This is a genomic window from Arthrobacter sp. Rue61a, assembly GCF_000294695.2.
Classification (GTDB): Bacteria; Actinomycetota; Actinomycetes; order Actinomycetales; family Micrococcaceae; genus Arthrobacter; species Arthrobacter aurescens_A.
Map to the genome: position 1 here is coordinate 3,490,624 of NC_018531.1, position 57,377 is coordinate 3,548,000.

Genomic DNA, 57,377 nt, shown 5'->3' on the forward strand with positions numbered 1-57,377 from the left:
TCCTGGCTGCACACAGACGCGCCAACATTCTCCCTCAACGGCCAGTGGCGTTTCCGGCTTCTCCCCGGCGCTCCCGGAACCCCGGGCGGTCGCGGCGTCCTTCCCGCTGGTGAGGCCGTGGAAGGCGTCGCCGAGGAAGCCTTGGACGATTCCAGCTGGGAGCAGATCCCGGTTCCGGCGCACTGGGTCCTGGAGGGTGAGGGCCGCTACGGGCGCCCCATTTACACCAACGTCCAGTTCCCCTTCCCTACCGACGCACCACATGTCCCGGACCAGAACCCCACCGGCGACTACCGCCGAAGCTTCGATCTTCCCGGGGACTGGGACGACGCAGAGCGCATCGTGCTGAGGTTCGACGGCGTCGAATCCCGCTACAAGGTATGGCTTAACGGCAACGAAATCGGCGTGGGAACCGGTAGCCGGCTGGCCCAGGAATTCGACGTCACCGAGGCCGTGCGCCCCGGACATAACGTGCTGGCTGTCCGCGTCCACCAGTGGTCAGCCTCAAGCTACGTCGAGGACCAGGACCAATGGTGGATGCCGGGCATCTTCCGCGACGTCACGCTCCAGGCCCGCCCCAAGAAGGGTCTCGACGACGTCTGGTTGCGTACGTCTTACACCGCCGGTTCAGGCGTCATTGACCCCGAGATCACGGCCGACGAGGCCGCCTACCCGGTTCGGCTGTCAGTTCCGGAACTCGACGTCGACGTCGTCTGGAACACCCCTGCCGACGTCGCCCCGGTGGCGATTGCCGGCGTCGAACCTTGGTCCGCGGAGGTTCCACGCCTGTATAACGCAACAGTGGCAAGTGAAGGCGAGACCGTTTCGCTGCGCTTGGGTTTCCGAACGGTGGAGATCAAGGGTGACCAGTTCCTGGTGAACGGCCGCCGCGTGGTGTTCCACGGCGTGAACCGGCACGAGACACATCCGGACCGCGGGCGTGTGTTTGACGAGGACTTCGCCCGCGCAGACCTCGCCTTGATGAAGCAGTTCAACGTCAACGCGATCCGCACTAGCCACTACCCTCCGCATCCCCGTTTGCTGGACATCGCGGACGAGCTGGGCTTCTGGGTGATCCTGGAATGCGACCTGGAAACGCACGGCTTTGAACGGCACGGCTGGGTGGGCAATCCCAGCGACGATCCCGCGTGGCGTGAAGCTCTGGTTGACCGCATGGAGCGGACGGTGGAGAGGGACAAGAACCACCCGTCCATCGTCATGTGGTCGCTCGGCAACGAGTCCGGCACGGGCTCCAACCTCGCCGCGATGTCCGCATGGACGCACGCCCGCGACGCCGGCCGGCCCGTCCACTACGAGGGTGACTACACGGGTGCCTACACGGACGTTTACTCGCGGATGTACTCGTCGGTTCCGGAAACCGAGGCGATCGGTCGGGACGACTCCGGCTCATTGCTGCTCGGCTGCTCCGCGGCGGAGTCCGCACGGCAGCGCAGCAAACCGTTCATCCTGTGCGAATACGTCCACGCCATGGGTAACGGTCCCGGCGCCATGGATCAGTACGAGGACCTGGTGGACCGCTACCCGCGGCTACACGGAGGGTTCGTCTGGGAGTGGCGGGACCACGGCATCCGCACCACCACGGCCGACGGCATGGAGTTCTTCGCCTACGGCGGCGACTTCGGGGAGGTGGTCCACGACGGCAACTTCGTGATGGACGGCATGGTCCTGTCCGATTCCACGCCCAGCCCGGGGCTTTTCGAGTACAAGCAGATCGTCGCTCCCCTGCGCTTGGGCTTCAGCACTGAAACCCACGACGGCGGCACGCGCCGTTTCGTCTCCGTAGCCAACCTGCGGCACACGGCTGATGCATCGGACGTCGTACTGCGCTGGCGTACGGAAGTGGATGGCGTCCTTGGTTCCTCCGGAGAGCTCGACGTCGTGACTCAAGCAGGCGCGTCGCTCGCAGCAGGGGCCTCGGCGCTTGTCGAGTTGCCGGAGTTCGCTGTGGCCAGTGGCGAACACTGGCTGACCGTGGAGGCGGTGCTCCGCAAGGACACCGTATGGGCCGAAGCCGGGCATGTCATCTCTGCCGCGCAACTGGAACTGGAATCGCGTCCGCGCCTTGCAGTCCCGCGCCCTGTGGCATCCGTGGGGCAGGCCGCTTCATCGGGGGCCGGGACAGTATCGCTGGGCCCTGGCGTCTTCGAGGACGGCCGTCTGGTCTCGCTCGGCGGGCTTCCGGTGTCCGGGCCGCGGCTGGAGTTGTGGCGGGCCCCCACGGACAACGACGCCGGCGCCGGCCGCGGCAGCTACGACCTCGCAGATCCTTGGCTCAACAACGGCAACGGCACTCCCGCTCCGTCCATGGAAACTGTCTGGCGGGCCGCTGGATTGGACCGGCTCACGGCACGGGTAGAGAAAGTCTCAGCCAGTGACAGCGGCGTAGTGACCCGTACCCGATACGCCGCGGCCGACGCCGCACACTGGGTCTCTGTGGAGGAGACCTGGCAACTATCGGGCGGTGAGCTGTGGCTCCGCCTGGACATCGTTCCGAGCGCGGGATGGGACATCATCTGGCCCCGGGTCGGGGTGCGTTTTGACCTGCCCGGATCAGTGGACGGTGCGTCCTGGTTCGGCACCGGCCCCCGTGAGTCGTACCCGGATAGCATGCACGCGACGCTTGTGGGCCGCTACGCAGCCGGCATCGATGAGCTTTCGGTGGAATACGCCAAGCCGCAGGAATCGGGACACCGAAGTGCTGTCCGTTCCTTGGATCTTCACACGGCCGGCGCTCCTTGGCTGCAGCTCGATGCCGTCCCGGACTCCCGCGGTCGCCTGCCCGGTTTCACGCTCTCCCGGCACACAGCGCAGGAGATCTCGGCGGCCGCACACCCGCACGAATTGCCAAGCAGTCAGGGCAGCTTCCTGTACCTCGATGCCGCCCAGCACGGGCTCGGGTCCAGGGCGTGCGGACCGGACGTCTGGCCGGAGTACGCGCTGCGTCCGGAAGCGCGAACGCTCACGTTCCGGATCAGCGAAACCAGCTAGGCTCCCCCGTTGCGGGGCCTGCTCTGCGCGCTATTCGTGCTCGGAAGCGCGCAGAGCGGGCCACGCAACCGCCGTCAGGCAACCGCCACGGGCTCCTTCTTCGCTGCGTCCTTGCGGATGGTGGCGCTGATGACCGCCGCCACCGTGCACATGGCAGCTGCGCCCAGCCAAGCGTAGTTGTAGTGCCCGGTGGCATCGCGGATGAAGCCGGCCAGGAGTGCCGCCACGGCAGCCCCGAGCTGGTGGGCTGCGAATACCCAGCCGAACACCACGGAACCATCGGCACCGAATACCGAGCGGCAGATAGCTGCGGTGGGAGGGACGGTGGCAACCCAGTCGAGCCCGTAGACCACAACAAAGATGATCATGCTCGGCTCCACGGACGAGCCCAGCAGCAGCGGCAGCACCAGCAGTCCGATCCCCCTGAACTGGTAGTACACAGCAAGCAGCACTTTGGGGTTGAAACGGTCAGTCAGCCAACCCGACGCGATGGTCCCCACGATGTCGAAGATTCCGACGACGGCCAGCAAACCTGCCGCCGTGGTTTCGGGCATGCCGTGATCGTGCGCCGACGGAATGAAGTGCGTGCCGATCAGTCCGTTGGTGGTGGCTCCACAGATTGCGAAACCCGCAGCCAGCGCCCAGAACGTCCGGACTTTGCTGGCACGCTTGAGGACCTGCAGGGCACGGATCGCGGCGTTGGCGGAATCTCCTGAGCCTGGCGAGGCAACCACAGCGGCGGTCTTGCCTGGCGTCGTCGCGGTTGTTCCGGCGTCGGCGGCTTTGGTGCCAGGTTCATCTTTGGCGCCAGGTTCAGCAGCTGCAGCTTCTTCGGCACCGTAAGGCAACACCCCGACGTCGGCCGGTGAGTTCCGCAGCCAGCGCAGCACCAGCGGGACTACTGCGAGCGCACCCGCTGCGATGAGCAAAGATGCACCGCGCCAGCCCGGGTTCTGGGCAAGCGCCGCAATAAAGGGCAGGAACACCAACTGGCCGGCTGCACTACCGGCGGTCAGGATGCCGATCACCAGGCCACGGCTCTTGGCGAACCAGGTGTTGGCGATGGTCGCGGCGAAGACCAGGGCCATGGAACCGGTGCCCAGTCCAATGAGCAGCCCCCACGTGAGCAGGATCTGCCAGGACTGGTTCACGAAGACCGTCAGTGCTGAGCCGAGCCCGATCAGGCACAGAGCCAACGAGGTGACCTTGCGGATGCCGAAGCGTTCCATCAGGGCCGCGGCGAACGGAGCCGTCAAGCCGAACAGGACCAGGTTGATGCTGACGGCCAAGGACAGCACCGTGGTTGACCAGCCGAATTCCTCCTGCAGCGGGACCATGAGCACACCGGGGGCTGCACGGAATCCTGCCGCTCCAACCAAGGCAAGGAAGGCAACCGCGGCCACGATCCAGGCGGGGTGGAGGCGTGGGCGCTTGCCCGTCTTTACCGAAGGGGTCCGTGTTTCTTCGGGCGGGGTCCCTGTGACGTCGGGAGCGGTCATGCGGGGATCTCCGTTTCGGGGGGAGCTGTTGTTCGGGTTTCAGCTGTTGTTCGGGTTTCAGCTGTTGTTCGGGTTTCAAGGGGTGCAACGGCGAGTGGGAGTGGATGGTCGCTGCGTGTGAAGCTGTGCCAGCTGGTGTTGGCCGCGGTGAGTCGGGTGCCGCAGTTGGTGCACGTGTCAGCAGACGACGTGGCTTGTCCGCAGTCCGTGTGAATGACACGCATATGCGAGACCTCGCTGGGAGCGTTCAGGTGTTTCTCGGCCCAGATGATGATGGCGTTCAGCACGGGCAGCGCGTCCTCGCCTTTGGGCGTGAGGACGTATTCTTGTCGTGTCCTGGCGCCGTCCTGGTACGGCCTCTGGGCGAGCAGTCCGGCGTCGAGGAGCCAACCCAAGCGTTTGCTCAGGACGTTGTCGGCCACTTCGAGGCGTTGCTTAATGGCGTCGAATCGGCCGTTGCCGAAGAAGATTTCGCGCAGGACCAGGCTTCCCCAAGGGTCGCCGAGGACATCCAGGCCACGGGCGAGGCTGCACGTGCGGGCGGACCAGTCGGAACGAAGAGGCATGCGCTCAAAAGTAGCTGACTTCTCTAAAGAAAGCTAGATGTTACTTCCACGGCCACCGAACGACACACCCCTTTGGTTTGCCGCAGTGTCATCAGCGGTTCACCCTCCATGCCTACGCTTGCCCAGTCAACTCTGACCACGAAAGGCACCCCTGAATGTCATCGAACAACCCTGAATTGGTGAATCGTTCAACCCATAGGAGCGGCGGTCTTTCCCGTCGCGGCTTCCTCGGTACCGCGGCTGCAGCGACGGCGCTTGCGGCCACGGGATCCCTGCTGCCACCCTCAGTGCAGGCTGCGATGGCCAAGCCGGTCCCGCCGGGTAGCCTGCAGTCCATCAAGCACGTGATCGTGCTGATGCAGGAAAACCGGTCCTTCGACCACTACTTCGGCTCGCTCCGAGGCGTCCGGGGATACGGCGATAAGTCCTTCACTCGGCTACCCAACGGCAAGTCGATGTTCGAACAGCCCCGCGCGACCGGGGAGACCGTACTGCCGTTCTCACTTCGCAAGGCCGCGGAACTGGCCGGCCGGCCGGGCTCCGATATCCAGTACCTGGGCGATCTGGACCACTCCTTCAACGGCACCACGACGGCGTGGAACAACGGCTGGTGTGACAAATGGATTCCCGCGAAGAGCGCCTCCACCATGACCTTCTACGAGCGCCAGGACATCCCTTTGCAGTACGAGCTTGCAGATACGTTCACCATCTGCGACGCCTACCACTGCTCCGTTAACGGCTCCACCAATCCCAACCGCAACTACCTCTGGAGCGGAACCACGGGTAACGAGCCGGGCAGCACCAAGCGCGCCGTGACCAACGCGGCCTATGGCTACGATCACGGCGGCTACGGCTGGACCACCTACCCTGAGCGCCTGGAACAGTCAGGGGTCTCGTGGAAGATCTACCAGGACTGGGACAACTTCACCGACAACGCAGTGGAGTACTTCCAAACGTTCAAAGCGATCGGACGCAAGATGCTCGCATCGGTGGAGGGAAACCTTCGCACCACCGAGGAGTTCTACGACCAGCTCTCCGGGAAATCCCCTGCCGAACAGGATCGCCTCCTCGCCCAGCTGGAGCAGGGCCGCGCCGCCCTCACGGATACCGAGAGGGCGCTCTTCGACAAAGCCATGTGGCGAGGGCGTCCCGATACCCTCCTGGAGCGCCTCAGCGCAGACATCACCGGCGGTACTTTGCCGCGGGTCAGCTGGCTGGTGCCGTCCGCGGCCGATTCCGAGCACCCTGGCGCCTCCACCCCGGTGGGCAGTGCCAACTTCGTCTACCGACTCCTGGACACTGTGGCCAGCAACCCGGACACCTGGGACAGCACCGCCATCTTCCTGAACTTCGACGAGAATGACGGCTACTTCGACCACGTCCCACCGCCCGTCCAGCCGCGACCAACGTCAGGCGAGTCCACTGACTGGACCACGGCGCGGCCCATTGGCCTGGGGCCCCGGGTGCCCATGACCGTCGTTTCACCATGGACCGTGGGCGGCTATGTAAGCTCCGAAATTTTCGACCACACCTCGGTGCTCCGCTTCCTGGAACGCTGGACGGGCGTGGAGGAACCGAACATCTCGCCGTGGCGCAGGGAAGTCTGCGGTGACCTGACGGGCGTCTTCAACTTCGCTTCGCCCGGCACTCCGCCGACGCTGGACCACCCGGCCGCTGTTCCCGCCAAGATCAGCCGCTGGCGCCCGAATCCCCCGGCCGTCCAGGTAGCTCCCCTCCAGGAACAAGGAACCCGTCCGGCCCGCCCTCTCCCCTACAGGCCGCAGGTCTCGGCCAAGGTTCAGCGCGGAAGCATTGCCCTGGCATTGGCTAACAGCGGCACCAGCTCCACGCACTTCACCATCTACGGCTACGCGGGGGAGGTCACCGAGCCACGGCACGCCGATGTCCTCGGCAACCAGACCGTGGACCTCCCCGTTGCAGCTTCCGGCGCCTTCGACGTCGTCGTCACCGGCCCTAACCGGTACCAGTACGAACTGAAGGGCACGACGGCGGGCGCAGCGTCCGGCGTCGACGTCACCGTGAACGGTCGCCGCGGCAACAAGGCCGTGGAGCTGGAAGTGCGGAATAACGGCACCGAACCCGTGACCCTGAAGCTGGAGTCACTGCAGTACGCGGACAGCCAGGACAACGTGAAGCTCAAGCCGGGGCACACTAAGAAGATCGGCTGGGAAACCCTGAACGGTTGGTACGACCTGGAAGTCACGTCTGCCGAAGACACCACGTTCCGCCGCCGCCTGACCGGCCGTGAAGAAGACGGACGCGAAGGAATCTCCGGCTAGCCAAGAGGACCGGCATGAGGAAATCCGGCCCTTGTCCGCCCCACTCGCCGCAGAGCGGTGAGGAGAGCGGACAAGGGCCGGATTCGATGGTGCTAGCCGATCTTGGCGAAAGCCTGTTCCAGGTCTGCGATCAGGTCTTCGGCTTCTTCGATGCCGCAGGACAGGCGCAACAGGTTGACTGGAACAGCCAACTCGGTACCCTTCACCGAAGCGTGGGTCATCTCCGAGGGGTAGTTCATGAGGGACTCAATGCCGCCCAGGGACTCCGCAAGCGTGAACACCGACGTCGATTCAGCAACGGTGCGTGCCGCGGCCTCGCCGCCCTTGAACTGCACGGACACCATGCCGCCGAACTTCTTCATCTGCTTGGCGGCGAGCTCGTGCCCGGGGTGGTCCGGGAGGCCCGGGTACAGCACGGCTTCAACCTCGGGACGCTGCAGCAGCCATTCAGCCACAGCCTGGCCGTTCTCGCTGTGGCGGTCCATGCGGACGCCCAAAGTCTTCAAACCACGGGTGGTCAGGAAGGCGTCCATCGGGCCGGACACGGCGCCCACGGCGAACTGGATGAACCCGATCTTCTCGGCAAGCTCAGCGTCCTTGACCACAATGGCACCGCCAACCACATCGGAGTGGCCGCCGATGTACTTGGTGGTGGAGTGGACCACAACATCGGCACCCAAGGCGAGCGGGGTCTGCAAGTAGGGGGACGCGAAAGTGTTGTCCACCACCAGAAGGGCACCGGCGTCGTGCGCTACGGCGGCGAGTGCCTCGATGTCCGTGATCTTCATCATCGGGTTGGACGGCGTCTCCACCCACACGATGCGCGTTTTGTTGGCTGCAACAGCGGAGGCTACGGCGTCGAGGTCGGCCATGTCCACGGGAGTGTTGCCGATGCCCCAGTCGCCCAGGACGCGGTTGATGAGGCGGTAGGTGCCACCGTAGGCGTCGTTGCCCAGCACGATGTGGTCGCCGGGGCGCGCGATGGCACGGATCAGGGAATCCTCGGCTGCGAGGCCCGAACCAAAGGAGAACGCAGCGGTACCGCCTTCGAGGGCGGCGAGCTGCTCCTGGAGGGCGTCGCGAGTCGGGTTGCCGCCGCGGCCGTATTCATATCCTGAGCGCAGGTTCCCGATGCCATCCTGGGCGTATGTAGAGCTGAAGTGCAGCGGGGGCACCACAGCACCGGTCACCGGCTCGAAGGCCTGTCCGGCGTGGACGGCGCGCGTGTTGAACCCGGCGTTGTTGCTGGCAGACATGGAAGCTCCTCTAGGTTCGTTCAAGGTTGGTTCGGTTGAATGTTTGATCAAGCGCGCGGGCTTAGTTGCTCAAGTACGCCAGGAGGTCATGGCGCGTCAGGATGCCCACCGGAGCACCCAGGAAGGTCACCATGACGGTATCGACGTCGGATAGCAGCTCCCGCGCGGCGGAAATGGTTTCCAGGGAGCCGATCACGGGGAGCCGGTCCCCCATGTGTTCGGAGATCTTGTCTGACAGCTTGGCTTCGCCACGGAACAGTTTGCTGGTGAGGCTCCGCTCGTCCACGGCCCCCATGACCTCGCCCATCACCACGGGCGGCTCCTGTGAAAGGACCGGGATGTGGGAGACGCCGAACTCGTTCATGATGTTGATGACATCGCGGACGGTCTCGTTCGGGTGGATGTGCACCAGGTCCGGCATCTCGCCGGTCTTGGACTTGAGGACCTCGCCCACGGACGCCTCTTCGCCGCCGGAAAGGAAGCCATAGGAACGCATCCACTGGTCGTTGAAAATCTTGGCGAGGTAGCCGCGGCCGGAATCCGGCAGGATCACCACTACGACGGCGGATTCGTCCAGGTCCTTGGCTGCCTGCAGTGCGGCAACCACGGCCATCCCCGAGGAACCGCCCACCAGGAGACCCTCTTCCCGCGCGAGGCGACGGGTCATTGAGAAGGAGTCAGCGTCGGATACGGCGATGACGTCGTCCGGTACGGAGGGATCGTAGTTGTCGGGCCACATGTCCTCGCCGACGCCCTCAACGAAGTACGGCCTGCCGGTGCCGCCTGAGTAGACCGAACCTTCCGGATCGGCGCCGATGACCTTGACCCGGCCGCCGTCGGACTCTGCGCGGTCAGCCGAAACCTGCTTGAGGAAGCGGCCCGTGCCGGTGATGGTGCCACCGGTTCCGGCGCCGATGACCACATGCGTGACCCTGCCGTCGGTGTCCTGCCAGATTTCCGGACCCGTCGATTCGAAGTGGCTGCCGGGGGCGGCAGGGTTGGAGAACTGGTCCGGCTTGAAGGCGCCCGGGATTTCCCTGACCAGTCGGTCGGAAACGCCGTAGTAGCTCTGCGGGCTGTCGGGAGGCACAGACGTGGGCGTCACCACAACCTCGGCACCGTAGGCCTGCAGGACTGCGCGCTTGTCCTCGCCCACTTTGTCCGGCACCACGAAAACGCACTTATAGCCCTTTTGCTGGGCCACGAGCGCCAGGCCCACTCCGGTGTTGCCCGAGGTGGGCTCAACGATGGTTCCGCCGGGCTTGAGCCTGCCGTCCTTTTCCGCTTCTTCGATCATCTTCACGGCGATCCGGTCCTTGATGGATCCGCCGGGGTTGACGTATTCGAGCTTCACGAGGACGGTGGCTTTGATCCCCTCCGTGACGTGGTTGAGCTTGATGAGCGGCGTATTGCCGATGAGGTCCAACACGGACTGGGCGTACTTCATAGGTACAAAGTTACCGCGTGGTCGCTATGGGACTTGACCCGAGTCAGTTCGTGCTCAGGTCCCGGCGGAGGTGTCGTTCTGCCACACACCCAAAACATTGCCCTCGGTGTCCTTGAAGTAGGCGTACCAGCCCATGGTGGGTACAGCATCCTTGGCCTGGACCACACTGCCACCTGCCGACTCGATCTGTCCGAGCGCGGCATCAATATCGTCCACATCGATGGTGAGGATGGGGGTCTTCAGATTATCCGTGCGCGGGAACAGGGCTCCGTTGATGGCTCCGGGTTCCTTGGGCGTACCCGTTTGCTCATCGGAAGGTGCCGTAAGGGCGATGGTGTAGTCCATCCCCTGCATAGGGCTCAGGTTCCAGCCGAACGCACTCTCGTAGAAAGTGTTGGCCCTGTCTGTGTTGTCCGTCGGAATCTCGAAATGCACTATGGCGGCCATGATTCGCGCTCCTTGTTCCTGGGATTTGTCCTGGGATATGGCGCGGCCCACCCACGCCACATCACGGAGTCTAGACCCGGCCGGCGCCTGCCGTAAGGGGTTCTGTCTGCAGATTGTCAGCCGGGCGTGGGACCATAAAAACATGACCATCGCAGACGCCCCGCCCGTTGTTGCGGCCGCGGCGGATGCGGCCGTCCGGTGGCATCCGGGCGGTTCCTTCCGCCTGGACCAGACCATGTTTCCGCTCATGCGCGGCAACGCGGATCCGTCCTTCGCAGCGCACACCAGCGGATTTTGGATGGCGTTCACTACTCCTTCCGGCCCGGTGACCCTCCGCCTCTCAGGAGGTGGCCTGGGGGTGGATTCCTTCGTGGACGCCCAGGCATGGGGACCCGGAGCGGAGGACGCCGTGGCCGGCGTGCCCAGGCTGCTGGGCGCCGAGGACGATTGGTCGTCTTTCGACGAGCCTGCCTTCCATGCCACTCTTCCGCGGCTGGTTACAGAGGCACGACGCCGGAACCTGGCTCTGCGGCTGCCCTCCACCGGGCGGGTGGTTGATTCCTTGGTGCCCACCATTTTGGAGCAAAAGGTCACCACTTTGGAGGCAAGGCGCGGCTACCGGTATTTGATGTACCGCTTCGGAACGCCTGCCCCGGGCAAGGCCCCTGCCGGACTCCTCGTTCCTCCCACCGCCAGGCAGTGGCTGTCCGTCCCTTCGTGGGAGTGGCACAAGGCCGGGGTTGGACCACAACGATCGGCCACAGTCATGCGGGCGCTGCAATCCGCCGTCGCGCTTGAACGTCTTGCTGAGCTGGACCCGGCGAAGGCCGGCGCCAAACTGCAGACCATTCCGGGCATCGGCATCTGGACCGCCGCTGAAGTTGTCCAACGGACCCACGGCTGCCCTGATTCGATTTCCGTGGGCGACTACCACCTGGCCGCCTATGTGGGGTACGCCCTGACTGGGCAAAAAACAGACGACGCCGGCATGATCGAGTTGCTGGAACCGTGGCGCGGTCAGAGGCAGCGACTGGTCCGCATGCTGTATTTGAGCGGCTTCCGCAAACCCACGTTCGGGCCGCGCATGACTGTTCAGGATCACCGCGGACACTGAGTTTTTATTGCGGACGGGAGCTGTCCGCAGGGGCATGGACGGTCATTTCCGGCGGGTATACCGTGGCGCTTAGGAGCCCATCACAAGCCGTCCCTGGAGTGACCGTGATCCACACCAACAAGCTCACTAAGACCTTCACCGTTAAGAAGGAAACCGTCGAGGCCGTGAAGGGCGTGGACATCCACGTCGCCCCGGGCGAACTGGTTGCCTTCCTTGGCCCGAACGGCGCCGGCAAGTCCACCACCCTGCGGATGCTGACCACTTTGGTGAAACCAACGTCGGGTTCGGCCACTGTGGCCGGCGTCGACGTCGAAAAGGACCCCGCCGGCGTGCGTGCCCGGATCGGTTACATCGGCCAAGGCAATGGCGGCGGGCACAGCTACCGGGTGATCGACGAACTGATCATGCAGGGCCGCTTCTACGGAATGAACACCACAGACGCCAAAGCCCGCGCCGAGACCCTCATGGCATCTTTGGACCTCAGCGACCTGGCCAAGCGCACAGTAATCAAACTTTCCGGCGGGCAACGACGACGCATGGACGTGGCCCTCGGGCTGATGCACTCCCCTGGCTTGCTGTTCCTCGATGAACCTTCCACCGGCATGGATCCACAGAACCGTGCAAACCTCTGGGAGCACATCATGCGCATGCGCGAGGAACACGGGACCACCATTGTGCTGACCACCCATTACATGGATGAGGCCGACTCCATGTCCGAGCGCGTGATCGTGATCGACCACGGGACCATCATCGCCGACGACACCGCCTCACGGCTCAAAGCGAACCTCGCCGGTGACCTCTTGGCAGTGGAGGTCGCCGCCGGTTCGGCGTCGGAAGTGCGTGGCCTGCTGGGCCGTGCCGCCGCCGAGGGCGACATGGAGGAAAACGCGTACGACGGCGTGGTCCGCTTCCGCCTCCGGCTGGCCCAAGGCGCCCAACTGGCGCCCGGGTTGCTGAAGGAAATGCACGACGCCGGCGCTCCCGCCCAGTCACTGGAGTTGAAACCGCCCACGCTGGATGACGTTTTCCTGGAATTGACCGGCCGCAGCCTGCGGGAAGGAGCTGAAGTCTGATGATCGAACAAGCCGTTGCCCCGGGTGTCACTGCCCAAAAACGCGGACCGCGCAGCGTAGTGACCGATACATGGTTCGTGTTCTGGCGCGAGATGCTGCTGCCGATGCGGGATCCGTTCTCACTGATCTTCTCCCTCATCCAACCGCTGGTGTTCCTGGGTTTGTTTGGGCCGTTGCTGGGCTCTGCAGTAGGTGCTCCGGCCTTCGGTGGGCAGTCCACGCTGCAATGGTTCCTTCCCGGAGTGGTGGTGATGATCGCACTGTTCGGCACCTCCATGACCGGTTCAAACCTGCAGTACGAACTCATGACCGGTTCCTATGAAAGGATCCTGGCCACACCACTGTCCCGTTCTTCGCTGATGATTGGCAGGGCGCTGAAGGAATGGGCTCCCCTGGTGTTGCAAGGCTTGCTGATCTCCGTGGTCTGCATCCCCTTTGGTTTCGTTTTCTACCCCTTGCACGTGGTGTTGGGGCTGGTGATCCTGGGCGTCTTCGGCATTGGGCTGGGGGCTTTGTCCTATGCACTGGCCTTGGTCTCGCAGAACAAGGAATGGATCTTCTGGGGCGTGCAGCAAACCCTGCTGTTCCCGCTGATGATCCTCTCCGGCATCATGCTCCCCATTGAGGCCGGTCCGGGGTGGATGAAGGTGGCCAGCCTGTTCAATCCGCTGACCTACTTGGTCAATGCTGAACGGGAGTTGTTTGCCGGGCGCATCGGCATGGACACGATGTGGGGACTCGTGGCCGCAGTGGTGACGGCCGCCGTCGGACTTGTAGTGGGTATCCGGACCATCAGCCGCAACACGAACTAGTTAGAGGTGGAGCCGGGAGACCGCTTCCTGCCGCATGTCCACCTTCCGCACCTTGCCGGACACCGTCATGGGGAAGGACTCGCGGACGTCAACGTAGCGCGGGATTTTGTAGTGGGCCAGCTTTCCGCGACAGTACTCCGCCAGCTCCTCGGCGGTCAGGGCAGGAGACCCGGGCTTGAGAATGATGCACGCCATCAGTTCTTCGCCGTACTTCTCGTCCGGGACGCCGATGACCTGCACATCCTGGATGGACGGGTGGAGGTACAGGAATTCCTCGATCTCGCGCGGGTAGATGTTCTCCCCGCCGCGGATCACCATGTCCTTGATGCGGCCCTCGATCACCAGGTAGCCGTCCTCATCCATGCGGGCAAGGTCACCGGTGTGCATCCAGCCTTCGGCGTCGATCGCCTCCGCGGTTTTGTCCGGTTGGCCCCAGTAGCCCTGCATCACCGAGTAGCCCCGTGTGCAGAGCTCGCCGATGACACCGCGCTCCACAACTTCCATGGAGCCGGGGTCAATAACGCGGCTCTCAAGGTGCGGCATGGTCCGGCCTACCGTGCTGGTCCGCTGCTCCAGCGTGTCCCCCGCACGGGTCATGGTGGACACGGGCGAGGTCTCCGTCATGCCGTAGCAAATGGCAACATCCACCATGTGCATCTCATCGATGACCCGGCGCATCACTTCGATGGGACACAGGGAACCGGCCATCACTCCTGTCCGCAGCGTGGAGAGATCGTAGGAAGCGAAATCCGGTAACGCGAGCTCAGCGATGAACATGGTGGGCACGCCGTACAACGATGTCCCGCCGAAGTCCTGCACCGCTTCCAACGCCGCCGACGCGTTGAACCCGCGGCCCGGAATGATGGTGGCCGCACCGAAACTCAGCGCGTTGAGATTCCCGATCACCATGCCGAAGCAGTGGTAGAACGGTACCGGGATCACCACCCGGTCATGTTCGGTGTAGTTCAGGAGCCGGCCGATCGAATGACCGTTGTTGAGGATGTTGTGGTGCGTCAGGGTGGCCCCCTTGGGGAACCCCGTGGTGCCCGAGGTGTACTGCAGGTTGATGGGATCGTACGGGTCAAGTTCGCCCATGCGGTCCCGCAGGGCTGAAGTCCCGACGCCGTCCGCCCGGGTCAGGAGTTCGGCATACGTGAGTTCATGGTCGGCTTCCGGGACGCCCAAGGTGAGGCCCAGTTCCGGCGCCCCCGGAAGGAAGACGATCTCCCGGAGCTCGGGACAGTTGCTGGCCGCATCCCTGGCCATGCCCACGTAGTCGCTGTTCTTGTCGCTTGGTGCGGCCACCAGCATTCTCATGCCGTTCTGCTTCACCACGAACTCCAGCTCGTGAGTCCTGTACGCCGGGTTCACGTTGACCAGCACAGCGCCGATCTTGGCCGTGGCGTATTGAAGGATGGTCCACTCGGCACAGTTGGGACTCCAGATGCCGATCCTCTCACCCTTGGCCACGCCCATGGCGAGCAGCGCGCGGGCGAGGCGATCGACGTCGTCGTTCAGCTTCTGGTAGCTCCACCTGCGGGCGTCACCGCCTGGAGTAGCAGCGGCCTCGATCAGCGCATCCCGCAAGGGAAACCGGGACGCGATGCGCTCAAAATTAGCGCCAATGGTCTCTTCGAGCAGCGGGACGTCAGTGTCTCCGGCGGTATAGGACAACATGACGGAACGCTACCAAGGGACTGCTCGCAACAGAACCGTAACCACCTCCAGCAGCACCGTGTCCTGCCGGTAGGGTTGGAGCCATGAGTGCACCCATTGACCTGCAGGCCACGTTCATCCCCAACGAAGGCGAATTCTTCCGCGTGAAGCTCGCTCTGGAAATCGCCATCGACGAGGTCGTCAACGAACCCGGCTGCATCCGTTACGAACTGACCGAAGCCACCGAGGAAAAGCTCGTCCTCACGGAACGCTGGGAATCCGAAGAGCTCCTGGAGAAGCACTCCAAGGGCATCGCCGTCCAGGACCTGAACGAGTCCCTCAGCGCACTGCTCGCCGAGCCGGTCAAGCTCGAACGGCTCTGATCGCCGCAAGACTGCCAGAACACCTTAAACACGTCGAGGTCGCCGGAATTTTCCGGCGACCTCGATGCTTTCCGGCGACCTTGATGATTCGGGCCCGCCGTTTGTTCTTAGTTTTCCTGGGCCTCGGCGCGCGCCTTGGCAACGTGGGCGTGGACCTCTTCCATGTCCAGGCCCTTCACGGCCTCGATGACCTGCTCAAGCTGCGGACCGTTGAGGGCTCCCGGCTGCGAGAAGACCAGAACCTTTTCGCGGAATGCCATGAGCGTCGGTATGGACGTGATCCCGGCTTCGGCGGCGAGTTGCTGCTCGGCCTCGGTGTCTACCTTCGCGAACACGACGTCGGTGTGCTTCTCCGAGGCTGCCCCGTACGTGGGGGCAAACTGGCGGCACGGGCTGCACCAGGCAGCCCAGAAATCCACCAGGACAATGTCGTTGTCCTCGATGGTCGATGCGAACTGTTCTCCAGTGATGTCAACTGTAGCCATGCTTCCACGGTACGCGACACCGCTTGCTAAGTCCCGTGGAGGGGCGCCCTGTTCGCTTCCCGCGTCAACGGGAATAAACGCGCACCGTGCACTCTCTTGATCCGGACTGAACAGCTGTTTAGTCTATGAAACATGCGTTCAAACGCAGCGGATCTCACCACGCGGGCCCGCATCCGCGACGCCGCGATCGGGCTGTTCGGCCGCGACGGATTCTCCCGCGCCACAGTCAGGGCGGTGGCCGCAGTTGCCGGTGTCAGTCCGGGCCTGGTCATTCACCATTTCGGCAACAAAGCCGGGCTCCGTGAGGCTTGTGATCAGCACGTCCTCGCCCAAACAGCAACCCAAGGCCGCGAGAAAACGGACCCGGGATCCACACGGCAGTTGATCCAGGACTACCTGAACCACCCGGACCAGTACTCCGACGAAATTGCCTACATCCGCCGCGTCCTGAGCGATGAGTCGGAAGCCGGCGACGCCTTTTTCGACACCGTCGTGAGGCAGACCCAGGACATCATCCACGCCGGAATCGAGGCCGGCACCATCCGGAAGTTCGACGACGTCCGGTCCACCGCCGTCGTCATCGCCTCCAACAGCCTGTCGATCCTCATGCTGGGCAGGCACCTCTCCCGGACACTGAGAACTGTAGCCCCCGAGCCCCACGGCATCGGCCCCGAGCTTCTCCGGCAGCTCACCTTGCCCGCCCTGGAGATTTACACACACGGCTTTTACACGGACTCGCGATTCCTGGACGCGGCCCGCGACGTATTACAGCAAAGCACCAGCAACGCCGGAAGGGAGCATGCCCTGTGACCCAGGCAATCGTCGTCGAGGGTTTGCGCAAGAAGTTCGGACCCCGGGAAGTCCTGCACGGACTGGATTTCGCGGTGGAATCAGGGACTGTATTCGGCGTCATCGGGCCGAACGGTGCGGGCAAGACCACCACCATGCGCTGCCTGCTGGACATCATCCGGCCCAGCGCGGGGTCCATCTCGGTGCTCGGACAGGATCCCCGGCAGGCAGGTACGGCCCTCCGCCGCAGGATCGGTTACCTTCCCGGCGAACTGCATTTGGAAAACCGGACCACCGGCCGCCGCGTGCTGGAACACTTCGCGGCGATCAGCGGCCCCGTGGACCCTCAGCATGTCAAGCAGCTCGCTGAGCGGCTGGACCTTGATCTTGATCGCCAGACCCGGAAGCTCTCCAAAGGGAACAAACAGAAGCTGGGACTGCTGCAGGCCTTCATGCACAAACCTGAACTCCTGGTGCTCGACGAACCCACCAGCGGACTGGATCCGTTAGTCCAGCAGGTGTTCCATGCGATGGTTCGCGAGGCCGTGGATGATGGCGCAACAGTGTTCCTCAGCTCGCACGTTCTCAGCGAAGTACAACAAGCCGCCGACGCAGTGGCCATCCTCCGCGACGGTGAAATCGTCACCGTTTCCACGGTGGAGGAGCTCAGGACGGCAGCGGTCCGGCAGCTACGGTTCAATAGCACCAGGACGGATCCGCACGACGTCGGCGCGCTGCTGGCCAGGGTGCCGGGAGTCGCCAATGTGGCAGTACGGGAGCTCAAGGCCGACGGGCACACTGCCGGAACAGTCGAGGCGGTGGCGACGCTGTCCGGCCACGTCCAGCCGCTGGTCCAGGAACTGGCCAAGTTGAACCTCACGGACCTGGTCCTCGAAGAACCCGATTTGGAGGAAGCCGTGTTGACTCTCTATGCCGGCCAGCCGCCAGGGCTTGGTCAGCCTCCAAGGCTTGGCCAGACCACCGAAAATGGCCAGTCCGCTGGGAATGGCAGGACACCCGGCCGCCACACGGAAGGAGCGCACCGTGCCTAGGATTCTGCCCCTGTTCACCAAGGCCCTGACCGACTCGTGGCGTTCAACGTTGGCGTGGGCGCTGGGTTTGTCGGCGGCGTGCATGCTGTACCTGCCGCTGTATCCCTCGATCGGAGGCAGCGCACAGATGCAGGACCTGATCAATGCGCTGCCGCCCGAAATGACCAAAGCCCTGAACTACGACCAAATCGCGTCCGGGCCCGGCTACACCCAAGCCACCATGTTCGGGCTGATCGGATTCCTGTTGATGTCCATGGCCTCGATCGGCTGGGGCGCCGCGGCTGTGGGTGGCGACGAGGAATCCGGATTGCTTGAACTGACGCTCGCGCACAGCGTCACACGAGTGCAGGTAGTCCTCGAACGCGCCCTGGCGATCCTGGTTCGTATTGCCCTGCTTTCGGTGCTCGTCTTCCTGCTGGTGCTGGGACTCAACGGACCCTCTCAACTCAGCATCGACGTCGGTCATCTCGCCGGAGCGGTACTGCTGTTCGCCGCACTGGCGCTGCTCAGCGGGACAGCCGCGCTCTGCGCCGGTGCGCTCAGCGGCCGGAAGGTGTACGGGATCGCGGCCGGCGCCGCCGTGGCCGTTCTCGGGTATGTCTTCAACGCGGTGGGACGGCAAAGTCCCGACGTCGAATGGCTGCTGAACTTGTCGCCCTACCACTGGGCGTACGGCAACTCCCCAGTGGCCAACGGTGCTGACTGGGGAGCCGCCGCGGGCCTGTACGGCATCTCGGCAGCACTCATTGTGCTCGGAGCCGTGGCGCTGCAGCGACGCGACGTAGGGGTTTAGCTCCAGACGTGCGGGGCGGGACGACGCGCTCCGGGGAGGGCGTTGTTCTCCCGCCACTCGTGGATCCACTCGGGCAATTCCAGGTCAGCCGGCGGCGCTCCGAACTCAGCGATGATTTCTTCCTGCGTGACGGGTTTGCCCTTATGGACCAACCGGGTGGCGATGTGCGCCCGGGCATAGATTTCACCGTCCACCACCATGCGCTGCTCAAAGTAGATGGCCTTGGTATCCAGCCCAATGATGCGGCTTTCGATGGTGTATTGCTGCCACAGTTGCAGGGACTTGCGGAAGGCGATGGTCTCCCCTGCTGCCACCGGACTCCACCCCCGCTTGCGCATCCTTGTCCAGATGCCGCTGCGGACCATGAGGTCGAAACGGCCGAGGTCCATCAAGGAGAAATACATGCCGTTATTGACGTGCATCGCGATGTCGATGTCGGTGGGCAGAACCCGCAAGGGCAGCGATGATTCTTCCCAGACGCCCAATTTTGAGCGCTTGGATGACGTGAACAGCAGCATGAGGGTACGAAGAAGCAGGTGCATGATCCAATGTTACCCGCCGGTAACTTTGGAGGGAATATGGCGCCCGCATTGTGGACCCGGCTCTTAGCGCAACGGCCGTTTATGTCCAACGATTGCACTAACGTTTACCGCCGGTTCATGAAAGCCATGCACAATATCTGAAACTCATATTGATCGAACACCTAAAGGGGGAACCTTTGAGCACACTGCAAACCACCAGGCCGCAAGGCGACGTTTGGCCGGAACTCTCCCGCCACCAGGATGTGGTCCTCCAAGATGCCCGCGGCAACCGCATCGAGGGAACCATCGATGGCATGACCGATGACCGCAGCACGCTGTGGATCCAACTCAAGGGTGGCCTGGGCCGCCAACTGATTCACCACTTGGACGGCTACTGGCTGGAGACGCCGGCCGCCTGATCCAGTCCAGTAAAGGCAGGGTCTTCGCGGTAGCTAGTATTCCCCTATGACTCAAGCGCGATACCGGGACCTCGTCGAATGGCCCCTGATGGCCACGGCACTGATTTTCCTCACGGCTTACGCGTGGCAGGTTATCGGTCGCATCAGCGGCGCCGAGGCAGCCCCCTTCGAGGTTGTCCTCTGGATCACGTGGGGAATCTTCGCATTGGACTACTTCGTCAACCTCTGGCTTGCCGAAGACCGGATGCGGTGGTTCCTCTGGAACCTGCACGAACTCCTGATCGTGGTGCTCCCCTTCTTCCGGCCACTCCGGTTGCTGAGGCTGGTCACTTTGCTGTCCGTCCTGCAACGCACCGTTGGTGAAACCCTCCGCGGACGCGTCGCCACCTACGTTGCAGGCGCGGCAGCCATGCTGATCCTCATCGGGGCTCTGGCCGTGCTGGACGTGGAGCAGAACGCCCCCGACGCCAAGATCGTCACGTTCGGGGACGCTGCATGGTGGGCCATCACCACCATCACCACCGTGGGTTATGGCGATCTCTACCCCGTGACTCCCATCGGCAGGATCGTCGCAGCAGCCCTCATGATGAGCGGGATCGCGGTTCTGGGTATTGTCACAGCCTCCATCGCTTCCTGGCTCCTGCAGCGAATCGAAGAGAATGCCGAAGGCGTGGCGGCAGCAGCAGAAGTCAAGGCTGTCGCAGCGGAGGAACCAGTCAGGGCCGAGCTGGCCGATCTGGTGACGGAGATCGCGGCGCTGCGGATGGAGATCGCGGAACTTAGGCAAGCCACCGCGCCCAGGCAGGGGCACGAGGCTTAGTCCAGCGTCCCGTAACGGGTTGCCAGGCGACCTCTGGTTTGGCCGTACGCTCACCACCAACTTCGAGGACTCACGTGGCGTGGCGCGCCGTGGCTTCCGGCGTGTCACCCGGCTTTCCGGTTCAAAGTGGGTGACAGCCGCACACTCCCGCGGACATGAAGCTCCCGTCGCCGCCACGCGCGTCCCTAGGGACAAAAAAATCCCCGGAACCAGTGGTTCCGGGGATTTTCCTTGGGTGGCAGATGAGGGATTCGAACCCCCGTAGGCGTTGCCAGCTGATTTACAGTCAGCCCCCTTTGGCCGCTCGGGTAATCTGCCGAACTTCAAAAGAAGATCACTTCCGGAGACCGTTTCTTTTAGATCCGGTAACCGAAGGCAGAGATAACCTTACAGAAGTTTCTGCGAAGAATCTAATCGGGGCGGGATGCCCGGGATGTCGCGGTATTTCAGGCTTCCCCGAGGATCCTGCCGGCAAGTTTCGCTTCGAACTTTTCGGCCTGCTCGGCAGTGATCTGGTTGAGTTGCACGGCCCGCAGCAAATCTGCGTGCACACCGTCCATTCGCGTGGTGGCATCGGGAACAGGGCTGAGGACGATCGACGCTGCCACTGCCGCGGCCGCCACGGCACTCGCTGCGGCAACTGCTGCCGTGCCGATGGAGCCGGCTGCTGCAGACGCGGATTTGCTGATGGACTGGACGGCCTTGCTGCTCATGCTGATCCTCCGACGAAGCGTTCTTCCAACTGGTACAACTCTCAACCTGCTGCCTCAGTTCCAACCCTGCGTGTGCTGTGAGCGAACTGTGAAAGTCCTCCACAGTCCCAAGTGGCGCCTTCCGTACTAGGCTGGATGCCAGACCACCCCGCCCTCACAGGGCCCCCAACCTAAGGAGAGTCATGGCAGGCGAATCCACATTCGACGTCGTCAGCAAGGTAGACAAGCAAGAGGTTGCCAACGCGCTGAACCAGTCCCAGAAGGAAATCGCGCAGCGATACGACTTCAAGGGCGTCGGCGCAGAGATCGACTTCAGCGGCGAAAAGATCCTCATGAAGGCCAACTCCGAGGACCGCGTCCTGGCTGTCCTGGATGTTTTCCAGTCCAAGCTCATCAAGCGCGGCATCTCGCTGAAGTCCCTGGACCAGGGAGAGCCTTTCCCCTCCGGCAAGGAGTTCCGCCTGGAGTGCTCCATCAAGGAGGGCATCGCCCAGGACATCGCCAAGAAGATCAATAAGATCATCCGCGATGAAGCCCCGAAGTCCGTCAAGTCTCAGATCCAGGGCGACGAACTCCGCGTCACGTCCAAGTCCCGCGATGACCTGCAGGAGACCATGAACATCCTCAAGAAGTTCGAAGAGGCCGATCTGCAGTTCGTTAACTTCCGCAGCTAGTCCACGCTTAAACGTCGCTGGCCCGCTTTTCCGTGGTTGTTCAACCACGGAAAAGCGGGCCAGGGACGTTTAAGCCAGTTACAACAGCGGGCGCCCGGCCATCCGTTCCAATCGGCTGATTCGTTCTTTCATGGGCGGATGCGTGGAGAACATGCGCCGTATGCCGCCGCCGCGGAACGGGTTGGCGATCATCAGGTGCGAGGCATTGACCAGCCGCTGGTCCGGCGGGAGCGGCAGCTGGCTGACGCCGGATTCGATCTTGCGCAGGGCTGAGGCGAGCGCCAACGGATCGCCGGTCAGCTCCGCGCCGTCTTCATCGGCGTCGAATTCACGGGTGCGGGAGATGGCCATCTGAATCAGTGACGCCGCGAAGGGCGCGAGCAAGGCCATCGCGATGGTGGCCAGCGGGTTGGCGTTGCGTCGGTCTCCGCTCCCGAAGATGAGCAGCATCTGACCCACGGAAGTGATAACGCCGGCCACGGCAGCAGCTACGGACGAGGTGAGGATGTCACGGTTGTACACGTGCATCAGTTCATGTCCCAGGACGCCCCTGAGTTCGCGGGCGTCGAGCAGGTGGAGAATGCCCTCCGTGCAGCACACGGCAGCGTTCTTGGGATTGCGTCCGGTGGCGAAGGCGTTGGGTGTCATGGTGGGTGAGAGGTAGATCCGCGGCATGGGCTTGTTGGCACGCACGGACAGTTCTCGAACGATCTGGTACAGCTGCGGTGCCTGCGCCTCGGTGACCGGGTACGCGGCCATGGAACGGATGGCGATCTTGTCGCTGTTCCAGTAGCCATACGCCGTGGTGGCCACACCGATCAAGGCCATGATCCAGATGGGCGTGGTACTGCGCGTTCCGGCGGCGATGATGGCGCCCAAACCCAACAACACCGCCCACAGCACACCGAAGAGCGCCGCGGTCTTGAGTCCATTGTTGTGTTTATGCACGGTTGTTCTTGTCGCTTTCCTCGGCTTTTGCAGGGGTTCTGTACGGATTAACGCCGACGCCGACCGTACTGTTCCGTTGTCAGCCTACGTTGGCGGTGGCCGGCAGAGTCATGGCACCGGGTGCTTGGCATCGTACGCGACGAATCCGGGCTGCAGGCGGGAGGCAAGCCACGCCATCACAATGCACAACAGGCCGCCCAGGAGCAGCACGCCGCCTTCGCTCAGGAACTGGGTGACGCCCCCGGCCAACATGTCCCCTACCCGGGGCCCTCCGGCCACCACCACAATGAACACGCCCTGAAGCCGCCCCCTCATGTGGTCCGGCGTAGCCGCCTGGAGAATGGTGGTGCGGAAGACGGCACTGACGGAGTCGGAGATACCGGCAAGGGCGCAGCACAGCGCGGCAGGGATCAGCCAGAGCGTCACACCGTCGCGGCCGGCATCCCCGGCCAGCAGCACCACCAGACCAAAGCCGGCAATCGATGCGCCCCAGCCGATCACCGACCACACCACGGCGCTGCCCTGTTTGCGAACCCGGCCCAAGGGCCCGGAAAAGAGGCCGGCCAGGAAAGCGCCCACGGCTGTGGACGCGAGCAGCACACCTACGGTGGTTTCGCCTCCGCCGATCATCACCGCCCCAATGGCCGGCATCAGTGCGCGGGGCTGGGCACAGATCATGGCAATGAGGTCGATGATGAAGGTCATGCGCACGTTGGGCCGGGTGCCGAGGAACCGGAAGCCCTCCACCACGGAGCGCAGCCCTGGCCGCACGGCGTCTTTGGACGGTGGGAGGGGTGGGAGTTTGAAGAGGCCCCACAGTGCGAATGTGAAGCTGATGACGTCAATGGTGTAGGTCCACCCGAAGCCGATGGTGGCTACGAGCACGCCGGCCAGGAGTGGCCCGGCCGTCATGGACAGGCCAAACGTCAGCATGCTCAGGGCGTTGGCCGCGGGAAGCAGATCCTTGCGGACCAGGAGCGGGATGATGGCACTGCGGGCGGGACCGTTGATGCCTTGGGCTCCACTTTGGATGGCCACCAATGCGTAGAGGAGCCAGATGTTGCCGATCTCCAGCCATGCCTGCAAAGCGAGCCCGGCCGTGGTCGCCCAGAGGACAAGCGAGGCGATGAGGGCAACCTTGCGGCGATCGTAGGCATCCGAAATGGAACCACCGTAGAGCCCGGCGAACACCAAAGGAACCAGCGCGAAGATTCCCAAGAGGCCCACATAGAAGCTCTCCTGCGTGAGCCGATAGACCTCCAAGCTGACAGCCACCAGCGTCAACTGCGTGCCGATGGCGGCTACTGATGCCCCCAACCAGAGTCGCCTGAATGCGGGACTCTCCTTCAAGGGGGTGATGTCAGCCAGTAGTTTCGCCACCGTCCTACCTTAACGAGCATTGCAGCAACCTCCCGCAACCTCGCTACGTGCGACTACGGCTTGGTAGGCTCACCCCGGGGAAGGAGTTGACATGGGCTTGGAGCGTCGCTTGCTGTACCGTTCGGGGTTTTGGGAAATCGCACGGCCACGTCATCCCCTCACGGCCGGGCACATCCTGATCAGGCTGTCCGACCCGTCCACGGAATTCGCACAAGCTTCGGCGTCCGACTGGCTTTTCTGCCACAACCTTGTGCGCGCCGCGCTCCACGACGTCCTGGGTTCAACCCGCTGCGCCGTGATGTTTGCCCACCGCTGGCACCCACTGGGCTCCGCCATTGGCGAACCAGTGGCCGAGTCCTCAACACCTACGTTCCACTTCTTCGGGCGCTGGGACGGAGAAACCACGACGCCGGGACTCCAGTTGTCGCTGCCTGCCCACCGCCGTATTGGGGAGCCGGACCACGATCTGGAAGCTACCGATGCAGCGATCCGTGAGGCGCTGCAACGGCGCCGGCCCGAGGCCGCCGTGAGTTCCCTACCCGGGGCGCGCACCGCCGTCGAGCCCTCTTCTGACGTTGGTCCGTTGGTGCGGGCAGTTGAAACGGGACCGCGTCATACGGTGATCGAACCTGTCCGGTCTGTGGCGTCCGTTCGTGACATCCTGCCGGCGGAGCTGCTGGCGATGGGGTCGGTTCTGGCAGGGCTCCCCATGACTGGCGGTCTCAGTGGATTCAGCTGCGTGGCCCTTGAATCGGAGACAACAGGCACCCCGCTGCGGGTCCATGCCTTGGGCCGTTCTGCCGCCGAGGACGTAAATCCCATGGAGGATCTGCTCCGTTCACCAGAAGTTAGCCTTGCCTTATTGTGAACTCCTCAAAATAAGTGTTTCAATGAATGCATGACAGATCACACCACCGAGCAAGCAGAATGGGCAGCTGCCCTGCATGCCCATGGCCGGCGTGTGACCAAACAGCGGCTGGCAGTGCTCGCCGCAGTCCAGCACCATCCGCACTCTCCGGCAGAAGGCATTCTTGCCGCTGCCCGCAAAGAGCTTCCTGAACTGACGGCGCAGTCCGTTTATGTAGTGCTCAGCGACCTCACGGACCTGCAGATGTTGCGCCGATTCGAACCCCCGCACTCCCCGGCGCTGTACGAAACCCGGGTGGGTGACAACCACCATCACGCCGTCTGTATCAGCTGCGGCAAGGTGGAGGACGTGGATTGCGCCGTGGGACACGCACCGTGCCTCACGCCGCACTGGGATGAGAATTCCAAGCCCATGACCATCCAGATCGCGGACGTCCTTTACCAGGGCATCTGCCAGGACTGCCAGTCCAAACAACAGCTTCCCGTAACTTCCGTAACTCAGAAATAAGAAAAAAGGAGAACAATGACTGCCATTTCAACAACTCAGTCAGGTGCCCCCGTTACCTCCGACGCGCACTCGAAGTCCGTCGGCGCTGACGGTGCCATCATCCTCACCGACCACTACCTGGTGGAAAAGCTTGCGCAGTTCAACCGCGAGCGGGTTCCGGAGCGTGTAGTGCACGCCAAGGGCGGCGGCGCATTCGGTACGTTCAAGACCACCTCGGACGTTTCGGCTTACACCAAGGCAGCCTTCCTGCAGCCGGGCGTTGAGACGGACATGCTGATCCGTTTCTCTTCCGTCGCAGGCGAGAACGGTTCTCCCGACACCTGGCGCGACCCCCGCGGTTTCGCCGTGAAGTTCTACACCTCCGAGGGCAACTACGACCTCGTTGGCAACAACACGCCCGTCTTCTTCATCCGTGACGGCATCAAGTTCCCGGACTTCATCCACTCCCAGAAGCGCCTCCCGGGCAGCCACCTGCGTGACGCTGACATGCAGTGGGACTTCTGGACCCTCTCCCCCGAATCCGCTCACCAAGTCACCTGGCTCATGGGCGATCGCGGCCTCCCGGCCTCCTGGCGTGAAATGCAGGGCTACGGCTCGCACACCTACCAGTGGATCAACGCCGCCGGTGAGCGCTTCTGGGTCAAGTACCACTTCAAGTCCAACCAGGGCGTCAAGACCATCACCGGTGACCAGGCTGAGCAGCTTGCCGGCTCGGACGCGGACTTCTACATCCGCGACCTCCAGGAGAACATTGCCGATGGCAACTTCCCCTCCTGGGAACTGCACGTCCAGGTCATGCCCTACGAGGACGCCAAGACGTACCGCTTCAACCCGTTCGACCTCACCAAGGTCTGGCCGCACGGGGACTACCCGCTGATCCACGTGGGCACCATGGAGCTGAACAAGAACCCGGAGAACTACTTCGCGCAGATCGAGCAGGCCACCTTCGCGCCGTCGAACTTCGTACCGGGCATCGCCGCTTCCCCGGACAAGATGCTGCAGGCCCGCATCTTCTCCTACGCAGATGCACACCGCTACCGCGTGGGCACCAACCACGCACAGATCCCGGTGAACCAGCCTAAGAACCAGGTCAACAACTACAGCCAGGACGGCCAGGGTCGTTACCTGTTCAACTCCCCCTCCACCCCGGTCTACGCACCGAACTCGGTAGGTGGCCCGGCTGCTGTTGAGCCCACCTCACCGGCCGGTGGCTGGGAAAACGACGGCGAGCTCACCCTCTCCGCCCACACCCTGCACGCTCAGGACGACGACTTCGGCCAGGCCGGTACCCTGTACCGCGAGGTTTACGATGACGCCGCCAAGGCACGCCTCCTGGACACCATCACCGGTGCCGTTGGCGGCGTGAAGAACGCCGACATCAAGGAACGCGCCATCCAGTACTGGACCAACGTTGACTCCGAGCTCGGCGCCAAGCTCCGCGCCAACCTCGGTGCAGGCCAGACCGAGTCCGACGCCGAAGCAGCCAACAAGCTCTAAGCGTCATTGATTCACTGCATTTCCAGGAACACCCCGTTGCGGCTTCTCCGCGGCGGGGTGTTCCTTTTGTTTTCCACATAGCCCTCCTCGGCTATGGCTGAGCCTGTATCGCCGTCCCTAGGATCCTTCTATGAGCACATTCGAGGGCATTCCTACTGCCGCATTCCGTTTCTACGCAGAGCTTGAAGACAACAACAACCGGGAGTGGTGGCTGGAGCACAAAACAACGTACGACGCCGAGGTAAAGGAACCGCTTGCAGCTCTCCTTTCGGAGCTGGAACCGCAGTTCGGGCCGGCGAAGATCTTCCGGCCCAACAGGGACATCCGTTTCTCCCAAGACAAGTCACCCTACAAAACAGCGCAAGGCGCCTTCGCCGCCAGCCAGGAGGGTGTTGGCTACTACCTCCAAATCAGTGCCGACGGCCTTCTGATTGGTGGCGGATACCACTCCCACACCCCCGCCCAGCTGGCACGTTTCCGGGCCGCAGTGGATGCTCCTGACAGTGGATTGGAGTTGCAGAAGATTGTTGAAGCTGTCGCTGCCGAAGGGTTCGCTATTGAGGGCGAGAAGCTCAAGACCGTTCCGCGTGGTTTCGACCAAGACCATCCGCGCGCTGAGCTGCTCAAGCACAAATCCTTGTCCGCGGGCGTTGAGGTGGGCCAGCCTGACTGGTTGTCCACGCCTGCAGCCAAGGACCGGATCGCTGCCAGGTGGGAGGTGCTAAGGCCACTGGTTGGGTGGGTCAGTGACCATGCGGCGCCTTAGCCGGGCTCATGCCGGCGCAGGCGGTGGTGCTGGTGCTGGTGCTGGTGCTGGTGCTGGTGCTGGTGCGAACACGCAAAAGCGCCCGGAAACCGATGGTTCCCGGGCGCCGATACAGCAATATTGTGCAGCTGTCTGACAAGCTGCTCACATTGTCTACACCTTGGTGAACGTGTCTTCGTCCTCGTCGCCCCTGGGCTGCGTGCTCGTGGTGCCGCCATTGACGGAGGCCCTCGCAGCGGCGAACTTCTCGTTAAGCCGTGAGTGGCGCTGGCCGTAGGAGAAGTAGATGACCATGCCGATGACAAGCCAGATCGCGAAGAAGATCCAAGTTTCCACAGCCAGGTTGGTCATGAGGTAGAAGCAGAGGACTGCGGAGACCCACGGCAGGACCTTGCCGAACGGGACACGGAAAGCAGGCTTGAGGTCCGGGCGCTTCTTGCGGAGAACCAAGATGCCAAGGCTCACCATCACGAACGCGGACAGCGTTCCGATGTTGATCATTTCCTCGAGAAGATCCACCTTGGTGACGCCGGCAACTACGGCCACTGCCGCACCGCAGATGATCTGGAGCCGGGCCGGGGTGGAACGCTTCTCACTGGTCTTGGAGAGCGAGCGTGGGAGCAGCCCATCACGGCTCATGGCCAGGACCACGCGGGACAGCCCCATGAGGAGCACCATGATCACGGTGGTCAAACCAACCAAAGAACCGAAGGCAATGACCTTCGCGGCGTCAGTGTTGCCCACGGCTTCAAAAGCTGTGGTCAGCGTGGGGTTCTTGACCTCGGCCAGCTGAGTGTAGGACACCATGCCGGTCAGCGCGAGGGAGACCAGGATGTAGAGCAAGGTAACCAAGGCCAGGCCACCGAAGATGCCGCGGGGCAGGGTCTTCTGCGGGTTCTTGACCTCTTCGGCGGACGTTGCCACCACATCGAAGCCAATGAAGGCGAAGAACACCAGGGCGGCACCAGCGAAGACACCCAAGGTGCCGTACTGGGCCGGGGCAGCCCCGGTCAGGAAGCCGAAGAAGGACTGCTTCATGACGTCGGCAGCACCGGAGTCGGTGGGCTCAGAGGCAGGAATGAAGGGGGTGTAGTTGGAGAACTTCACGTAGCTGAAGCCAACAACAATCACGAACAGAACCACGCCGATCTTGATCAGCGTGAAGACGTTACCGACGCGGGCGGACAACTTTGTCCCCAGCACCAGCAGCACGGTGAAGATCGCGACGATCAGGAAAGCGCCCCAGTAGAGGTCAATGCCGAACACACTGACTGACGGCGGCATTTCAACGCCCATCAAGCCGAAGACCGTACTGAGGTAGATGCCCCAGTACTTGGCGATCACGGCTGCGGCGGTGAAAAGTTCAAGGATGAGGTTCCAGCCGATGATCCATGCCAGGACCTCGCCCATGGTGGCGTACGTGAACACGTAGGCGGAGCCTGCCACGGGGATCGCCGTGGCGAATTCGGCGTAGCACATGATGGCCAGCGCACATGTGACAGCGGCGATGGCAAAGGAGATGGTGACGGCGGGGCCGGCAAAGTTTGCAGCAGCCTTGGCACCCACGGAGAAGATCCCGGCACCGACAGCAACGGCGACGCCCATGATCATGAGGTCCCAGGTGCTCAGGCTACGTTTGAGCTTGCGACCGGGTTCGTCGGCATCGGCGATCGACTGCTCGATCGACTTGGTCCTGAAAATGTTCATAAAAATGCCACATTCTGGATGGGAGTGGTATAGGACTCATCAAGAATAGTGTCCGGCCAATGGACGGCCATATTTATCCCAGATAGTGAGACGAGTCCCTGATCCCCGTTACGGCTGTGACTGGTGTGACGAATGCGAGTAGTCTCCATCACACCAGCCCAACCACCTAATTGCTCGGAACGTCCCAGTCCATAAGTGTGGATCGGATCAGGAAACGCTTCCCTTCCGGCGACTCAACCGAGAAGCCACTGCCCCTGCCGGGAACCACATCAATGGTGAGGTGGGTGTGGGACCAGTAGTTGAATTGTTCCTTGGACATCCAGAACTCCAAGGGCTGCGGCTGTACTCCGGCTCCGATATCGAAGCGGCCCAGGAGGACATCGGAGTCACCGGTCAGGAACTCCCCCGCCGGGTAGCACATGGGTGCGGAGCCATCGCAGCAACCACCGGACTGGTGGAACATGAGCGGCCCGTGCTGATCCCAGAGCTTTCGAAGAAGTTCCACGGACACCGCGGTGAGCGCCACACGGGAAAAATCTTCCCCGGGCAGCGTCACCGCGGCTTCCAGGCTGATGTTGTTCATCAGAACTTCAGGACCACTCGGCCGTCGATCTTGGCGTGCTTCATCTCGTCAAGGACCGCGTTGACTTCGGAGAGCTCACGGGTGGAGACCGTCGGCTTGATCTTTCCCTGGGCGTAGAACTCCAGTGCTTCCTCGAGGTCCTGCCGCGTTCCCACGATCGAGCCGCGGACCGTAAGGCCCTTGAGGACGATCTCGAAAATCGGCGCGGGAAAGTCTCCCGGGGGCAAACCGTTGAACACGATGGTTCCGCCGCGGCGCGCCATGCCGATCGCCTGCCCGAAAGCCGAGGGGTGGACAGCGGTCACCAATACACCGTGGCAGCCGCCTGTTTCATGTTGGATGACCTCCGCCGGGTCCTCATGCAAGGCGTTGACCGTCAGTTCCGCGCCGTGTTCCTTGGCCAACGCCAGCTTGTCGTCGGCAATGTCCACTGCCGCCACGCGCAGACCCATTGCCACGGCATACTGCACGGCGATGTGCCCCAGTCCCCCGATGCCGGAGATCGTGACCCACTGACCGGGCCTGGCCTCGGTCATCTTCAGTCCCTTGTAGACCGTGACCCCGGCACACAGAACCGGCGCGACTTCCACCGGGTCCGAGCCTTCCGGGATGCGGGCAGCAAAGCGCGTGTCAACCAGCATGTACTCGCCGAACGAGCCGTCAACGCTGTAACCACCGTTCTGCTGAGACTCGCACAGGGTTTCCCAACCAGTACGGCAGTACTGGCAGTCTCCGCAGGCGGACCACAGCCAGGCGTTTCCCACAAGATCGCCCACGGCAACGTCCGTGACGCCCTCACCGAGGGCGACCACTTCACCGACACCTTCGTGTCCGGGAATGAAAGGCGGCGTGGGCTTGACCGGCCAGTCGCCTTCGGCGGCATGGAGGTCGGTATGACATACCCCGGAGGTGATGAGGCGGACCAGCGCCTGGCCGGGACCCGGCGTCGGCCTTTCCACTTCCTTGACCGTAAGGTCGGTTCCGAATTCCGTAACTACTGCAGCTTGCATGGTTGTGGACATTGACGATCTCCTTTGATCGATGAACAGGACGGGTTTAGAAGAAGCCGAGCTTGTTCTCGTTGTAGCTGACCAGGAGGTTCTTGGTCTGCTGGTAGTGGTCCAGCATCATGGCGTGGTTCTCACGGCCAATACCTGAGGACTTGTAGCCACCAAAGGCGGCACCGGCCGGGTAGGCGTGGTAATTGTTGACCCACACGCGGCCGGCCTGGATTTCCCGGCCTGCGCGGTAGGCGACATTTCCATTGCGAGACCAAACTCCGGCGCCGAGCCCGTAAAGGGTGTCGTTGGCGATTCCGATGGCGTCGTTGTAGTCGCTGAACTTGGTCACGGACACTACCGGGCCGAAGATCTCCTCCTGGAAGATCCGCATCCGGTTATGGCCTTCGAAGATGGTGGGCTGTACGTAGTAGCCGCCAGCCAGGTCACCGGAAAGCTCAGCCCGGGCACCGCCGGTGAGCACCTTGGCGCCTTCCTGCTTTCCGATGTCGATGTAGGACAGGATCTTCTCCAGCTGGTCATTCGAAGCCTGGGCGCCAACCTGGGTGTCAGTGTCCAACGGGTTTCCCTGGATGATCTTGTTGGTTCGGGCCACGACGTCCGTCATGAAGGAGTCGTAGATGCCTTCCTGGACCAAGGCGCGGGACGGGCACGTGCAGACTTCGCCCTGGTTGAAAGCAAAGAGCGTGAACCCTTCCTGGGCTTTGTCGTAGAAGGCATCGTTCTGGGCGGCGACGTCGTCGAAGAAGATGTTGGGGCTCTTGCCGCCAAGTTCAAGGGTGACGGGAATGAGGTTGTTGGACGCGTACTGGCTGATCAGCCGGCCCGTAGTGGTCTCACCTGTGAACGCGATCTTGCGGATGCGTGAGCTGGACGCGAGCGGCTTGCCGGCCTCCACACCGAAGCCGTTGACGACGTTCACCACGCCTGCCGGCAGGAGATCGCCGATGAGTTCCATGAGGACCAGGATGGACGTGGGCGTCTGCTCTGCGGGCTTGAGCACCACGGCATTGCCGGCCGCGAGCGCCGGAGCCAGCTTCCACACGGCCATGAGGATGGGGAAGTTCCATGGGATGATCTGGCCGACAACGCCCAGCGGCTCCTTGAAGTGGTAGGCCGTGGTGTCCTCGTCCAGCTGGGAGAGGTGGCCTTCCTGCGCACGAACGGCGGAGGCGAAGTAGCGGAAGTGGTCTGCGGCCAACGGGATGTCGGCGTTGAGGGTTTCACGGACGGGCTTGCCGTTGTCCCACGTTTCAGCGACCGCGAGGAGCTCAACATTCTCGTCAATACGGTCGGCGATCTTGTTCAGGATGGCTGCGCGTTCCGTGGCCGACGTCTTGCCCCATGATGGTGCAACCTTGTGGGCGGCGTCCAGGGCCAGCTCGATGTCCTCGGAAGTGCCGCGGGCAACTTCGCAGAAAGCCTTGCCCGTAACGGGGGTGATGTTCTCGAAGTAGGCACCCTTGACCGGGGCAACCCATTCGCCGCCGATCCAATTCTCGTAACGGTCCTTGAACGTGACCTTCGAACCCTCGGCACCCGGCTGTGCGTAAACAGTCATTGCTAGCTCCTTTGCTGCGAATCACGGTGGCTGTCGCCATTGATCCGAGCCTAGGAGCGGGGAGGTTGCAGCTACGTTGCAACCATGTGAGTCAGCTCACGCTTTCAGTTCCGTTTCGATCCGCTCAAGGTCTGCCACGACGGCGGCGCGCTTGGGTGAGCGAGGCGGCAGCAGCTTCAGGAGCGCAAGGCGGAGGTCGACGTCGTACTTCGCCTCGGGCAGCTCAGCGTACTTGAGGAGCGAATCAACGCTGCCGTCGCTAAGCAGTGCCTCGCGCAGCAGGTGAGAGACGCGCTCGCGCAACTGCACGACGCCGGGCGCCTCCGAACGTGGCAAGAGCGCACCTTTGTAGATTTCCAAGGCGATACGGTGGGCGCCGCGCTGAAGGCAGCTAAGCACCTGGCCGGAATCGGACAAGAGCTCAACCGGCAGGCGGTACGGACGGGACCCGGGGACCGCGTCCGGGCTGAGCTCGTGGATGACCTTGCGGAGCCGCACCATCTCCGCGCGGAGGGTGACGGCAGAACCGTCGCCCGGATACAGCTGGGCGCACAAGTCATCAGCACTCAGCCCGGCGGGATGGCTGCTGAGGATCGCCAGGATCTCGCTGTGCCTGGCAGACAGGGAAACCGTCCGGCCCTCGATGCTGAGCAGGGCTTGGTCGCGGCCCAACAGTTGGAGACTGTTCCGGTACAGCGCGTGGCTGGAGGCGGCAGCCGCGCTCCGGCGTCGAGGCTTGTCCCTGACCGCTGCGGCAAGCTGAAGACGCTCGATCCGCAACTGTGCCTGCGCGGCCGCAACGGTTGCCTCCACCAGGGAAAGGGTGTGCGGGGCAACGGCTGTTTCCGTGCCGGTGATGTCCACGACGCCCAGCACCGCACCGGAATCGGGGTCGTGGAAGGGAACCGCCGTGCAACTCCATGGGTGGACGGACCGTTTGAAGTGTTCGGCGCCGGAGATCTGGATGCTCCGGTCAAGAGCCAAGGCGGTACCGGGTGCGCTGGTACCCACGGAAGCCTCGGACCAGTCAGCACCGGCCACGAACATCATGCCTTCAGCGCGCCGTTGCATCACAGGATCGCCGTCCACCCACAGGAGCCGTCCGACGTCGTCGCCCACTGCCACCAACAGACCACTGTCGTGGCTGGGCTGAACCAGGAGTTTCTTAATAACCGGCATGATGGTGGCCAAAGGGTGCTGCCTGCGGTACTCCTCCAGCTCATCCCGGTCCATCGCAAGCGGCGCCTCGGCGACATCTGGGTTGGCCTGCAGGCTTGCCGAGCGTTGCCAGGATTCACGGACCAAGCTTCGTAATCCGACCATGTCCTCCGGTGCCCCAAGACGCAGGGAGTCCAGCCGTTCGTGGCCAACCAGGGCATGCTTCTGCAGCAGCTCCGCGGCATCGCTGCCTGGAACCGGCGGATGGATTGGATTCCTCATCGAACTCCCTGGCGTCCTGCGCATGTGGTGGGCGGCATGTGATGGGCGGCACAGTACCCTGCAGTCTAGTTCGCGTTGAGGAGATTGTCAGCCGCGGGAGATCCGGATCATTTCCTTTCGCGGAACAACCTTGATGCGCTCGCGGACCACACCATTGCCGTTACCGTCGCTGGAGGTCCAGGCAGTACCCAGGGCAGCCTCGTGGGCATCGAGCCTGTTCCAGCCCTCCCACGTGGTGTATTCCACCCCGCGTTCTTCGAGGAGGTCGATGATCGCCTGCGGGTCCGGGTTCTCCGCCGGGGGCAGATTGAGTCGGTCTTCGAGGAGGAAGCCTATGGTCTCCAAAGCATCGCCCTTGGTGTGGCCGATCAGCCCCACGGGTCCGCGCTTGATCCAGCCCGTGGCGTAGATTCCCGGCACGGGTTTGCCGTCGGCATCCAGGACGCGACCGCCGTCGTTCGGTATGACACCGCGGCGAGCATCGTATTCCAGTTCCTCCAGCGGGGAACCGTGGTAGCCGATGGCGCGGTACACGGATTGGACCGGATATTCGATGAACTCTCCGGTGCCCTTCACGTTGCCCGTTCCGTCCAACTGCATGCGCTCAAACTTGATGCCTGAGACCTTGCCGGGAGTCTCAGGCGAGTCGAGGATCTCCACGGGACTGTGCAGGAAGTGCAGGTGCAGGCGCCGTGACGAGGGCTGCTCCGACTCCGCATGCTCCTCCACCAGCCAGTTGGTCATGGTGTTGACCATGGTCTTGATCTGGTTATTTGTCTTGATGGCTTCATCCGAAGCGTCGTCGAACTCGAAGTCCTCCGGGTACAGGACGATGTCAACGTCCTTGCAGTGGGACAACTCGCGCAACTCCAACGGGGTGAACTTCACCTGGGCCGGGCCGCGGCGGCCGAAGACGTGGACGTCGGTGACCGGGGACTTTTTCAGCCCCGCGAAAACGTTGTCCGGAATCTCCGTGACCAAGAGTTCCTCGGGGTGTTTGACCAGCATCCGGGCGACGTCCAGGGCCACGTTGCCGTTGCCGATCACGGCGATTTCCTTGGCATCCAGTGGCCAGTCACGGGGGACGTCCGGGTGCCCGTCGTACCAGGAAACGAAGTCGGCTCCCCCGAAGGAACCCTCCAGTTCGACGCCGGGGATCCTCAGGTCTGCGTCTTTGATGGCACCCGTGGAGAAGATCACGGCATCATAGAAAGCGCGGAAATCGTGGAGCGTGAGGTCCTTGCCGTAGGTCACGTTGCCCAGGAAGCGGATATCGCCGCGGTCCAAAACCTTGTGCAGCGCGTTCACGATGCCCTTGATCCGTGGGTGATCCGGCGCCACGCCGTAGCGGATCAGGCCGTATGGCGCCGGATATGCCTCGAAGAGATCGATGCTTACCTCCACGTGTCCGTCTTTGACCTCGTTGGATTTGGTCAGGATGTCCGCGGCGTAGACGCCTGCAGGTCCCGCGCCAACGATTGCAACGCGAAGCGGACGATTGGGGGTTGTTGCGGCTGAGTTGGACACCGTTAGCCCTTCCGAAGCAGTGAGCCACGCCATTGTTGGGGCGCGCAGATTCCAATTCTAAATGTCCACCCTGCGCCCAGCTGCCTATATGGCAGGAGTCACAGAAATTGATAAAGATTGCGGAATATTGCGGGCTCAAGCGGCGTTGGCGACAATGTGTCGACACCGGAACAGATCACTGCTAACTCTCCCGCTTCAAGCCAGCCAACGACGGCGACAGCCGGGGGCGGCGGTGGAGGTACCGGCGGTTCCGGTAAGGCCGGCGGCAAGCCCGTGAGGAGCGAGTCGACGGCGGGAATCCTGTTCGGCATCGGCGCCTACGGTCTGTGGGGCCTGCTTCCGTTGTACTTCTTCGTCCTGATGCCCGCCAGTGCCATGGAAATTGTGGCCAACCGCATCGTCTGGTCCTTGCTCTTCTGTGCGCTGCTCATCACGGTCACGCGGGCCTGGAAGACATTGTGGGCGGCGGTGAAGGATCGTTCGGTGTTCGGTCCCCTCGCTTTGGCTGCGGTCCTGATCGCCATCAACTGGCTCACGTACACTTTCGGCGTCACCACGGGCCATGCGGTTGAGACGTCCCTGGGTTACTTCATCAACCCGTTGGTTTCGGTGTTGCTCGGCGTTTTCGTCCTGAAGGAGAAGCTGCGTCCCCTGCAGTGGGCAGCTGTGGGCATTGGCTTCGTTGCTGTAGGTGTGCTGACGTTCTCCTACGGTCAACTCCCGTGGATCGCCCTGATCCTTGCGTTCAGCTTCGGACTGTACGGCTTCGTGAAAAAGCGTGTGGGTCCCAAGGTTGACGCCCTCACCAGCCTCAGCGTCGAGACCGTGGTCTTGGCTCCCTTCGCCGGCATCACCATGGTGGTCCTCGGAGTGACAGGCGTCCAGACTCTCACCACCCTGGGCGCAGGACACTTCTGGCTGCTGGTGGCCTCCGGTGTCATTACTGCTGTACCACTGCTGTTCTTTGGCGCCTCAGCCCGCCGCCTTCCCATGACCACCATCGGCTTGCTGCAGTACTTCGCGCCGGTCCTTCAGTTCATCGTGGCCTTGACGGTGTTCAACGAGACCATGACCACTGCCCGTTGGATCGGCTTCTGCGTGGTGTGGTTGGCACTGGTGTTGCTGACCATCGACATGCTTCGCACCACCCGGAAGAACTCCGTGATGAAGAAGAAGGCGCGCCTGGCAGCTGCCGGCGCCTAGGCCTGGCCCTTCGAAATCGCGGGAGAGGTGCGGGGGCGCGGGAAAGCTGCGAGGACGCCCAAACTATCCCTGCGGTTTGGCAGCCTTCCCGCGAATTCGGCGTGAAGGCTGCTCCAACTACGCCTGAGCAGTTTTGTTCATTTCTGTTGAGGGGTCCTGGAAGCGGACATAAGGTTGCGGAAACTTTCACCGCAATCTCGTCCCCCCACCCCCTGCCACCCAAGTAACTGGCAGTAGTGGTTGTTCCCAGCGCTGGGAACAACCACTACTGCCAGCCAGTTGGGTTGCACGAACGGAGCAGTTTTGAACTTCACTGGACCCACCATGAGCCGCAGGACCCTTTTCCGCACGACAGGGGCTGCCGCCCTTGCCGGAGTCCTGCTTTCCCAAGCAGGACCATCCTTTGCCTCGACCGACGCCAGCTTGCAGGAACTGATAGATCGACGGCGGTTGGTTCTCACCGGGGGCCGGAGCGCCGCGGACATACCGGAACTGGCGGCCCAGCTTGAGGGAATGGGCAAGACCGCCGAGAAATGGTGGACGTCCATGGATAAGACCACGGCCAGGACGTCATTGTGGAGCGATATTCCGCTGACGGGCATCGGACAGTCCACGGCCGCTACCGGAAACATGGGCCTCCACTTCAACCGGCTCTACGACATGGCGCTTGGATATGCAGTACCGGGCAATCCCTTTGCGGGCAATCCTGCACTGGCGGCTGACATTGTGGCGGGCCTGCAACTTCTGAGCAGCACGGCGTATAAGCCTTCCACCAAGGCGGCGGGCAACTGGTGGTTCTGGGAGATCGGCGTCCCCCGCAAGACCGTGGACATCCTGACACTCCTGCATGCTGAAGTTCCCGAAGCCCTGCGGACGTCCTTGTTGGCAGCTGTCCGCTGGTTCGCTCCCAATCCGAACTGGCGTGGCCGTGCTACATCCCTTGCAGAGACCGGGGCCAACCGGGTGGATAAGTCCCTGGCGTGCTGCATGCGGGGCATCCTGGACAACAATGTTGGTGACATTGCCTTGGGCAGGGACGCCCTGAGCGACACCGTCCGCGGCGGGACCAACAGCGTTTTCACCTACGTGAGCAGTGGTGACGGTTTCTACGCCGACGGCTCCTACGTTCAGCACTCATACCTCCCCTACGCGGGCACTTACGGCGTGGTGGCTTTAGCAGGCATCGCTGAGATCATCGCCATGCTCGGAGGGAGCAGCTGGGCGATCAACGACCCCAAGCGCACTGTACTCCTGGACGCGGTGGAGGACACTTACGCCCCGTTCGTGTGGGACGGGCGGATCATGGACACCATTCGTGGCCGGGCCGTCTCCCGTCAGCGGGAACCGGACTATGTCAGCGGCTTCGGGCTGATCTCAGCTGTCCTGCTATTGGCGCCGGGCTGCGAGGAGCCGTATCGTTCCCGGTTCTTGGCGTTGGCCAAGGGCTGGCTGGAACGCTGCGCGGACCAAAAACTCGTGGGGCATCCAACCCAGAGCCTGGCCAAGTCCTTGCTGTCCCTTGGGGTTCTCTCCGATTCCGCCGTGGTTGCCGCCCCGGCGCCGGTGTACAGCCGGATGTTCGCCGACCAAGACCGCCTGGTGCACCACCGTCCTCAGTGGGGTTGCACAGTGAACCTCTCCTCAAAGCGCATCGGCCGCTACGAATGGGGCAACAGCGAGAACAACCTGGGCTGGTACCAGGGTGATGGCATGACGTTCCTCTACACCCGCCAGGACCCCTCCCAGTTCAGTGCCGACTTCTGGCCAACCGTGGATCCCTATGCTCTCCCTGGCACTACCGTCACTGACCAGGTCAGGGCCAGCGGGGCTGGTGCCGCGGGAACCGGCATCCCCCGCGCATTCCAAGCCTTCGCCGGTGGGCTTACCGTCGATGGTCGCTGGGGCCTTGTTGGCATGGACCATCTGAACCACAACAAGACACTGTCTGGAAGAAAGTCGTGGTTCTTCCTGGACGACGCCGTGGTCTGCCTGGGCGCAGGAATCATCGGCACGGGAGGCGCCGCAGTCCTGACAACGGTCGAGAACAGATCCTTCGCGGCAGGAACCGTGCCTGCGTTGCGGACCGATTCCAGGAATCGCCGCATGGCACCCGGGGACGCGGCCGTGCAGCTCAAGCGGTCCCTGCACCTTGAAGGGCACGGGGGCTATGTTTTCCTTGACGCTCCAGGCGTGTCAGGGACAGCTGAAGTTTCGGTGGTCCGCCGCACGGGCAGCTGGTTCGACATCAATTCAGGGGCAGATACCGGCGGCACCACGGATGCGACCACAAGGGACTATGTGACTGTCACGCACCGCCACGGCGTAGATCCGGCGGGGTCCGGCTACGCGTACATGATCCTGCCGGCAGCCGGCCATTCAACAACGTTCTCCCAGTCCGCCAGCCCAGACGTGATGGTCTTGGCCAACTCGGCGGAGGTCCAGATGGTGGAGGTAGCCAAGGAGAAGCTGGTCATGGCCAACTTCTTCGCAGTCGGTACCGCGGGCGGATACACGAGCTCAGGGCCGTGTACCTTGGCCGCGCACCAGACCGGGGACAAACTCACCTTGTCCGTGGCTGATCCGTCCCGGACACAGCCATCTGTGCGCATTACGGTGGACGGCTCGTGGGCAACGCTTGTGGACTCCGCTCCTGGAGTTGCCCTCGTCAGCGCCAATCCCCTGGTCCTTGAGGTCCAGCTTGACGGACACGGCCACCAAAAGAACCTGACGCTGGGCACCTAGGGGCGTTCCGCCGTCGAGATCGCGGGAAAACTGCCAGATCGCAGGGAAACCTCCGGCGAATTCGATGGGTTCCCGCGAACTCAGCGGAAAACAAAAGGAGGGCCGGGTCCACGAGTGAACCCGGCCCTCCTTGTCTGCAGCGTTGAGAGTTACGCGTGGGCCTTGATGGCTGCGGCGAGGACCTCGAGGCCATCGATGAGCAGTTCGTCGCTGATGACCAGCGGCGGGAGCAGGCGGATCACGTTGCCGTAGGTGCCACAGGTCAGGATGATGACGCCTTCCTGGAGGCAAGCGGCGGCAACTGCCTTGGTGAGCTCAGCGTTCGGTTCCTTGGAACCGGGCTGAACGAGCTCGATGGCCAGCATTGCGCCGCGGCCGCGGATGTCGCCAACCACGGAACCCCCGCCTGCGGAAAGCTCGGCTGCCAATTCGCGGAGCTTGCCCAGGGCGAGCTCTTCGATGTGGCGGGCGCGGCCGTTAAGGTCGTGCTGCTCCATGGTGTCGATCGCTGCGAGTGCTGCTGCGCAAGCAACCGGGTTGCCACCGTAGGTGCCGCCAAGGCCGCCCGGGTGGACGGCGTCGAGCAGGTCGGCGCGGCCGGTGATTGCGGACAGCGGCAGGCCGCCGGCGATGCCCTTGGCCATGGTGATGATGTCCGGGACAACACCTTCGTGGTCAACGGCGAACCATTCGCCCGTGCGGCAGAAGCCGGACTGGACCTCATCAGCGATGAAGACGATGCCCTTCTCCTTGGCCCACTCGGACAGTGCCGGGAGGAAGCCTTCGGCCGGAACGATGAAGCCGCCCTCACCCTGGATGGGTTCGATGATGATCGCGGCAACCTGGTCGCCACCGATCTGCTTCTCGATCATGGTGATGGCACGCTTGGCGGCCTCGGCACCGGTGATTTCCGGGTTCTCTTCACGGAACGGGTAGCTCATGGGCATGCGGTAAACCTCGGGCGCGAACGGGCCGAAGTTGGTCTTGTACGGCATGGCCTTGGCAGTCAGCGCCATGGTCAGGTTGGTGCGGCCGTGGTAGGCGTGGTCGAAAGCTACGACGGCGTCGCGGCCGGTAGCCAGGCGTGCAACCTTGACAGCGTTCTCCACGGCTTCAGCGCCGGAGTTGAACAGCACGGTGCGCTTGGCGTGATCGCCCGGGGTGAGGCGGTTGAGCTGCTCGGCAACTGCAACATAGCCCTCGTACGGGGTGACCATGAAGCAGGTGTGCGTGAAGTGCGCAGCAGCTTCCTGGACAGCGGCGACGACAGCGGGGTCGGACGCGCCGACGCTGGTCACGGCAATGCCGGAGCCGAGGTCGATGAAGGAGTTGCCGTCCACGTCGCGGATGATGCCGCCGTCGGCGTCTTCAACGTAGACGGGGACGCCCGAGGCGACGCCGGCAGCAACGACGGCGGAGCGGCGCTCAGCCAGTGCCTGCGACTTGGGGCCGGGGAAGGCGCCGTTGATGTTGCGCTTCTGCTCGATGCGGTACGAGAGTTCGTTCGCGGTGGTGGTCATGAGGTGGTTGCCTTTCTGGGAAATTCGTACGGGTTACGCGAACGCGTTATGCAACTGAGTTATGCATCCAATGCACTCATCACGTGCTTGATGCGCGTGTAGTCCTCGACGCCGTACATGGAGAGGTCCTTGCCGTAGCCGGACTGCTTGAAGCCACCGTGCGGCATCTCTGCCGTCAGGAGGATGTGGGTGTTGATCCAGACCGCACCGAAGTCAAGGTCGCGGCTCATGCGCATGGCCGTGCCGTGGTCGGTGGTCCAGACGCTGGACGCCAAAGCGTATTCGACGTCGTTGGCCAGCTCGAGCGCTTCTTCTTCAGTGCTGAACTTCTGAACGGTGATGACCGGACCGAAGGTTTCCTTCTGCACAATGTCGTCGCTCTGCTTGGCGCCGGAGATGATGGTGGGCTCGAAGAAGAAGCCCTTCTCGCCTGCGCGGTGCCCACCGGTTTCGATCTTGCAGTTCGCCGGGAGGTTCTCCACCACGGAGGTGACGGCGTTGAAGTGGTTCACGTTGTTGAGCGGGCCGAAGTAGTTGTCTTCGTCGTTCTGGGAACCGGTCTGCAGGGTCTTGGTGTGCTCCACCATGGCTGCCACAACGTCGTCGTGGACCGAGTCCTCGATGAGCACGCGGGTGATGGCCGTGCAGTCCTGGCCGGCGTTGAAGAAGGCGAACTCGGCGATGGCCGCTGCGCTCTTCTTGATGTCGGCGTCCTTGAAGACGATGGCCGGAGCCTTGCCGCCAAGTTCCAGGTGTGCACGCTTGAGGCCCTTGGCTGCACCGCTGGCCACGGCGATGCCTGCCCGGACGGAGCCGGTGATGGAAACCAGGCCGGGAACCTTGTGGTCAACCATCATGGCGCCGGTTTCGCCGGTACCGAGGACAACGTTGAGGACACCGGCCGGGAAGATCTCGCCGGCAAGGCGGGCCAGGACCAAGGTGGATTCGGGGGTGGTGTCAGAGGGCTTCAGGACAACGGTGTTGCCTGCTGCCAGGGCGGGGCCGATCTTCCAGATGGCCATGAGGAACGGGTAGTTCCACGGCGCAACCTGGGCTACGACGCCGATCGGTTCGCGGCGCACGTAGGATGTGTGGCCCTCGAAGTATTCACCGGCGGACTTGCCTTCAATGATGCGTGCTGCACCGGCGAAGAAGCGGAGCTGGTCGGCGCCCGCGGCAACTTCCTCGGAGGCGATCAGGGAACGGACCTGTCCGGTGTTGCGGTGCTGGGCTTCCACGAGTTCGTCGCTGTTGGCCTCGACGGCGTCGGCGAGCTTGAGGAGCATCAGCTGGCGCTGGCCCGGGGTGGCCTTTTTCCACGACTTGAAGGCCTGGTTGGCCGCGGTCATGGCGGCGTCCACATCGGCCTGCACCGAAATGGGCGACTTGGCAACGATTTCCCCGGTGGCGGGGTTCACGATGTCCAGGAGACCCGTACCTGCCGGCGTAACGAATTCGCCGTTGATGAAGTTCTGCAAGGTTTGAACCACGGTGTGCAACCCTCTTTCGGAGTCTGGGCATGGATTTAGCTGATCAGAGCCTATGCCAGGGAGGGGGTCCAAGGAATAGCCAGCTGCACACACAACGACCCCCCACTTAGTGCGCTTGACCAATGCCGGGTTACGCTTTAAGCATGGCAATGTCCCTCGCTTCGCTCGTCGCTGTCCCCTCCCTGAAACTCCGCCAATCCGGCCTTGCCGAGACCACATGGAACCAGGACATCAGCTGGGTTGCCGTGACTGAGCTGGAAGATCCCCAGCGCTTCCTCAGCGGCGGAGAACTGGTCCTCACCACCGGGCTGCGCCTCAAGAGCGCTGCCGACCAGCGCCGTTTCGTCCGCCAGGCCCAGCGCGCCGGAGCAGTCGGGATCGGCTTCGGCATCGGCCTCACCCACGAGTCCGTTCCGGAAGCGCTCATCGCAGAAGCCAACCGCTGGGGGTTGCCGCTTGTTGAAGTCCCCTACGAGACCCCCTTCATCGCCATCGGAAAACTCGTGGCAGAGTCGCATTCCGCCGACCATTACTCCAACTTGGAGCGGCTCCTCGCGGGACACCAGATCCTGGCTCGCTCCCTCCTCACCGGTGGCGGCCTGAACGAACTACTCAAGCAACTGGGCAGCATGCTCCGTACCGATGTGGTGCTCACCCAGTTCAGCGCGCAGCTCTACAACAGCGTGGCCGGCAAACCGGCTCCGACGGCGGAGGGCTGGGCTTCGTATCCGATTCCCACCGGCCGCAGGGACGCCTGCACGCTCTGGCTCCGGCAGCCGTTCGTGGACTCAGGAATCGTGAGCTACGCGCAAAACCTCATCAGCGTTGAGCTCAACAACATGGTCAAGCAGCGCCAGTCCCAGCGAGCCATGGCCGGTCAGGTGCTGGACGACGTCATTCACGGCACCTTGGAAACCATTGAAGCCGCCCGGCGTTTGGCTGGCGTCGGCATCAACAGCACCCGGAAGAACGTGGTGCTCGTTGCGGAGTCCGTGGCACACCACAAGCAGCTGGTCAGCATTTCTCTGCCCCAAGCGCTGGAAGCCGGCGTCAGCGCCGTCGTCGGAAAGGACCTGGTCACCGTCATCAGCGACGACGGCAGTTCGGCCACCGCCTTGGCGAAGAGCCTCAGCGACCACCTGCAGGAGGCCGGCATCCACGCCGTCATTGGTATCGGCGGCGCCTACACGAAGCCGAACGGCTTGCGTTGGAGCTACTTTGAAGCGCGCGACGCCCTGGCGCACGGCTTGCCGGTCAACGAGCCGGAACGCCTGAGCCTGACGTCACTGTTGCTCGCCAGCGAGGATGTTCCTTTGGCGGACATGGCCAGCGAGTCCCTCACGCCGCTGCGGAAGTTCGATGCCGCCCACGGGGCCGAACTGGTGGCCACGCTGGAAAGCTACCTGAACCACAACGGGTCAGTGGCCGCCGTCGCCGAGGCACTGACCCTGCACCGAAATACGGTGCGTTACCGTTTGGCGCAGATCACCGAACTGACGGGCTACGACCCCTCGCAAACGCAGGACCGCGTGCAGCTTTGGCTCGCCCTGGCTGTGCAGCGACTGGGCTCCCGCAACCCGCGGTAAACCCCTCTCGAAGTGAGCGCGGAGAGCTTCGCCACAAAACTCTAGACATTAGACGTCAAACGTCTAACCTTTAGATATGGCCGCGACGACTCCTCTTACCCCCAGCACCGGAAACATCCCTACAGTTAGCCCAGCCCAGGCTGCCCCTGCGCCTTCGGCAAGTTCCGCAGTCCCCAAGACGCGCGTCGTCGCCGTCGTCGGCATTATTGCCGTGGTGCTCATCGGCCTGAACCTGCGCGCGGGCATCACCAGCGCCGCTGCCCTGTTCCACGATCTGCAGCAGGTGTTGGGTTACGGCGCTCTGGTGGCGTCCATTCTGCCTTCCATCCCGCTACTGTGCTTTGCGGTTGCGGGCATGGGAACGTCCTGGCTGACCCGGCGTGTGGGTGTCGAGAAGGCCATCGCCATCGCCTTGGCCCTGCTGGCCGGCGGTTTGCTGGTGCGTGGCGTTCCAGTAACGGGTGCGCTCCTCGGAGGCACCGTCCTGGCGATGTCCGGCCTGGCCGTATGCAACGTGGCCATGCCGTCGTTCATCCGTGAGCACTACTCCGAGCGCACCTCCATGATGACCGGCCTGTACACGTTCACCATGTCAGGCGGAGCCACCTTCGCCGCAGTGGTCAGCGTTCCGCTGGCCCAGGAGCTCGGCTCGCCGTCCATTGGCCTGGCTGCTTGGGGCCTGCTGGGCGTCGCTGCGCTTCTCGGCTTCCTGCCGGTGGTTCTGCACACGCACCGGAACACCACCAAAACTGACCGCCCCCGCGTTTCCATGTGGCCCCTCCTGCGCACCCGCCTGGGCATCCTGATCACCGCGATCTTCACGTTCCAGGCCTTCCTGGCTTATGCCGTAATGAGCTGGTTCGCCTACATCCTGACATCGCAGGGTCTCAGCGCCTCCGAAAGTGGCCTGCAGTTCGGTGTGATGCAGTTGGTCTCCGTGGCAGCGGGCATGATCCTGCTCGCGTTCGGCTCGCGGCCGGGCATGCTCCGCCCCGCCCTGTACCTGGCAAGCAGTTCAACGCTGGTGGCCATCGCCGCCATGCTCTGGCTGCCGACGTCATTGGCCGTTGTCCCCGCCGTGCTGTTCGGCTTTGGTTTGGGCATTTTCCCGCTGGTTCTTGTGATCATCAGCCGCAGCGGACGCTCGACGGCGGAAACCACCGCCCTTTCCACCATCGCCCAATCGCTGGGATACTTGATTGCGGCAATTGGCCCCTTCGGCATGGGACTTCTCCACAGCGCCACTGGCGGCTGGGTGCTGCCCCTGAGCTTGCTGTCCATCGTGGCCGTGGCGCTCATGGTCACTTGCCACCTGCTCACGAGTAAGCGCACTGCCACCAAAACCGGACCGAGGACAGCATGACCCTGACCCCTTCGCATCGCCCGGCCCTTGCCGAGGAGATCACCGCCAAGCTGCGGGACATGATCAAGTCCGGTGAATGGCCGCTTCAGGAGCGAATTCCTGCCGAGCCCGAGCTCATGTCCTCGCTGGGCGTTTCGCGGGGAACCCTGCGCGAAGCCATCAAAGCACTGGCCCACTCGGGCATGCTGGAGGTCCGGCGCGGGGACGGCACGTACGTCAGGGCCAACAGCGAGATGTCCGGGGCTGCACAGCGAATGTACCTGGAGCACACCCAAGAGCACATCGTGGAAGTACGGCTCGGCCTGGACACCCAGGCGGCCCGCCTGGCCACCAAGCACGCCACAGTGGATGACCTCGCCGAAATGCGCCGACTCCTTGCCCTAAGGCACGACGCCTGGCAGGCCGAGGACTACCCCACGTGGGCCAGCGCCGACTGGGAGTTCCACGAACGCGTTGCCTTGGCGTCAGGGAATCCGCTGCTGCACCAGCTGTATGTTTCCTTCGGCGGCGTCTTCCACAACGACCTCCTGCGGCAGCAGCGCAAGGGCGGCTTCAACGGCATCCCCCGTGAAGGCCACGACGAACTGGTGGACGCCCTGGAGGCCCATGATCCCGATGCCGCCGTGGCCAGCGTGTACCGGAATCTGGACTACTGCTCGGACCAGGGCCCGCGGTAACGTCTGCTGGGCTATGACGTTGCAAACCCGCAACACCGTTGTTGCCCCACCACGGTTCAGCGGGGCGGCAACGTCTTACGGCACCGTTTCAATTCCGGTCCCGGCCGCATCCCTGAATCTCGCATTGATCAGCACCACCTCGCGCCCTGCCCGGTTCAGGAGACTCGCTGCCACACTTGCCCGATATCCCGTGGCACAGTGCACCCAGATCCTGGTGTCCGGCAGCTCAGTGATCCTGCCGAGCAGCTCGTAAACCGGAATGTTAAGCGCTCCCTTGATATGGGAGGCCATGTATTCGTCCGGTCGGCGAACATCCAGCACCACGTCTGCCGGTTCCCGTTCCCTGAGCAACAAGCTCCAGTCCCCGTGCCCGTAGCTTGCCCGCGGATGGTCGGGGGCCAACGCGCCAACGTTCAGAACCGTGGATTGAGGCCCGACGGCGGCATCCGGGCTGTCGATTCCGATCCTCGCCAGGTCGCGAATCGCCTTTTCAACCTCTTCCAAGGGTCCCAACAGCGTGAGTGGCTGGTTCCACGGGATCACCCAGCCGAGGTAGCTGGTGAAATTCTCCCCATGGCCGTACTCGAAACTCACGCTGCCCTGGAGGTGGCTGTCTGCGAACGCCACGCGATGCCTCAGATCCACCACCCACTCCCCTGCCCTCAAGCGTCGGCCCAGTTCCTCAGCGTCCACGGAGTCCGGGACGTCAAGGATTGCCGGGTCCGGGCCGGCGGCATTCAGCGGGCTCATGTGGGCGTAGTACGCCGGGTAGGCGGTGATGTTCGCCAGCAACTCAGAAACGAAATGGTCCTCGTTGGGATCCGTCAGGGCGTGGTTGGACTTTGCTTGCTCGCCGATCGTCGATGATTCCTGATAGCTCGCGGGGCCGATGGAACAAAATGATCCGAAGCCGTGGGTCGGGTAGAGGGCCGCTTCAGGATGCGCCGAGTCCGCCAGTCGCCGGACCGACGAGTATTGATCATGGGCCAACGTCGCCGTGTCGTGGGGCGAGACCAGGTCCGTGCGCCCCACTGAACCGTAGAGCAAGCTGCCGCCGGAAAACACAGCTTCCGTGCCGCCGTCGTGAGTGTCATCCCGCACCACATATGAGAGGTGCGTGTGGGTGTGGCCCGGAGTGGCCACCACGCTGGCCAAGAGGCGGCCGACGCGGAGGACCTGGCCATCGGAAACGGGGACTCGGGCAAACGAAACCTCGTCGGCAGCGTTCACCAGATACTCAGCGCCGTGCTTTTCCGCCAGAATGAGCCCGCCGGTGACGTAGTCATTATGAAGGTGCGTTTCTGCCACATGTGTGATCCGGACACCGGCCTTCAATGCCGCGCCCTCTACACGGTCGATGTCACGTTGGGGGTCGATTACCAACGCAACGCTGCCGTCGTGCACCAAGTAGCTCCGGTCCCCCAACTGGGGCGTTTCGATGACGACGACATCCATGCTTCAGGGTACCGCCGGGCGCTAAACCCAGGGGTTAAAGCACAGCGGGGCCACTCTAATGAGTGACCCCGCCCTGCAAGGGAACGACTAGACCTGCGCGGCTACGCCATCACGGGAAATGTTGACCATGTCCTCGCGCGGCACAACCTTGATGCGCTCACGCTTGACCTCAACACCATGGGAGGTGCCGGCCTCGGTTGCTGCTGCGCCGAGTGCGAGCTCGTGGGCGTCCAGTGCCAGCCAGCCTTCCCAGCTGGTGAACTTCACGCCGCGGGAGTCAAGGAGTTCAACTACTGCGTCGGCTGCGGGAACCTCGGCAACCGGCAGGTTCTCGCGGTCTTCCAGGAGGTAGGTGACGGTTTCCAAGGCATCGCCCTTGGTGTGGCCGATGAGGCCAACCGGACCACGCTTGATCCAGCCCGTTGCGTAGAGGCCCGGCACGTGCTGGCCGTCGGCGTCCAGGACGCGGCCGCCGTCGTTGGTGATAACGCCCTTCTTGTGGTCGAACTCGACGTCCGGCAGGGCCGAGCCGAAGTAGCCGATGGCGCGGTACACGGCCTGGACCGGGTAGTCGATGAACTCGCCGGTGCCGCGGGCGTTGCCCGTGCCGTCCAGTTCAGTGCGCTCGAACTTGATGCCCGCAACCTTGCCCGGGGTTTCGGCGGAGTCAACGATCTCCACAGGGCTGTGCAGGAAGTGCAGGTGCAGGCGACGGGATGCCTTGAGCTCGGAGAGGTCCTCGGGCTGTTCGGCGATCCAGTTGGTAAGCGTGCCAACCATGGTCTTGATCTGGTTGTTCGTCTGGACCTGGCGGTCGGACTCTTCGTCGAACTCGAAGTCCTCGGCGTAGAGGATGATGTCTACGTCCTTGGAGTGCGAGAGTTCGCGGAGTTCCAACGGCGTGAACTTCACCTGGGCCGGACCGCGGCGACCGAAGACGTGCACGTCAGTGACCGGTGAGCTCTTGAGCCCGGCGTAAACGTTATCCGGGATTTCGGTGACCAGCAGGTCATCGGCGTGCTTGGACAAAATGCGGGCTACGTCCAGGGCTACGTTGCCGTTGCCGAGGACAGCGATTTCGGTGGCCTCCAGCGGCCATTCGCGGGGAACGTCCGGGTGTCCGTCGAACCAGGAGACGAAGTCGGCACCGCCGAAGGAGCCCTCGAGTTCGATGCCCGGGATGTTCAGGTCCGCGTCCTTGATAGCGCCGGTGGCAAAGATGATGGCGTCGTAGTGCTTGCGGAGGTCCTCGATGGAGATGTCCGTGCCGTAGTCCACGTTGCCGAAGAAGCGGATGTCGCCGCGGTCCAGGACCTTGTGCAGGGCATTGACGATGCCCTTGATGCGGGGGTGGTCCGGAGCAACGCCGTAGCGGATGAGGCCGTACGGTGCCGGGTAACGGTCAAAGAGGTCGATGCTGACGGTGAGTTCGCCGCTCTTGACGGCCTCGCTCTTGGTCAGGATGTCCGCTGCGTACACGCCGGCCGGGCCGGAGCCGATGACGGCGACGCGAAGCGGACGGTCCGCAGAACCTACGGGGGTGCTAATTGACACGGCTGTGTTCCTTCTTCTTCTCAGTTACTGCGGACGCGGGGACGATTTGGGGTAATAGTGCTGTAGTCAGCGGTCTTGAAGTGTTGCGGGGCAAAGGGGCTGACACGGACCACATCGCCGATCACGATGACCGCCGGGTTGGCCACGCCGACGGCTTCCGCCTGGTCCGCGATGGTTCCCAGAGTGCCGATGGTGACGCGCTGATCCGGCAAATACCCGTTCTCTACGATACCTACTGGTGTGTCCAAAGGCAGACCGGAGCCTGCCAGCTCAGCCGCGGAATCGCGCAATTGCGCCACTCCCATGAGCAACACCACAGTGTGATCAGGGCGTGCGGGGACTTCGGACAGCTCTCCGTGGCCGGTCACTACGCTGAAGCCTTTGGCCAGCCCGCGGTGCGTCACCGGGATGCCCGCAGCGGCAGGAACCGAGATTGCCGATGTCACACCGGACACGACTTCAACCTCGACGCCGTTCTGCCGGCAGAATTCTGCTTCCTCGCCACCGCGACCCAGGACGTAAGGGTCGCCGCCTTTGAGGCGCACCACGCGGTTACCCTTCAGGGCTTCGTCCACGAGGATTTGGTTGATCTCCAGCTGCGGCACCGGGTGGTGGCCGGGTGTCTTGCCCACCTCAATGACGCGGACGTCCGGGGCAAGCTCTTTCAGCAGCTCACGCGGGCCAAGACGGTCAGCAACCACGACGTCGGCCTGGCCCAGCAGGCGTCGGCCACGAACTGTGATGAGTCCCGAGTCGCCAGGGCCTCCACCTACCAAAGCGACAGAGCCTGCGGGCGTCTTGCCGGCAGCATCCGGCTTGCGGTGGCGGCGGAGCGGAAGGTCCCCGGTTTCGAGGGCCGTGGCTACGGCGTTGCGAAGGGCCATGGCACGGCGCGGGTCTCCCCCGGCGTTGATGGCGATCTTCACGTCGTCCACCACGGCCACGGCGGGTGTCCAGGCGGCTGATGCTTCGTGATCCGAGGCGTTGACGCACCAGATGCGCTGGGCCTCGGCGTCGGCCGCTACCTGGGTATCCACAGCGGCAGTGCCTGTGGCGGTCTGAACGAACCAGACGCCGTCGACGTCTGACGTGCGGTACTCGCGCTGCTCCCACGTGAGGAGGCCGGAGGTGGCGAGTCCGCGAAGTGCCTCAGTGGCAACGGGAGCGACCACGGTGACTTTCGCACCGGCGTCGAGCAGTCCCTTGGCGCGGCGCTCCGCGACGGGCCCGCCGCCCACAACCAGCACCGGGCGGCCGAGAAGGCGCAGTGCGGTGGGGTAAATGTCCTGTATTGCCATGAAAAAACTGTAGGGCGGCTCCGTAACATGCTTCAAAGGCTCGGAAACACCCGGTAACGCTGGGTAATCCAACGTCACATAATTCCCCGATTACTTCGGAGAAACACTGTCCCTAAGCCTCAGGTAATAGGCCCGCTGCTCCTTGCCCAAGTGCTCAATCGCGTAACGAAGCGCCGTCCGCGGCATGGTGGCGGCGTGTTCGTCCAAGAAAGCCAGCAAACGTTCGCGGCTGCTGCGCCCTGCATCGCGGACCCAACCGCCCACCGCTTTGTGGATGAGGTCTTCTTTGTCGTGCAGCAGGATCTCGGCAATAGCGAAGGTGTCGTCCAGCTGGCCCTCTCGGATGAACGCCGACGTCGCGACGATGGCTGTCCGGCGCTCCCACATGTTCTCCGACCGGGCCAGGTCATACAGCGGGTCTCGCGGCTTATCCATCAGCCAACCGCCCACCACGCGCCCCGCACCCAAATCCACCAGGTCCCAATTGTTGATGCGGTCGTGCCTGCGCAGATAGAGCTCGTACAGTTCCCTGCGGCGATCTTCCGTGGTCTTCTTTTTCTGCGCTTGAAGGGCCATGATCTTTACGGCACCAGCCCTTGCCTCGTGGATGTCCTGCTCCAGGAGCTTCTCGATCTCATCCAGGGGCATGGCCGCGAACTCCTTGCCGAGAGTGAAAACCTCGCCCATGCGGACGCCCAAAAAGAAATCACCCTCGGCGTAGTCGCCTTGGCCGGTCTTGAAGTACCGCTGGTACTTGGCCTGCTCGACGTCCGACTGCCGCACTTGGAGCCGTGCCAGGAACTCGACGGCGGTGGGCTGGGTTCCCGGTGCCAGCGCGGCTTTGGGTGCCTTGGCTGTCTTGTCCGGTTTAGGCGCCTTCGCTGGCTTGTCCGGCTTTGGTGTCTTTCCAACCTTGGGGGTCATCCCTCAATAATGCGCCTAAAAGACCGACCAGCCAGTACGCGTAGTGAATTCGTCCAGCGCGGCCACGCCTGCCACGGAATTCCCGGACCTTCCCAGGCCAGGGCTCCACACGCTGATGGCGCACTTGTTGGGAACCACGGCCACGATCCCCCCGCCCACGCCACTCTTGCCCGGAAGGCCCACGCGATACGCGAATTCTCCCGCGGCATCGTACGTTCCGCAGGTGAGCATCACGGCGTTGATCCGCTTGGTCTGCGCCGGTGACAGCAACAGGGTTCCGTCTCCCCCCAAACCGTTGGAGGCCAGGAACCGGGTTGCGAGCGCCAGGTCTTCACAGGTCATGGCCAGGGCGCACTGCTTTGCGTAGGAGTCCAGAACGTCGTCCACCGGATTTTCCAGGTTGCCGCAACTTGCCAGGAAATGCGCCAGCGAGGCATTGCGGTGACCGTTGGCCAGCTCCGAGCCGGCAACGTGGTGATCAGTGTCAACGCCTGCGTTGCCTGTCTCTTGGCGCATCAAGTCACGCACGGCATGGGCGGCGTTGCCTGTCAGGCTAAGGAGCCGGTCCGTCACCACGATCGCCCCGGCGTTGATGAACGGGTTGCGGGGTATGCCTTCCTCGCTCTCCAACTGGACCAAGGAATTGAACGGATTACCCGAGGGTTCGCGGAACACCCGCTTCCAGATGCGGTCGCCATCGGAAGCCAGCACCAAGGCGAGGGCGAAGACCTTGGAGATGCTTTGGATGGAGAACTCCACGTGGGCGTCCCCGGCCGAAAACACGTCGCCATCCCGGGTGACTACCGAGATCCCGAACTGGTGAGCGTCCACCGCCCCGAGCTGGGGAATGTAATTAGCCACGGATCCTTGGCCGATGTGGGGTTGAACTGCTCCGACAATGTCCTCAAGTAGGTTCTGAATGTCCACGGTCAACCCCTGTTTCGGCGTGAGTCCCGTCCTCGTTGAAGGGACTCCGCAAGTGTTCCTGTCTCCTGCGCGTAATCACGCACAGCCAGCAACATTACCTGCCCTACTGAGGCTCCGTGTTCGCTGCATGAAACTGGACCAGGCGTCGAGTGTGGCTCATCTGCCTTGCTCGGGGCGGGCATCGGACCACCCGGCACTCTTCGTCTTCGGGTCTTCACACCGGCGAGTTGGCGATCCGGACGCAGTCGGCCCGTAAGGCCGACAGTTCTGGGAGGGCTGCCGGGTTACCCAAAATGTTGAAGAGTGGCAGGTGCTTACGAAGAAGAGCCCGCTCCTCTGCCTTATGGTCGCGGGTCAACACGATCCAGTTCACGAGAAGGTTCTGATTGATCCAGGCGATGATCGCCACTTCGTCGACGGGGGCGAAAGTGTAGTTCCGGGTGTTCGCTTTCCCCATAAGGCTGCCGGCTACAGGACGATAGCCGAGGACCGCACCAACGCTTCGGAAGAACGTACCGTGCCCCTTCGCCCGAAGTTCCTGGCCAAGGAGACGAGTCTTCAGGCTCGTCCGAGCGATTCCGACATACAGCAAGTCATGGGCGCTACGCTCGCTCAGACCTGCAAATGGCGCAGGGAGTGCTGATTTATCCCGGATTCGGATGGCATACAGCCCAGCACGATCGGGGACCGTAGGGTCAATTTCCCCGGCCGGCTTGAAGCTATCGGAACTGAGTAGTTCTTCTTCGATCGCGGAAGAAACCACGGACGCATCAACCGACGGCTCCAAAATTGACAATCTCGGCTCGTTCCTTAGGTCCCAGGACGATCCGAGCCATTCCGCAAGACTGATAGTGCTTCCCGACTGAATGAACAGTTTCGGGTAGTTCTTGGTCCGTCCGTGAACTTGGAATGGGGTGACCGGAGAACGGTCCCGTTTCACGTACGACTTGCGTGCGTTGACCTGTGTTGCAATCGCGGTGGTTGTCATTGGCTGGCCACGCTCGAGGAGGATCGCCCGAATGGCCTCGTGAAGCGTCATTTGCTCGTCCTTTGGTCCGTCATGGTGCGGTAAACATCGGTACGGCACGTCGGTTGAGCCGCACTTTAGCCCCGAGCCTAATCGAACGGGACCTGAAGCGACTTTTGGTCGTTGGCGCTCCACCCGAAAGCCGGGGCAACGTGTTTCGCGACGTTCCCCAACAGCTTGGCGTTGTAGTCCACGCCCAGCTGGTTCGGCACTGTGAGCAGGATAGTGTCGGCTGCCTGGACTGCCGCGTCTTTGGCCAGCTCCTCGGCCAACGCGTCCGGCTCGCCGATGTAGCTTTTCCCGAAACGGGACAACGCGCCGTCGAGAATGCCTACCTGGTCCTGGCTGTCTGCCTGGGCACGGAGGCCGAAGTAGTGGTTGTCGATGTCGTCCACGATGGGGATCACGCTGCGGCTCACAGAGATTCGCGGTTCGAAGTCATGCCCGGCAGCGGCCCAGGCCTCGCGGAACATATGGATCTGCTCGGCCTGCAGCTCGTCAAAGGGCACACCCGTGTCCTCCGTGAGAAGAGTGGAGCTCATGAGGTTCATGCCTTGCTCGGCTGCCCAGACGGCCGTCTTCCGGGTTCCGGCGCCCCACCAGATCCGCTGTGGCAGGCCTGGTGACTGGGGCTGGATAGGCAGCAAACCTGTGGCCCCTCCGGCGTAATGGGGATCCGCCTCGGCGACACCGTGCCCTGCGATGGCTTTGCGGAACAGGGCGGTGTGGCGGCGGGCCATGTCGCCGCCGTCCTCGCCGTCGGCTGGGACGTACCCGAAGTTCGCGGCACCATTCCGGGCGGGCTCGGGTGAACCACGGCTCACGCCAAGCTGGAGCCTGCCGTCACTGATGAGGTCCGTAGCCGCGGCTTCCTCGGCCATGTAGAGCGGGTTCTCGTAGCGCATGTCGATCACGCCGGTACCCATTTCGATGCGGCTGGTCCGCGCGGCGATCGCGCTCAAGAGCGGGAAGGGCGAGGCCTGTTGCCGGGCGAAGTGGTGGACACGGAAGAAGGCGCCATCTATGCCCAGCTCCTCCGCGGCAACTGCTAGCTCGATTCCTTGCTTGAGCGCTTCGCCAGCCGTTGGGACGAGCGAGCCAGGGACCCGCGCCCAGTGGCCGAAGGACAGGAAGCCGATCCGTTTCTTGTGCATGTCCGGAACAACGCTGACCCGTGCCGGCTCATTCCTCAATCAGCGCGTCGATAGTGCATTGCCACCACGCCGTTGCTGAGCGGCGTCGCGGAGATCAGATCGAGGTGCCGGGTGCCGGGCAGTCCGCCTTGGTACAGGGTGGGGCCGTGGCCGGTGATCATGGGGTGGATAAGGAATTTGTAGTCGTCGATCAGATCCAATCGGTCCAACTCTGTGGCGAGTTTGCCGCTGCCCACGAGCACCCCGTTGGGAGTCCTGTCCTTGAGTTCCTGCACCGCCGTGCGCAGCTCCCCGGCGACATGATGACTGTTGGTCCAAGGGAAGTCGCTCCGCGTCGCCGAGACGACGTACTTCGGCTTGGCTTCGAGTTTGACCGCCCACTCGCGCAACGCCTGGGGCGCGTCCACTTCCCCGCGGGCCACCAAGGGCCAGTAGACTTCCATCATTTCGTAGGTGGTGCGGCCCCAGAGCATTGCGCCGTTCTGGTCCAGGAGTCGTGTGAAGTGGGCGTGCGTCTCGTCATCGGCGATGCCCTCCTGGTGGTCAACACAACCATCCAAAGTGACGTTGATGCTGAACGTTAGACGGCCCATTCGACGATTCTAGGCCGCCGAGGGCAATAGCGCAGCGTATGGACGAGGGCATACAGGCGTGCGAAATGGTGCAGCCGAAAAGCCGAATCCTTGAAGGCTATACCCTCCGGGGGTATGCTGCTGTTGGACGAAAAGGAGGTGGAAGAGCATCGTGAACAGGCTAGTGTTCCCTCGAGCTCTTTCCACCATCTCCGGACGGCTCTCGCTCCTGCTTCTGGTGGCAGCTGTGATTGCGGGCATTTTTGGCATGCATGTGGTCAGCGGATCCCATGGCGTTCACTCGGCCGACTCTGTGTCTCCGGAAGTAGCCCCTGATTCATCACCTCACGCGCACGCCTCTTCGCAGCTTCTCCATGGGCCTTCGCCTGCGGAAGCGGACAGGTGCACGTCTGGAGGCTGCTCCTGCGTCCAGGCCGACAACGCCAACTGCATCCCTTCCTTGAAAACCGGCTCCTTGGCTGCGCCGCCTCCAGGTACCGCCGTTGCCATCATCTCCGCAACCCGGGGACACCAAGAACCCCCGCCTTTCTGGTCCTATCGGCCAGACGCGCCCACACCCGGGCAACTCAGCATCAGCAGGACGTAAGCATTGGAACGGGCCAACGGCATGCAGGCCCGACTTCGCCATACCTGGTCCCACGTTTTCGGGGCCCATCTGCTTACCCTTGGCGGCCGACCACCGTGCCGCCTGAATTGGCAAAGGACCATTCACTGATGAACAAAAAGCGCTTCATTGTCCCAGGGGCCGCTCTTGCAGGCCTGATCGCATTGGCCAGCTGTGCTTCGAATCCCGCTTCCGATTCGATGCCGGGCATGGATCACGGCAACACCACCGCGTCTGCCAACAGCAGCACCTCCGAGCACAATGCGGCGGACACAATGTTCGCCCAAATGATGATTCCCCACCACGCCCAAGCAGTGGAAATGTCCGACGCGATGCTGGCCAAGAAGGACATCCCTGCGCCTGTCATCGCTCTGGCAACAAAGATCAAAGCAGCGCAGGCACCGGAAATAGACAAGATGACGGCTTGGCTCAAGAGCTGGAACGAGTCGTCCACCATGTCCGGCCACGGTGGTCACAGCATGGACGGCATGCTGAGCGACGCCGAGCTGCTGAAACTCGATGGCTCCCAAGGCATGGAGGCGGCCAAGCTCTTCCTGAGCCAAATGATCGCCCACCATGAAGGCGCCGTCACCATGGCCAAGACCGAGACAAGCCAAGGCAAGAACCCCGACGCCGTCCAGCTCAGCAAGGACATCGTGACCTCACAGGAGCAGGAGATCCAGGAAATGAAGGACCTCCTGGCCGGTCTCTAGCGCCGCGGTACCGTGACGCAAAAGCCCGACGGCGGGAGGTCGCCGTCGGGCTTTTGCGTTGCGTTTGCGTGACTCGCAGCGTTTCCCGCCAAACGCCCCCGTAACCGCTGGTGCAAACGGCGCGAAAGCACGCGGACCCGACGCCGAAAGGGTGCGCTACTTCGCGTGGGCCTCGCCCGCTGCTGCTTCACTTCGTGGATCAACGACTGTGGTGGGAGGCATTGGCTCCGGGTTGGTTGGTCCCGCGCTCTCGATTCTCCACTCGCTTCCCACCCTCACTAACTCAAACTTCTGCTCGTAGACGTAACCCTCGTCAGGTCCCGTCACCCCAGCCACTGGTGCATGCGACAAATGAGTCAGCTCCGACGCGATGGCGTGCGCCCCACCATCAACGAGCGTCAACTCCTTGATGGTTACTTCCGACCTGCTGTCCGTGAAGGCAACCCCATGGCGAAGAAGGTCTTCGGCCTTCCTGCGAAGCTTCAGATATTCCTGTTCCGTTGCAGCCACGGCAGACGGGGCGAAGTAGTGGTCAATCTCGTCGGTGCTTGGCGCCAGCCCGGATACAATCTGATGATTCCTACGATCGATGGCTTGCTCGATGACGGCTTGTATGGAGGCCACGGATTCGGGATCCGGTTTCGCGGACGGACTCCCGCACGCGGAGACCGCCATGAGGCCAACTGCTGCGCTTGTTACCAGGAGCCTCCGGGACACGAGCATCAGGCCGCCTCTCACATGAACCCTAAAACCGCCTCCCCCAATTGAAGGCTCTCCGAAAAGTAACAGCCCGCCCTCAGGAGCACCAGACCTCGGTAAGAAAAGGCTCGACGGCGGGAGGTCGCCGTCGGGCTTTTGCGCTGCGTTTGCGTGACTCGCAGCGTTTCCCGCCAAACGCCCCCGTAACCGCTGGTGC

The 57,377-nt window shown here is 63.1% G+C and carries 52 protein-coding genes and 1 tRNA gene (1 of these 53 running past the window's edge); 24 read left to right on the forward strand and 29 right to left on the reverse strand.

Annotated features, from left to right (window positions below; genetic code table 11):
- Window positions 1-3,009: the 3' portion of a glycoside hydrolase family 2 TIM barrel-domain containing protein gene (locus ARUE_RS15920; protein ID WP_014922438.1), read on the forward strand. 66 nt of this gene lie to the left of the window's left edge; the window shows 3,009 of its 3,075 coding nt (coding positions 67-3,075); its start codon lies beyond the left edge, outside the window; it ends in the stop codon at window positions 3,007-3,009.
- A 74-nt stretch (window positions 3,010-3,083) separates the two neighbouring features.
- Here the strand turns inward: ARUE_RS15920 and ARUE_RS15925 are convergent, their stop codons facing one another.
- Both ARUE_RS15925 and ARUE_RS15930 read right to left on the reverse strand, forming a co-directional pair.
- Entirely contained in the window at window positions 3,084-4,508 is a 1,425-nt protein-coding gene (locus tag ARUE_RS15925) for an MFS transporter (RefSeq protein ID WP_014922439.1), read from the reverse strand.
- On the reverse strand, window positions 4,505-5,074 hold the full coding sequence (locus ARUE_RS15930; RefSeq protein ID WP_014922440.1) for a winged helix-turn-helix transcriptional regulator: 570 nt from the start codon (window positions 5,072-5,074) through the stop codon (window positions 4,505-4,507). Before ARUE_RS15930 ends, ARUE_RS15925 begins: the two co-directional genes overlap by 4 nt.
- Before the next feature lie 155 nt (window positions 5,075-5,229).
- On the opposite strand from ARUE_RS15930, the gene ARUE_RS15935 reads away from it, so the two are divergent.
- On the forward strand, window positions 5,230-7,374 hold the full coding sequence (locus ARUE_RS15935) for a phosphocholine-specific phospholipase C (protein ID WP_014922441.1): 2,145 nt from the start codon (window positions 5,230-5,232) through the stop codon (window positions 7,372-7,374).
- A 92-nt stretch (window positions 7,375-7,466) separates the two neighbouring features.
- On the opposite strand, the gene ARUE_RS15940 is transcribed toward ARUE_RS15935, so the two are convergent.
- From ARUE_RS15940 to ARUE_RS15950, 3 genes are all read right to left on the reverse strand, one after another.
- Window positions 7,467-8,630 (reverse strand): cystathionine gamma-synthase, encoded by a 1,164-nt coding sequence (locus ARUE_RS15940; RefSeq protein ID WP_011775675.1) that lies wholly within the window; start codon window positions 8,628-8,630, stop codon window positions 7,467-7,469.
- A gap of 61 nt (window positions 8,631-8,691) precedes the next feature.
- Complete coding sequence (locus ARUE_RS15945; RefSeq protein ID WP_014922442.1) at window positions 8,692-10,077, reverse strand: cystathionine beta-synthase; 1,386 nt, start codon at window positions 10,075-10,077, stop codon at window positions 8,692-8,694.
- Window positions 10,078-10,131: 54 nt separating this feature from the next.
- Window positions 10,132-10,524 (reverse strand): VOC family protein, encoded by a 393-nt coding sequence (locus tag ARUE_RS15950; protein ID WP_011775677.1) that lies wholly within the window; start codon window positions 10,522-10,524, stop codon window positions 10,132-10,134.
- Window positions 10,525-10,666: 142 nt separating this feature from the next.
- Here ARUE_RS15950 and ARUE_RS15955 point away from each other — a divergent pair, with 142 nt between their 5' ends.
- The 3 genes from ARUE_RS15955 to ARUE_RS15965 all read left to right on the forward strand — a co-directional run bounded on the left by ARUE_RS15955 (window position 10,667) and on the right by ARUE_RS15965 (window position 13,523).
- Entirely contained in the window at window positions 10,667-11,638 is a 972-nt protein-coding gene (locus ARUE_RS15955) for a DNA-3-methyladenine glycosylase family protein (RefSeq protein ID WP_011775678.1), read from the forward strand.
- A 104-nt stretch (window positions 11,639-11,742) separates the two neighbouring features.
- On the forward strand, window positions 11,743-12,711 hold the full coding sequence (locus ARUE_RS15960) for an ATP-binding cassette domain-containing protein (RefSeq protein WP_043471403.1): 969 nt from the start codon (window positions 11,743-11,745) through the stop codon (window positions 12,709-12,711).
- Window positions 12,711-13,523, forward strand: a complete 813-nt coding sequence (locus ARUE_RS15965; protein WP_014922445.1) for an ABC transporter permease — start codon at window positions 12,711-12,713, stop codon at window positions 13,521-13,523. The genes ARUE_RS15960 and ARUE_RS15965 overlap by 1 nt, the downstream gene beginning before the upstream one ends.
- On the opposite strand, the gene ARUE_RS15970 is transcribed toward ARUE_RS15965, so the two are convergent.
- Window positions 13,524-15,200, reverse strand: a complete 1,677-nt coding sequence (locus tag ARUE_RS15970) for an AMP-binding protein (RefSeq protein ID WP_014922446.1) — start codon at window positions 15,198-15,200, stop codon at window positions 13,524-13,526.
- An 83-nt stretch (window positions 15,201-15,283) separates the two neighbouring features.
- On the opposite strand from ARUE_RS15970, the gene ARUE_RS15975 reads away from it, so the two are divergent.
- Window positions 15,284-15,562, forward strand: coding sequence for a putative quinol monooxygenase (locus ARUE_RS15975; RefSeq protein WP_011775682.1), 279 nt, complete (start codon window positions 15,284-15,286; stop codon window positions 15,560-15,562).
- Between the two features lie 107 nt (window positions 15,563-15,669).
- Here ARUE_RS15975 and ARUE_RS15980 read toward each other — a convergent pair whose 3' ends face one another.
- Window positions 15,670-16,047, reverse strand: a complete 378-nt coding sequence (locus tag ARUE_RS15980) for a thioredoxin family protein (protein ID WP_011775683.1) — start codon at window positions 16,045-16,047, stop codon at window positions 15,670-15,672.
- Between the two features lie 132 nt (window positions 16,048-16,179).
- On the opposite strand from ARUE_RS15980, the gene ARUE_RS15985 reads away from it, so the two are divergent.
- The 3 genes from ARUE_RS15985 to ARUE_RS15995 are packed head-to-tail and all read left to right on the forward strand — an operon-like array spanning window position 16,180 to window position 18,681.
- Window positions 16,180-16,857, forward strand: a complete 678-nt coding sequence (locus ARUE_RS15985) for a TetR/AcrR family transcriptional regulator (RefSeq protein WP_014922447.1) — start codon at window positions 16,180-16,182, stop codon at window positions 16,855-16,857.
- A complete protein-coding gene (locus ARUE_RS15990; RefSeq protein WP_014922448.1) occupies window positions 16,854-17,888 on the forward strand; it encodes an ABC transporter ATP-binding protein in 1,035 nt (344 codons plus the stop codon). Before ARUE_RS15985 ends, ARUE_RS15990 begins: the two co-directional genes overlap by 4 nt.
- The gene (locus tag ARUE_RS15995) at window positions 17,881-18,681 is read left to right on the forward strand and encodes an ABC transporter permease subunit (RefSeq protein ID WP_014922449.1); all 801 of its coding nucleotides are present in this window, start codon (window positions 17,881-17,883) and stop codon (window positions 18,679-18,681) included. Before ARUE_RS15990 ends, ARUE_RS15995 begins: the two co-directional genes overlap by 8 nt.
- Here the strand turns inward: ARUE_RS15995 and ARUE_RS16000 are convergent.
- Complete coding sequence (locus ARUE_RS16000; protein WP_014922450.1) at window positions 18,678-19,223, reverse strand: acyl-CoA thioesterase; 546 nt, start codon at window positions 19,221-19,223, stop codon at window positions 18,678-18,680. The genes ARUE_RS15995 and ARUE_RS16000 overlap by 4 nt on opposite strands.
- Window positions 19,224-19,399: 176 nt before the next feature.
- Here ARUE_RS16000 and ARUE_RS16005 point away from each other — a divergent pair, with 176 nt between their 5' ends.
- Complete coding sequence (locus ARUE_RS16005; protein ID WP_011775687.1) at window positions 19,400-19,621, forward strand: hypothetical protein; 222 nt, start codon at window positions 19,400-19,402, stop codon at window positions 19,619-19,621.
- A gap of 46 nt (window positions 19,622-19,667) precedes the next feature.
- Window positions 19,668-20,441, forward strand: a complete 774-nt coding sequence (locus tag ARUE_RS16010; RefSeq protein ID WP_014922451.1) for a potassium channel family protein — start codon at window positions 19,668-19,670, stop codon at window positions 20,439-20,441.
- Window positions 20,442-20,677: 236 nt separating this feature from the next.
- On the opposite strand, the gene ARUE_RS16015 is transcribed toward ARUE_RS16010, so the two are convergent.
- Together ARUE_RS16015 and ARUE_RS16020 are read right to left on the reverse strand one after the other, a co-directional pair.
- Window positions 20,678-20,759, reverse strand: a tRNA-Tyr gene (locus ARUE_RS16015).
- 128 nt (window positions 20,760-20,887) lie between these two features.
- Window positions 20,888-21,154 (reverse strand): hypothetical protein, encoded by a 267-nt coding sequence (locus ARUE_RS16020; protein WP_011775689.1) that lies wholly within the window; start codon window positions 21,152-21,154, stop codon window positions 20,888-20,890.
- A 182-nt stretch (window positions 21,155-21,336) separates the two neighbouring features.
- Between ARUE_RS16020 and ARUE_RS16025 the strand changes: the two genes are divergently transcribed.
- Window positions 21,337-21,828, forward strand: coding sequence for a YajQ family cyclic di-GMP-binding protein (locus tag ARUE_RS16025; protein ID WP_011775690.1), 492 nt, complete (start codon window positions 21,337-21,339; stop codon window positions 21,826-21,828).
- A gap of 78 nt (window positions 21,829-21,906) precedes the next feature.
- Here the strand turns inward: ARUE_RS16025 and htpX are convergent, their stop codons facing one another.
- Together htpX and ARUE_RS16035 are read right to left on the reverse strand one after the other, a co-directional pair.
- Complete coding sequence (gene htpX, locus ARUE_RS16030) at window positions 21,907-22,776, reverse strand: zinc metalloprotease HtpX (protein ID WP_014922452.1); 870 nt, start codon at window positions 22,774-22,776, stop codon at window positions 21,907-21,909.
- 108 nt (window positions 22,777-22,884) lie between these two features.
- Window positions 22,885-24,156: an MFS transporter gene (locus ARUE_RS16035; protein WP_014922453.1), complete on the reverse strand. Its 1,272-nt coding sequence runs from the start codon at window positions 24,154-24,156 to the stop codon at window positions 22,885-22,887.
- A gap of 91 nt (window positions 24,157-24,247) precedes the next feature.
- Here ARUE_RS16035 and ARUE_RS16040 point away from each other — a divergent pair, with 91 nt between their 5' ends.
- The 5 genes from ARUE_RS16040 (at window position 24,248) to ARUE_RS24150 (ending at window position 27,961) form a co-directional block, all read left to right on the forward strand.
- Window positions 24,248-25,024 (forward strand): hypothetical protein, encoded by a 777-nt coding sequence (locus ARUE_RS16040; RefSeq protein WP_014922454.1) that lies wholly within the window; start codon window positions 24,248-24,250, stop codon window positions 25,022-25,024.
- Window positions 25,025-25,054: 30 nt separating this feature from the next.
- Complete coding sequence (locus ARUE_RS16045) at window positions 25,055-25,531, forward strand: Fur family transcriptional regulator (protein ID WP_011775694.1); 477 nt, start codon at window positions 25,055-25,057, stop codon at window positions 25,529-25,531.
- 15 nt (window positions 25,532-25,546) lie between these two features.
- Entirely contained in the window at window positions 25,547-27,028 is a 1,482-nt protein-coding gene (locus ARUE_RS16050; protein ID WP_011775695.1) for a catalase, read from the forward strand.
- Between the two features lie 130 nt (window positions 27,029-27,158).
- Window positions 27,159-27,794, forward strand: coding sequence for a DUF2461 domain-containing protein (locus tag ARUE_RS16055; protein ID WP_014922455.1), 636 nt, complete (start codon window positions 27,159-27,161; stop codon window positions 27,792-27,794).
- Window positions 27,795-27,802: 8 nt separating this feature from the next.
- A complete protein-coding gene (locus ARUE_RS24150; protein WP_159101465.1) occupies window positions 27,803-27,961 on the forward strand; it encodes a hypothetical protein in 159 nt (52 codons plus the stop codon).
- Here ARUE_RS24150 and ARUE_RS16060 read toward each other — a convergent pair.
- The 6 genes from ARUE_RS16060 to ARUE_RS16085 form a co-directional block, all read right to left on the reverse strand.
- Window positions 27,948-29,501: an APC family permease gene (locus ARUE_RS16060; RefSeq protein ID WP_011775697.1), complete on the reverse strand. Its 1,554-nt coding sequence runs from the start codon at window positions 29,499-29,501 to the stop codon at window positions 27,948-27,950. The two genes, ARUE_RS24150 and ARUE_RS16060, sit on opposite strands and share 14 nt — an antisense overlap.
- A 166-nt stretch (window positions 29,502-29,667) precedes the next feature.
- The gene (locus ARUE_RS16065) at window positions 29,668-30,084 is read right to left on the reverse strand and encodes a DUF779 domain-containing protein (RefSeq protein WP_011775698.1); all 417 of its coding nucleotides are present in this window, start codon (window positions 30,082-30,084) and stop codon (window positions 29,668-29,670) included.
- On the reverse strand, window positions 30,084-31,106 hold the full coding sequence (gene adhP, locus ARUE_RS16070; RefSeq protein ID WP_014922456.1) for an alcohol dehydrogenase AdhP: 1,023 nt from the start codon (window positions 31,104-31,106) through the stop codon (window positions 30,084-30,086). The genes ARUE_RS16065 and adhP overlap by 1 nt, the downstream gene beginning before the upstream one ends.
- Window positions 31,107-31,140: 34 nt before the next feature.
- The gene (gene exaC / locus ARUE_RS16075; RefSeq protein ID WP_011775700.1) at window positions 31,141-32,664 is read right to left on the reverse strand and encodes an acetaldehyde dehydrogenase ExaC; all 1,524 of its coding nucleotides are present in this window, start codon (window positions 32,662-32,664) and stop codon (window positions 31,141-31,143) included.
- A gap of 96 nt (window positions 32,665-32,760) precedes the next feature.
- Window positions 32,761-34,104: a GAF domain-containing protein gene (locus tag ARUE_RS16080; RefSeq protein WP_014922457.1), complete on the reverse strand. Its 1,344-nt coding sequence runs from the start codon at window positions 34,102-34,104 to the stop codon at window positions 32,761-32,763.
- Window positions 34,105-34,191: 87 nt separating this feature from the next.
- Complete coding sequence (locus ARUE_RS16085) at window positions 34,192-35,631, reverse strand: FAD-dependent oxidoreductase (protein ID WP_043471409.1); 1,440 nt, start codon at window positions 35,629-35,631, stop codon at window positions 34,192-34,194.
- A gap of 117 nt (window positions 35,632-35,748) precedes the next feature.
- Here ARUE_RS16085 and rarD point away from each other — a divergent pair, with 117 nt between their 5' ends.
- On the forward strand, window positions 35,749-36,834 hold the full coding sequence (gene rarD, locus ARUE_RS16090; RefSeq protein ID WP_014922459.1) for an EamA family transporter RarD: 1,086 nt from the start codon (window positions 35,749-35,751) through the stop codon (window positions 36,832-36,834).
- 303 nt (window positions 36,835-37,137) lie between these two features.
- On the forward strand, window positions 37,138-39,576 hold the full coding sequence (locus tag ARUE_RS16095) for a polysaccharide lyase 8 family protein (RefSeq protein WP_014922460.1): 2,439 nt from the start codon (window positions 37,138-37,140) through the stop codon (window positions 39,574-39,576).
- A gap of 149 nt (window positions 39,577-39,725) precedes the next feature.
- Here ARUE_RS16095 and gabT read toward each other — a convergent pair whose 3' ends face one another.
- The gene (gene gabT, locus ARUE_RS16100) at window positions 39,726-41,096 is read right to left on the reverse strand and encodes a 4-aminobutyrate--2-oxoglutarate transaminase (protein WP_014922461.1); all 1,371 of its coding nucleotides are present in this window, start codon (window positions 41,094-41,096) and stop codon (window positions 39,726-39,728) included.
- Window positions 41,097-41,155: 59 nt separating this feature from the next.
- Window positions 41,156-42,586, reverse strand: coding sequence for a gamma-aminobutyraldehyde dehydrogenase (locus ARUE_RS16105; protein WP_043471414.1), 1,431 nt, complete (start codon window positions 42,584-42,586; stop codon window positions 41,156-41,158).
- A 143-nt stretch (window positions 42,587-42,729) separates the two neighbouring features.
- On the opposite strand from ARUE_RS16105, the gene ARUE_RS16110 reads away from it, so the two are divergent.
- The 3 genes from ARUE_RS16110 to ARUE_RS16120 all read left to right on the forward strand — a co-directional run bounded on the left by ARUE_RS16110 (window position 42,730) and on the right by ARUE_RS16120 (window position 46,212).
- A complete protein-coding gene (locus ARUE_RS16110) occupies window positions 42,730-44,172 on the forward strand; it encodes a PucR family transcriptional regulator (RefSeq protein ID WP_043470533.1) in 1,443 nt (480 codons plus the stop codon).
- A 76-nt stretch (window positions 44,173-44,248) separates the two neighbouring features.
- Complete coding sequence (locus ARUE_RS16115; RefSeq protein ID WP_014922464.1) at window positions 44,249-45,535, forward strand: MFS transporter; 1,287 nt, start codon at window positions 44,249-44,251, stop codon at window positions 45,533-45,535.
- Entirely contained in the window at window positions 45,532-46,212 is a 681-nt protein-coding gene (locus ARUE_RS16120) for a FadR/GntR family transcriptional regulator (RefSeq protein ID WP_011775709.1), read from the forward strand. The genes ARUE_RS16115 and ARUE_RS16120 overlap by 4 nt, the downstream gene beginning before the upstream one ends.
- Before the next feature lie 75 nt (window positions 46,213-46,287).
- On the opposite strand, the gene ARUE_RS16125 is transcribed toward ARUE_RS16120, so the two are convergent.
- The 8 genes from ARUE_RS16125 to ARUE_RS16160 all read right to left on the reverse strand — a co-directional run bounded on the left by ARUE_RS16125 (window position 46,288) and on the right by ARUE_RS16160 (window position 55,144).
- Complete coding sequence (locus ARUE_RS16125; protein WP_014922465.1) at window positions 46,288-47,667, reverse strand: MBL fold metallo-hydrolase; 1,380 nt, start codon at window positions 47,665-47,667, stop codon at window positions 46,288-46,290.
- Window positions 47,668-47,754: 87 nt separating this feature from the next.
- On the reverse strand, window positions 47,755-49,221 hold the full coding sequence (locus ARUE_RS16130; protein ID WP_014922466.1) for an FAD-dependent oxidoreductase: 1,467 nt from the start codon (window positions 49,219-49,221) through the stop codon (window positions 47,755-47,757).
- Window positions 49,222-49,241: 20 nt separating this feature from the next.
- Window positions 49,242-50,519, reverse strand: coding sequence for a uroporphyrinogen-III C-methyltransferase (gene cobA, locus ARUE_RS16135; RefSeq protein ID WP_043470537.1), 1,278 nt, complete (start codon window positions 50,517-50,519; stop codon window positions 49,242-49,244).
- A 90-nt stretch (window positions 50,520-50,609) separates the two neighbouring features.
- Window positions 50,610-51,443, reverse strand: coding sequence for a DNA alkylation repair protein (locus ARUE_RS16140; RefSeq protein WP_014922468.1), 834 nt, complete (start codon window positions 51,441-51,443; stop codon window positions 50,610-50,612).
- A gap of 15 nt (window positions 51,444-51,458) precedes the next feature.
- The gene (locus ARUE_RS16145; RefSeq protein ID WP_043471420.1) at window positions 51,459-52,370 is read right to left on the reverse strand and encodes a glutaminase; all 912 of its coding nucleotides are present in this window, start codon (window positions 52,368-52,370) and stop codon (window positions 51,459-51,461) included.
- Between the two features lie 214 nt (window positions 52,371-52,584).
- Window positions 52,585-53,409, reverse strand: a complete 825-nt coding sequence (locus tag ARUE_RS16150; protein WP_043470540.1) for a GIY-YIG nuclease family protein — start codon at window positions 53,407-53,409, stop codon at window positions 52,585-52,587.
- Window positions 53,410-53,486: 77 nt separating this feature from the next.
- A complete protein-coding gene (locus ARUE_RS16155; RefSeq protein WP_014922471.1) occupies window positions 53,487-54,551 on the reverse strand; it encodes an LLM class flavin-dependent oxidoreductase in 1,065 nt (354 codons plus the stop codon).
- A 35-nt stretch (window positions 54,552-54,586) separates the two neighbouring features.
- On the reverse strand, window positions 54,587-55,144 hold the full coding sequence (locus tag ARUE_RS16160) for a dihydrofolate reductase family protein (RefSeq protein WP_011775718.1): 558 nt from the start codon (window positions 55,142-55,144) through the stop codon (window positions 54,587-54,589).
- A 151-nt stretch (window positions 55,145-55,295) separates the two neighbouring features.
- Between ARUE_RS16160 and ARUE_RS24155 the strand changes: the two genes are divergently transcribed.
- Both ARUE_RS24155 and ARUE_RS16165 read left to right on the forward strand, forming a co-directional pair.
- Window positions 55,296-55,730: a hypothetical protein gene (locus ARUE_RS24155; protein ID WP_162486168.1), complete on the forward strand. Its 435-nt coding sequence runs from the start codon at window positions 55,296-55,298 to the stop codon at window positions 55,728-55,730.
- Window positions 55,731-55,858: 128 nt separating this feature from the next.
- The gene (locus ARUE_RS16165) at window positions 55,859-56,461 is read left to right on the forward strand and encodes a DUF305 domain-containing protein (protein ID WP_286139771.1); all 603 of its coding nucleotides are present in this window, start codon (window positions 55,859-55,861) and stop codon (window positions 56,459-56,461) included.
- 156 nt (window positions 56,462-56,617) lie between these two features.
- On the opposite strand, the gene ARUE_RS16170 is transcribed toward ARUE_RS16165, so the two are convergent.
- Entirely contained in the window at window positions 56,618-57,184 is a 567-nt protein-coding gene (locus ARUE_RS16170; protein ID WP_286139772.1) for a hypothetical protein, read from the reverse strand.
- Window positions 57,185-57,377 lie beyond the last annotated feature (193 nt).

Coding starts and splice junctions, on each gene's coding strand:
- ARUE_RS16140 (WP_014922468.1), bottom strand. CDS start 51,443: ATGACCCCCAAGGTTGGAAAGACACCAAAGCCGGACAAGCCAGCGAAG.
- ARUE_RS15980 (WP_011775683.1), bottom strand. CDS start 16,047: ATGGCTACAGTTGACATCACTGGAGAACAGTTCGCATCGACCATCGAG.
- ARUE_RS16170 (WP_286139772.1), bottom strand. CDS start 57,184: ATGCTCGTGTCCCGGAGGCTCCTGGTAACAAGCGCAGCAGTTGGCCTC.
- ARUE_RS15955 (WP_011775678.1), top strand. CDS start 10,667: ATGACCATCGCAGACGCCCCGCCCGTTGTTGCGGCCGCGGCGGATGCG.
- ARUE_RS16045 (WP_011775694.1), top strand. CDS start 25,055: ATGACAGATCACACCACCGAGCAAGCAGAATGGGCAGCTGCCCTGCAT.
- ARUE_RS16120 (WP_011775709.1), top strand. CDS start 45,532: ATGACCCTGACCCCTTCGCATCGCCCGGCCCTTGCCGAGGAGATCACC.
- ARUE_RS16000 (WP_014922450.1), bottom strand. CDS start 19,223: ATGCACCTGCTTCTTCGTACCCTCATGCTGCTGTTCACGTCATCCAAG.
- ARUE_RS15965 (WP_014922445.1), top strand. CDS start 12,711: ATGATCGAACAAGCCGTTGCCCCGGGTGTCACTGCCCAAAAACGCGGA.
- ARUE_RS15945 (WP_014922442.1), bottom strand. CDS start 10,077: ATGAAGTACGCCCAGTCCGTGTTGGACCTCATCGGCAATACGCCGCTC.
- ARUE_RS16150 (WP_043470540.1), bottom strand. CDS start 53,409: ATGACGCTTCACGAGGCCATTCGGGCGATCCTCCTCGAGCGTGGCCAG.
- ARUE_RS16155 (WP_014922471.1), bottom strand. CDS start 54,551: ATGCACAAGAAACGGATCGGCTTCCTGTCCTTCGGCCACTGGGCGCGG.
- ARUE_RS16040 (WP_014922454.1), top strand. CDS start 24,248: ATGGGCTTGGAGCGTCGCTTGCTGTACCGTTCGGGGTTTTGGGAAATC.
- ARUE_RS16020 (WP_011775689.1), bottom strand. CDS start 21,154: ATGAGCAGCAAGGCCGTCCAGTCCATCAGCAAATCCGCGTCTGCAGCA.
- ARUE_RS15970 (WP_014922446.1), bottom strand. CDS start 15,200: ATGTTGTCCTATACCGCCGGAGACACTGACGTCCCGCTGCTCGAAGAG.
- ARUE_RS16125 (WP_014922465.1), bottom strand. CDS start 47,667: ATGGATGTCGTCGTCATCGAAACGCCCCAGTTGGGGGACCGGAGCTAC.
- ARUE_RS16115 (WP_014922464.1), top strand. CDS start 44,249: ATGGCCGCGACGACTCCTCTTACCCCCAGCACCGGAAACATCCCTACA.
- ARUE_RS16050 (WP_011775695.1), top strand. CDS start 25,547: ATGACTGCCATTTCAACAACTCAGTCAGGTGCCCCCGTTACCTCCGAC.
- ARUE_RS16165 (WP_286139771.1), top strand. CDS start 55,859: ATGAACAAAAAGCGCTTCATTGTCCCAGGGGCCGCTCTTGCAGGCCTG.
- adhP (WP_014922456.1), bottom strand. CDS start 31,106: ATGTCCACAACCATGCAAGCTGCAGTAGTTACGGAATTCGGAACCGAC.
- ARUE_RS16065 (WP_011775698.1), bottom strand. CDS start 30,084: ATGAACAACATCAGCCTGGAAGCCGCGGTGACGCTGCCCGGGGAAGAT.
- ARUE_RS16025 (WP_011775690.1), top strand. CDS start 21,337: ATGGCAGGCGAATCCACATTCGACGTCGTCAGCAAGGTAGACAAGCAA.
- ARUE_RS16080 (WP_014922457.1), bottom strand. CDS start 34,104: ATGAGGAATCCAATCCATCCGCCGGTTCCAGGCAGCGATGCCGCGGAG.
- ARUE_RS15925 (WP_014922439.1), bottom strand. CDS start 4,508: ATGACCGCTCCCGACGTCACAGGGACCCCGCCCGAAGAAACACGGACC.
- ARUE_RS16060 (WP_011775697.1), bottom strand. CDS start 29,501: ATGAACATTTTCAGGACCAAGTCGATCGAGCAGTCGATCGCCGATGCC.
- ARUE_RS15950 (WP_011775677.1), bottom strand. CDS start 10,524: ATGGCCGCCATAGTGCATTTCGAGATTCCGACGGACAACACAGACAGG.
- gabT (WP_014922461.1), bottom strand. CDS start 41,096: ATGACCACCACCGCGAACGAACTCTCGTACCGCATCGAGCAGAAGCGC.
- ARUE_RS15940 (WP_011775675.1), bottom strand. CDS start 8,630: ATGTCTGCCAGCAACAACGCCGGGTTCAACACGCGCGCCGTCCACGCC.
- exaC (WP_011775700.1), bottom strand. CDS start 32,664: ATGACTGTTTACGCACAGCCGGGTGCCGAGGGTTCGAAGGTCACGTTC.
- ARUE_RS15985 (WP_014922447.1), top strand. CDS start 16,180: ATGCGTTCAAACGCAGCGGATCTCACCACGCGGGCCCGCATCCGCGAC.
- cobA (WP_043470537.1), bottom strand. CDS start 50,519: ATGGCAATACAGGACATTTACCCCACCGCACTGCGCCTTCTCGGCCGC.
- ARUE_RS16160 (WP_011775718.1), bottom strand. CDS start 55,144: ATGGGCCGTCTAACGTTCAGCATCAACGTCACTTTGGATGGTTGTGTT.
- ARUE_RS15975 (WP_011775682.1), top strand. CDS start 15,284: ATGAGTGCACCCATTGACCTGCAGGCCACGTTCATCCCCAACGAAGGC.
- ARUE_RS16055 (WP_014922455.1), top strand. CDS start 27,159: ATGAGCACATTCGAGGGCATTCCTACTGCCGCATTCCGTTTCTACGCA.
- ARUE_RS16110 (WP_043470533.1), top strand. CDS start 42,730: ATGGCAATGTCCCTCGCTTCGCTCGTCGCTGTCCCCTCCCTGAAACTC.
- ARUE_RS15935 (WP_014922441.1), top strand. CDS start 5,230: ATGTCATCGAACAACCCTGAATTGGTGAATCGTTCAACCCATAGGAGC.
- ARUE_RS16010 (WP_014922451.1), top strand. CDS start 19,668: ATGACTCAAGCGCGATACCGGGACCTCGTCGAATGGCCCCTGATGGCC.
- ARUE_RS15930 (WP_014922440.1), bottom strand. CDS start 5,074: ATGCCTCTTCGTTCCGACTGGTCCGCCCGCACGTGCAGCCTCGCCCGT.
- ARUE_RS24150 (WP_159101465.1), top strand. CDS start 27,803: ATGCCGGCGCAGGCGGTGGTGCTGGTGCTGGTGCTGGTGCTGGTGCTG.